This window comes from Pauljensenia sp. 20925_1_34 (genome assembly GCF_041432775.1).
In the GTDB taxonomy this organism is placed as follows: domain Bacteria; phylum Actinomycetota; class Actinomycetes; order Actinomycetales; family Actinomycetaceae; genus Pauljensenia.
Genome location: NZ_JAPWAG010000008.1, coordinates 1 through 57671 on the forward strand (window position 1 = coordinate 1; position 57671 = coordinate 57671).

Here is a 57671-nt window from a genome sequence, read left to right on the forward strand (position 1 = left end):
CAACGATGCGATTTCAATGTTTGAAATACATGTCGGGGAATTACGTGCGACATTTTTGAGGAACCATAACATGAGGCGCCGCAAAGACCCCACGCGGAAGACAGTCCAAGCAGAAGACAACTCAAGCCCAGAAGACCCCCACAACCCCGACAACCGCCACAAGCACGGGGGCGCTGCACCCATTATGTGGCGGTGCACCCGTTACGTGGCGCTGCACCCGAACAGAAGAGGTGCATTGCCTACGGATCGGGTGCAGCACCCCAACAAACAAGAACAAACGCGGAACTGACACGACCCATCCACTCCCTGCCGCACCCCTCCATGCGCAACTGGGCCCTACAGGTGGCAGGACGGGCACGCCGCCCACGCGGCCCACGCCGCCACCTGCACTCCGGCCCACTCCGGGGGATTCCAACACCTCCTATACCCTTACATGCGAAGAGCCGATTAACCCCGCCGGCCGCGCCGCGTCGCAACGGCAGTGAGCCGATCGCCCGTCAGGCGGGCCAGCCTGCGGGGTTCTCGGAAACGAGCGCGCGCACCAGGTTGGGGCCCTCCGCGGTGGCGAGGATGCCGCGATACTGGGGGCGGCACGCGAAGCAGCCGATGGTGCGCTGGAGCTGTGCCGGCGTGAGGCTAAGGCACGTGATGTCGATGAGCGTGGGTGTCGGACTCGCCGTGGTCATGACGTGAGCGATGGTGACGACGTCCCTTTTTACGGTTGGGTATTCGACGGCGGCGATGAAGGGGGCCTGATCCCAGGGGATGCGGATCGGCGTGGGGGAGAGCAGCGGGTGGAACTCCAGGTGGGTGGGGGACAGCGCCACAAGAGGGCCGTCGTGGATCGCGCGTGGCCGGTAGGCGGTGCCGCGGCGCATCGCGACAGCGCCGACAGCTCCAGCAGCGCCCAAGGCCACGCACACGACGTCAAGGGCGGCGGTCAGAGAGGTGCCGGGGGAGGACGCGAGGATCGTGCGTGTGAGCGCAACAGAGATCAAGGAGACGGGGAACAGAGACAACAGCAGGAAGGTCTCCGCGGTGATCATGTAGATGGGGGCTGTCATCGGGGAGACGGTCACGGCTGCGTTGGAGAGGGTCACAGTCGGCCCGCGGCGCTGCCTGCGGGACACTTCCCCGGCGAAGTACACGCGCGTCGCCGCCATGCCAACGAGGAGGTAGACCAGGAGCACGTAGAGGCTCAGGGGGCTGAGCCACAGGAGGAAGACGTTGAGCGCCGCCATGAAAACGTAAAGAAACGCGCTGACGGTCAAGAGAGCCGGAATCGACGACTGCGGAAGAACTTCGTATTTGTTGGTCAGTAGCATCAGCGTCTTCTTTCTGTTGTGATCGGCGGACGTGTCATGGGTGCGCGACGAATACACATCTGCAGTTAGGGCGCTTGCAGGATCGCGCGGGCGAGGGCGACTCCCTCCGGCAGTGCGAGCGTTGCGAGCTTGTCCGGGTTATGTGCGAAGTAGTTGGTCAGGCGTTCCAGCCATGTGAACGGTATTGGCGTTCCCGTCATGTCGAAAACCAGCTTATCCTCGCTTCCGTCAATGGAGACGTACATCAGTGGGGCCTGGCCGAAGGTAGGGGTCATAGGCTCGAAGCCCACGATCGTCGGATGCAGGTCCCACGGAATCTGCGCGGGGGAATCATCGACGAGGGGATGAATCTCGAGATGGTCGGGGGTCAGCCTGATGATCGACCCTCTGTCCTTCATCGAGGGGTGGTACGTGGACGACATGTAGATGTAGTAGAACAGCACCGACACAAGGAGGCCCATGACGACGCTGATGATGGAAGCCAGGATCGAGTGGGACAGCGCCACTTCGATGACGAGCGCGACCGGAGCGCATGAGATTCCGACAGCGCTGGAGATGCGCTGTGCCCGAAGAGCGGTCAGGGAAGGACGCACAGCCAGTCCAACGCCCTCGACGTGCGTGATCCAGCCACTGCCTCGGCGCGCAACCTGCCTGAGCGCGAGCACCGCGGATGCGATGCCGAGGAACAAGCAGTAGACGGAGAAAAAGAGGGCGATGCCCACCGGTATCCGCGCCGTCAGGAAAGGGAAGATGAGGCCGACGATCGAGAAGAAGATGGCGGGGCGTACCCAGTTGTTGGCCTTGGCGTGCGCCTTGTCCGCGTCCCACGTGCTGATGAGCCCGCTGTGTTCCATCATGTCTCCTTCGTCGTTGACATATCAGCATATGTCATGCGGTCAGGTCGCGCTGGCGGTTCCCCGGCCTCGTCGTGGGGATCCATCGAGAGGTCGGGGCCCGCGTCTCAGGCGTCCGGGTCCTGCCCTCGCAGGAGCGCGCGCACCACGTCGACGCCGGTCTCGGTGCCGAGAACGCGCCGCCGCCGGGGGTTGGAGGCGAAATAGTCAATAAGTCGCTCGATCGCGACGTAGGAGAGCCCCGGGTCGCTGAAGCGAAGCCATAGGACGCTATCTTCGCCATCCTTGGTGCAGTGAATGGCGGTCGCTCCCTTGATGGTCTCACCCATGCCAACGATATAGCTCCAGGCGACCGTCTCGATACGAGGGACGAAGTCTTTCTCGGCGATTGCGAAACCATCGGGGACGAGAATAATCATTTGCACATGTGCGCCATGTTCACGCGGAAAGTAAACATCTGGGACTTTCACGAGTAGATAGATGATGAGAAAGCCCGTGCCGAGCGACATGAGGAAGCCATTCTTTGTGCTCGACGAGAATGCGAGAGGAATGAGGGAGATAGCAATGCCGCTCAAGCCCCATGCGATGCCGGCAGCACGACTCCGGGCAAAGGTGGTGTCCCCTGTGATCAGTAGCTCGGTGACCGTGCGTTCCTCCTGGCGCGACGTAATGGCAGCGATCCTCGGCCGGCGGCTGGGTGCGCGCGAGTAGGCAACAGCGGCTGGAATGAAGGCGACGAGGAGAATGCAGACGATAGCGAGCCCGTAACGCAGGCCGAGGGCGGGGAAGTCGAGTGCGATGAGCGCAACGAAGACAAGTGCTGCCGCGACTCCGACGGCATAGAAGCACGCGGGGACGATCCATGCTCGGCGCATGATGGCATCGGCTTGTGCTGGGGTGAGAGGTCGGCGGATGAGGGTTAGGGGGAGCATGGGCTAGCCTGCCGTCAGGATGTCGGCGATGAGCTGCGGGCCCTGCGGTGTTCCGAGCGTTGCTCGATCCTCTGGATGAGCGACAAAGTGGTTCATGAGCCGCGCGAGTTGCCAGTAGCAGATGGACATCCCCCTCATCTCGAAAACGAACGCATCCTCGGAGTCTCGGGTGGATACGTGCATCAACTGGTGTGGCTCATTGGCGGCGACGAAAAGCTCGAAACCCTCAATCTGGGGGTTGCGATCCCAACGGATACGTGTCGGGTTGTCGTGCAGGAGGGGCTGAATCGACAGGTGATCGGGGCCGAGCGTGATCAGTGGCGACCGGTGAATGCGTGAGGGACGATACTCCGTCATCTTGAGCATTGTGTACCCGAGGAATGAATACGAAAAGCCCAGGATCAAGCCGCTCATGGCGTCTGGATGAATGAGGAACAGAAGGAGGGCGATGGGGCCGCAGCTCATCAAGAACACGGAGCTGATCGACGAGACGTAGAAGGGGAAAATAAATGGGTAGAGGGCGATCCCTTCCGGCTCGACGTGCATGAGGACTCCACGGCGCTGTCGAGTGATGTCCGCGAAGCCGAGTGTCAGGAAAACGAGCGCGAGGAGAATCGGAACTGCGACGAAAAAGAACGTGTAGGCGATCGGAAAAACACTGCGGATGCAGAAAAAGAAGACTGCAAAACCAGCGCAAATGGCGGCGGTAACAAAGCAGGTGCGCGCCTGCGACAGCCGCTCGTCCGCATCGGACACGCTACGCAATGAACTGTCCGCCATCGTCTTCTCCTTCGTCGTTGACATCCCAGCATATGACATGCGGTCAGGACGCGCTGGAGCTTCCAGGCCTTGGCCCCCGCGCGGCCCCGCGAGAGGCGGTGACCTAAAACATGGTAGGTTCACCTTGGACGCACACGCGCCTCCGAGCACTCCCCATCGAAGGAGCCCGATCCCATGAGCACAACGCCCACCACCCCACACCGCGTGATTACGCGCCAAGTCGTCGAATGGGCGGCCTGGGACTGGGGCAGCGCCGCCTTCAACGCGGTCGCCACGACCTTCGTGTTCACGACCTACCTGACCACCAACGGCGTCTTCACCGACCATGGGACCGCCTCAAGCTGGCTCAGCATCGGCATGACTATCGCGGGCCTGTTCATCGCGCTCCTCGCACCCATCACGGGTCAGCGCGCCGATCGACGAGGCCGTGGCGGGGTCTGGCTCGGATGGTTCACCGGGGCGGTTGTCCTGTGCATGCTCGCCATGTACTTCGTCCACCCCGAGTCGGTGCTCGGACCCAAGGGTGCCCTCATGCTCGGCATCGCCCTGCTGGGCCTGGGCAACGTGTTCTTCGAGTTCGCCTCCGTGAACTACAACGCGATGCTCAACCACCTGGGCGAGAAGGAGGACCGCGGCAAGATTTCAGGCTTCGGCTGGGCGTCCGGCTACATCGGCGGTATCGTCCTGCTGCTCATCCTCTACGTGGGCCTCATCGGCACCAACCTGCTCGGCGTCCCCACGGACGAGTACCTGCCGATCCGTATCTCCATGGTGATCGCGGCCCTGTGGCTGGGCGGCTTCGCGATCCCCGTCCTGCTCAACCCCCCGCTGCCCGCGAAGGTGTCGACCGGGGATGAGCACGAGTCGATCATTGACTCCTACAAGCTCCTGTGGCGCACGATCGTCACCCTCAAGCGCGAGGCCCCGCACACCCTCTTCTTCCTCATCGCCTCCGCCTTCTTCCGCGACGGCCTGGCGGGCGTGTTCACCTTCGGCGCGGTCCTGGCCAAGACGGCCTTCGGCTTCAGCGCGGGTGACGTCATGATCTTCGCGATCGCCGCGAACATCGTCGCTGGCCTGGCCACCGTCGCCTTCGGCTGGGTGGACGACAAGATCGGCCCGAAGAAAGTCATCATCCTGTCGCTGTCCGCCATGGTCGTCGCCGGCTTTGGCGTCTTCTTCCTCCACGCCCGCGGCCCCATCGTGTTCTGGACCCTGGGCCTGGCCCTGTGCGTCTTCGTGGGCCCCACTCAGTCCGCGTCGCGCTCCTTCCTGTCGCGCATCATCCCCGCCGGGCGCGAGGGCGAGGTCTTCGGCCTCTACGCGACGACCGGCCGCGCCGTATCCTTCATGGCCCCCGCCATGTACGGCCTCTTCCTGTTCATCGGCAAGGCCCTCACGCCCGCCGGCGAGGACTACACCTACTGGGGCATCCTCGGCATCATGCTGATCCTCCTCGTGGGCCTGGGCCTGACCATCCCCGTGAAGGCGGACCGCGCCACCCTCCACCACATGGAGGGCTGAGCGCCCAGGGGCACGAGGCCGCCCAGGCGCGCCCCGGCCTCGTCCCCAAGGGCCCTGCGCCACACACATCGTCCCCGACGCGACCGAGCATGTCTTCGGCCGTCGGGGACGATTCCGTATCCGGGCAGCCTACGGGGAGGCCGGAGTGAAGGCGGTGAGCGTCTCGTTGCCCGACGCGATGAGCAGGTCATCGTAGGCCCACGCGATCGTCGACGCAGCGTTGAGTTTCGACGATACGTACGTCGCCTGCTCCTCCATGCCGAAAAAGAACGAGTCCCCCAGAGCGGAACTGACGCTTCGTACGTACGCCGCCGAGCCGTCGGCGGAGGCGCGCACGACCTGGGGGTCAAAGCCCTGCGGATACAAGGCCTGCGTCGGGAAACTATCCCCCGGATTGATGTCGGTCGTATCGCCGCCGTCGGTGGGGGTGAGTGTCAGGACCAGCGCGGTGCCCGGGGAAGAACCCGGACACTGGACGCTCGCCGTCGTCCACGGCGCGACGCCGCTCGTCAGGAAACCACCCAGCTCCTCCAGGGTGGGGACTCGCCCGTCTGCCGCCGGCACGCGCGTCAACTCAGCCCCGGCCTCGTAGGTCCCAACCACCGCCCCCGCAGCGCTGTACGCCGTGGAGGAGCCCTCGCCCGAGACGAGCACCCCGTCGCTGGCCAGGGTCACCATGGGGGACAGCGCCCCATCCGGCGCGGGAGCCTCCCCGAGCGTCGTGACCTCTCCCGTGCGGGGATGAACGACCTGCGGGGCCTCGTGCGCCACGTCCACCGGGACGACGACGGTGGCCTCGTCGCCGCTGCCGACAACGGCGCTCGCGGGCGTCGTGAGGAGCGAGGGGCTCAGACCCGCGCGGCTTTGGGGCGAGGTCGTGGCGGACCACAGCTGCGTCCACTCGCCCGCGTTGAACTGCCAGCCCGCGCAGGCCTCGACGGTGTCGCAGGTGACCAGGACGTCGTCGACCACCCCCATCGCCAGGGCCGCCCCCCAGGGGGCCGCCGTCAACGTTGAGCTCTCCCTGTCCACGACAAGGCCGCTGAAGAAGATGTGGTCCTGCGTCGAGGCCGAGGCCGGGGCCGCGTAGGGGAGGATCCGGTCCGGCTTGGGGCCGCTCGTGGTCCACAGAATGGTCGGATTGACGCCGGAGATGTCGTAGGCGGACAGGGTCGAGGTCGCCTCATCACCGATGCCGTAGGTGAGCACGTACAGCGTGGATCCCTCGACGAGGAGCTGGGCGGGCACCGCGGACGGCGCGATGTCCAGGGTCCACGCGGTCGCCACCCCCGAATTCCATGTGGGGGACAGGGTGTTCGTGTTGGTCGCCTGTCCGTGATACCCACGCACCTGCGAATCCGCCAACAGCTCAACCCCCGCCGCTCGTATGTCACTGTGCGGCACGGGGTAGGGTGCCGGGCCCAGGTAGAGGCGCGCAATGAGGCCAAGGACGACGCCGAGGACCGTCAGGAGGCCGAACTTGGCCAGGGGGGAAAGGCCCCGTTTGCGCGCCGAGGACGCATCGGAGAAGTCACCCGGAGGGTCGATGAACGTCACGTCAACTCTTTTCTGTCGCAGGGGCCGACTCGGTCACGGGTTCGTCGGTGTGAAGGCCACGATGCCGCTGTTCGTGACGCCGACGACGAGGTCGTCGAACACCCACGTGAGCGCCGTGGCGGAGGTGAGTTCGGCCGATCCGTGCGCGACCTGCCCCGACACGTCGAAAAACAGTTTCGTGTGCGTGCCCTCGTCTTTTTCGGCGTAGAGCACCGAGCCGTCGGAACTGGCGCGCACCTGAGCGGGCCAAAACTGCGGGATGGTGGTGGCCAGATCGTTCTTGTTGGGATCCAGATCGTGAATGGCACTGGCGTCGGTGAGCTCCATTGTCAGCACGAAGCGGGGGTGATTCGCGCTGATGGGAGGGACCCTCACCGTCGCGGTCGACCACGCGGGGACCCCGCCGTCCAGGAAGGCGCCCAGTTCGGACACGGTGGGGACGCGCCCGTCGCGCGTCGGTGTCCTGTGTACCTCCGAGCGCGACTGCGCGCCCACGACAAAGCCCTCGGCGTCGTAGAGCACCGCCGTGTTCCGGTCCGCGACGACGAGGCCGTCGCTGGCGAGTATCAGGTCGCGGGGCCTTGCCGCGGACTGGGCGTGAGGGTCGGCCAGGTTCGTGATCCTCCCGGTGCGCGGGTCGAGGATCTGCGGCGGATGAAGGGACAGGTCGATGGGCAAGACGACGGATGCGTTCTCGCCGGTGCCGATCACGGGCCTCTCGGGGTAGGTGATCTGCTCGTCCGTGGGCTTTTCTGTGGTCTGGGGGCCGGTGGCGGAGCTCCACGTGAGCTCCCACGAGGATGCCTCCAACGTCCAACCGGAGCAGGCCTCGTTACCGTCGCAGACCACGACGGTATCCCCGACGGCCGTCAGAGCGTGCTCGTCCTTCCACGGCACGAGGGACAGCGCGCCCGTCGTCGTATCGACGACCAGTCGGTCGATGATCAGGAGGTGTGCGACGGGAACCACGTGGGACGCAACGAAGGAGGGCGGCGCCGTGCCCGCCGTGCTCCACAACTCGCGGGGCTGGTCTCCAGAGACGTCGTAGGCCACGACGGTGATATCGAGGGAATGATGGTCCTGGGACTGGAAGAGGGCGTACAGGGTGGTGCCCTGCGCGTAGATGAGCGGCTTGGGGCCGATGCCCGTCACCTCGTAGGGGATCCTCCACGCGGTTGTGACGCCGAAGGCCCAGGTGGGGGAAATCGCGCCCGTGGCCTCCCCGTTCCCGGAGTAGCCGACGGCGGGCTGGGGGTCGTAGGATCGCTGCTTGTCCGCGTGGGGCGTGGGAATGCTCCGCTGGAAGCTGACGATGATGACGACGACCGCGACGACGAGCAGGACGAGGGCGCCGGCGAGCAGGGGTGCGCCCGCGCGGCGCAGAGGCCTCGCTGTCGGTGCGCGCTCGGGCGTGCGATCGCTCATGGGACGCTCCTTCGCTGTGGAACGAGGTTATGCCTCTGGCGGCGTGAAGGCGACGATCTGGCCGTTCGAGACGCCGACGAGCAGGTCGTCGAAGGCCCACACGAGGTTCTCCGCGCGATCCAGGTCGTTGGCCACGTAGAGGGTCAGGCCATCCAGATCGACGAAGTAGGAGGCCATCGTGTAGCCCTCATCGAGGCGAACGTAGGCCACCGTGGCACCGGAGTCGACTCGCAAGTCCGATACCTCGACATCGTGCTTGTCGTGGTTGGATCCGAAGTAATCGGGCATATTGACGGAGCGGCTGTTCGCTGACGCGGTGGGGTGCACGTGCAGTATCTTGTCGTCGTGAGCGCGGCCCGCGTAGTAGAGGTCATCGTGCTCGAGATAGACGGAGGCTGTGGTCCACGGCGCTTGGTCGGACGTGTCCCGCAGAAAATCGGTGAGCTCCTCCAGCGTCGGGGTATGACCGTCGTAGGTCGGGCGTGCGCCGTAGCGAATGATCTGCTCGGTCTCCACGAAGCGTCCCGTGGTGTCGTAGACGCTGAAGCTCGTCTCCCTCAACACGACGAGCCCGTCGCTCGCGGGGATGAGCGTCGGGTGCTGTGATGCGTCGTTTGTGGGATCCTTCCCGAGGGTGGTGACCGCTCCCGTGCGAGGGTCCACGATCTGCGGGGCGAAGGCGGCTAGGCGAACGGGCACGATGACGGCGGCCGTCGAACCCTCGCCAATGACGCCGTTCGATGGGCGTGACACCTCCGAGAACAGCACGCCGCTGGCTTGTTGCGGCGAAGTCGCCGCGCTCCAACGCTGCGTCCACGTGCCCGATTCGAGCACCCATCCGGTGCAGGTTGCGACCGTGTCGCAGGTGACCAGGTTTCCGTCAACGACCCCGATGGGCAGGTCGGCTCCCCAGGGCGCCAGGCTCTGGTTACCGTTCGCCTTGTCGACGATGATGCCGCCGATCAGAAGCTGGGTCTCGGTGGTGATGGGGCCGGGCGCCCGAACGGCGCCGGCACTGGGAGAGTGAGGCCCGGTCGTGGTCCATAGAGTGAGCGGCTCGTTCCCGGAGATGTCGTAGGCGGTCACGCTCGTGTCAGCGTCGTCCTGCGTGCCCTCAAGCACGGCGTACAGGGTGGTTCCCTCAGCGATCAGCAGCGGGGCGCGGGAATCGTCGTCCAGCGGGATCGTCCATGCCGTCGCGAGGCCCGACACCCACTGAGGAGACAGCTCGTTCGTGTTGGTCGCCGTCCCGTGGTAGCCGATCGGGGTGGGATCCATTGACGCCTCTGAAGCTGTCGGGGACGGTGTGGGGTCGGGGTAATCGGGGTGGTGTCTGTGGTGTCTCGCCGTCGCTGCGCCGACGAGGATTCCGCTGATGCCACCGACGGCGGCCGAGGCCACCAGAGCGGCGACGATCCCGAGCACCTGGAGGGACTTGCGCGCGCGCCGCGGGCGCGCGGGAGCAGGACCAGCGGGCGAGGGCACGCCCTGCTGAGCACGGCCCCCAGGGTCGGTGCGGGCGTCCTGAGACAGCTGGGGCACCGTGATCTGGGCCGTCGGCTGGGGGACCGATGGCTGGGGAATCTGGCCGCCCGTGCTCTGATGATCGTCGTTGCTCATGCAACGTTTCTATCACACCTGCGCGCCGGGCAGTACCGGTTGCCCGCCACGGCCTCGTCAGGAGGAAGCCGGCACGAAGGCCGTGACTCCCGTCTTGCTGGCGCCGATCAGCATGTCGTCGAAAACCCATGTGCGCGATTCCGCGGCGTCAAGCTCGGCAGAGTTGAAGTTCTTATTCGTCGCCGTGTCGAAGAAGTAGCTGCCCTTCGGCGCGAGGGGGAAGTCGCGAATGAACATGACTGATCCGTCGGCGCTCGCGCGCACGTCGTTGACCAGGAAGAAACAACTGGAGGACACGTACGGACGGATGTTGTCGGGGACCGAGACCGTGCGCGTCGACGCGTCGGAGGTCAGGGTGAGCTCCAGCGTGGCGCAGTCATTGCCCGTCATCTCAACAACGCCCGTCGTCCATGAGGCGGTCTTGTCCTTCGTGAAGAAGTCACTGAGCTGCGACAGCGTCGGAGCTCCTCCATCGCGCGTGGGCTGCGTGACGTACCGGTTTTGGTTGAAGGTCCCCCGAATGCCGCCGACGCTATCGTAGGCATACTTAGTCTTGAGCCATGGAGCTACGATGACTCCGTCGCTTGCCTGGACGAGGTCGTAGGAGATCGTGTCGTCATCTGGATCGCCCAGGTTCGTGAGCTCGCCGGTGCGGACGTTGAGGAGCTGGGGGACCTCGCGGTAGCCGGGGACAATGAGAATCGAGGCCTGCTCGCCGCTGCCGATAAGGGCGCTGTCAGGGGCCGTGTAGTCCATGTGACCCAGGCCGAAGATGCTCTGTTTCACCGTCGCAGCTTTCCACACCTGAGTCCATTCACCGGACTCCTGCGACCAGCCCGTGCAGTAGCCGTAGGTGAGGCAGGTAACCACGATGCCCTCGGAGACGCCCAGGGGGTATGCCTTGCCCCACGGGGCCTGGGTTATCGTTCCCGTCGCCTTATCAATGACGAGGTCGCGGAAAAAGAGCAGATCGTCGTCCCAGACGAACTGAGGAGTGTAGGTTTCGTATGGGTCCACCGACGTCTCAGCGTTCGTGTTCCACAGGAGCCTTGGATCGGTTCCAGACACGTCGTAGGCCATGACCGTCACGCTTTTGCTCCGCGCCGTCGTCGGCCGATCGGAGAAGACAAGGTAGAGAGTCGACCCCTCAGCGTGGACGTGCGGGGCGAAGATAGACATCTCGGGGTCGATGGGGATCGTCCATGCGATCGCGATCCCCGACGCCCACTCGGGCGACAGGGAGTGAGTGTTGAGCGCTGTTCCGCGGTATCCGGGCTCGCGGACCGGCTCTCCCGCCTGCTGCGTGGACGAGCGGAAAAAAGACGTCCCAATTACGATCGCGACGACGCAGACGCAGGCGATCAGGATGAGGCGCAGGCGCTGTTTCGCGGGGGTAACGGATTCGCCGGAATCCTCGTGAGGCTCCGGCGCGGGTTCGTGGGCGAGCGGCTCATGCTTGCCCGTGTGTACGGCCAGGGACGAGGCCGGGGCTTGGATCGCCGGGCCGGGCGCGGTCGGCGAGGCGTCCGTGACCTGCGTGAGCTCGGGCTCGTCGCCGGGCGGGGCGTACGCGAGCAATTCGGCGATGTCCGGCAGGGGATCAACGCCGGGGTGGGGCGCGACGTCCGCCCCCGGGACGCCTGCCTCCGACGCGCCGGTGTCCGCCTGGCCAGCCACGGCCTCGTCGCCGGGCATGGGAGGAGCGAACCTGAGGAACTCCTCGATGTCGGGCAGGGGCGCCAGGTCCGGCAGGGGCGCGAGCTCGGGCAGCGGCGCGAAACCCGTCTGCCCCGCGGTCTCCTCCCCACTCTCGCCCGAGGGGAGGGGGTGCGTCCCGTCGGGCGGGGACCAGCGAAAGTCGTCGTTGCTCATGGGGCGTTTGTACCACACGCGCGTGCCAGCCGGCGCGGATTGGCTGCCACGGCCCCGTACGCGATAACGGGCGGGGTGTCGTTCAGGAAATCACCGATGTCGGGCAGCGGTGCGAGATCGGGCAACGTCGCGAGATCGGGCAGCGGTGCGAGATCGGGCAACGGAGCAAACCCCGGCAGACTCCCGAACTTCCGCAGCGCATCCCCACGGCCACCAAGCCCAGCTCCTCCAACCCGCAATAGGCCGTCATATCCGGGTTATAGGATGCTGCGTGTTGCTGGTGGCGTGACTTTTTGGCTTTCTGGTGAGGGAAAGTCGGTATAGAAGGTGGTGGCATCTGCTCGCGTCTTCGTGTGGGCAGCGTCTGTACATTAACCCCGTGATTCTGCGCGCGGGCCCCGGACTGTGCGCGCGTGGGTCGGTGGGCCCTTTTACTGGTAGTGGTAACCCGTTCCTGCGCAGCTGGGCCCGATAGGTGGCAGTGTGGGCGGCCTGCCTGGGCTACCACCTGTGGGGTTAACCTGCGCATGAAGGGGCCCAGGTATCCACCTGTCCGGCCGATCCTGCCACCCCCGTGGATGATGCCGCCATCCCTGCGTCGATTGCCTCCGTAAATGGCCGCGGTTGAGCTTGTTACCCTCGAATGTGGATAGGAAGCGAGCATGCGGATAGCTTATGAACATGTGGATAGCTTCGTAACCTATCCGCAAGCGCCTAACCTATCCGCGAAGGCTGAACCTATCCGCAAGCGCCTAACCTATCCGCGAGCGGCACGCCCAGTCAGCTGCCGCCACGCATACTCGTTCCTGCGCAGCTGGGCCCGATAGGTGGCAGTGTGGGCGGCCTGCCTGGGCTACCACCTGTGGGGTTAACCTGCGCATGAAGGGGCCCAAGCAGCCACCTGTCCGGCCGATGGTGCCACCCCTGGGGCCAATGAGGCCACCCCTGAACTGAGCACATTCGTCCGCCGCTCCTGGAACTGACCACCGACCCACACGTGATGTCCTATAACACTCATATCCGGAGCGGACAAGGTAGCATGAGACATGTCGGGGCCTCCCAGCGTTTGAAGTGTTGCAACCTCAATCATCGGGCAGGCCCCGACCCCATGCCAACACTACCCCCACACCCCAACATGCGAAGAGCCACATTGGTGGAATAGAGGCGCTTGGCCACGTGGCGGACCGAACCACGGCCCCGTACGACTCGTCCCCGACGCGACCGAGCATGCTCTCGGGCGTCGGGGACGAGTCGTGTAGAGAACCGCTTACACGGTCCGCGGTGTCACGGCGATCACCTCACCGCTACGCGCCCCGACGAGCAAGTCGTCGAAGACCCACACCAGGTTCGTGGCCTCGTCCAGCTCCGGCGACACGTAGGTCAACTCCCGTTCCATGCCGAAGAAGAAGGGACCGGTGGGGGACGACGGCAAGCACTGGACGAACAGCGCCTTACCGTCTGCGCTGGCGCGCATCTGTGTGGCAGGCCAGTTGGCCGGCAGGGCGTGGTTGGAGTATGACTCACCGGGGTTGATCGTGCGGCTGGAGTTCCCGCTGGTCGGGCTCACCGCCAGGAGATAACCGTTGACGTCCTTCGAATGGGGCCGCTCCACGGTGGCCGTCGTCCATGGGGCGCTGCCCTGCGTCATGAAAGAACTGAGTTCTGCCGTGGTCGGGAGAGCGCGGTCTGACGCCGGGAAATGGTCGAGCGTCCACCCGGCCCCGACAGTGCCCACGACCTCGCCCGCGGTGTTGTAGGCAATACTCTCCTTCTCGCCGGCGACCAGGACTCCGTCGCTCGCCAGCGTGACCCGGGAGACTGAAGGGCCTGCCGCGGAGGGGGCCTCCCCGAGCGTCGTGACTGCGCCCGTGGCCGGGTTGATGAGCTGCGGGGCCTGGTGGGCCTCGTCGACCGGGACGACCACGGCAGCGCCCGCGCCGCTGCCGATGACGGCGCTCGCGGGAGCCGTCAGACCCGAGTGGGCCAGGCCCGCGCGGCGCTGGGGCGAGGTCGTCGTGGACCACAGCCTCGTCCACGCGCCCGAGTCGCGGGACCAGCCGGCGCACGAGCTGAAGGTGTCGCAGGTGACGAGGACGCCGCCCGCCACCCCCATCGGCAGGTCGGAACCCCAGGGGGCCTGCGTCTGGGCACCGGTCGAGCGGTCGACAATGATGTCACTGAGCAGAATCTCATCCTGGGTCGAGACGGAGGATGGGAACGCCTCGGTGCGAATTCGGGACGGTTGGGGCCCGGTCGTGGTCCACTGGGCGACCGGCTCGCTGCCCGACACGTCGTAGGCGGACACCGTGGCGACGGCCTGGCTCCCGCTTCCGTAGGTGAGCACGTACAGGGTCGACCCCTCTGCGATCAGCTGCGCGGGCAGGAGAGCATCGCTGGTGGGCAGGGTCCAGGCCGTTGCGACGCCCGAGGCCCACGCGCTGGAGAGCTCGTTCGTGTTGGTGGCGCTCCCCCGGTAGCCGGTCGCATCCGGATTCGTTTCCTGCTCCGAGCCGGTGATGTGCGGAGGTGGGGTCGCCGCTGGGCCGGGCAGCTGGTGGGCGCTCGTGCTCAGCGAGGGCGCGAGGAAAGCCCCGAGGCTCGCGACGAGTGCGACGCCCGTCGTCAGGAAGAGGCGCGTGGGTCGCGTGGGCGTCGTCCTTGCGGAGGCCGCGTACTGGGGGGCGTTGGTGCTCATGGGTGTGTCATTTCTGTCGTTGCTCGGGTGGGCGTTCTTGGGCGGGTGTTCAGGGGTTGGAGCCTCACGAGGCCTTCGGCGTGAACGCCACGACGCCGTCGATCGTCACGCCGATGGCCAGGTCGTCGAAGGCCCACGAGAGGTCCTCGGCGTCGTGGAAGTCCGCCGACCCATGTCCCCGGCCGCTGGCCGTGTCGAAGAAGTAGCGGTTACCCGTGGTATTGGCTTCGACGGACTCGACGTACACGACCGACACGTCGGCGCTGGCGCGGACCTCTGAGGGCCAGAAGGGGCTGGAGTGGTACTGGTCGTTGTTGGCGGGATCAAGATCGAATGCTGGGCTTCCGTCGCTCGGCGTCACCGTGAGGGCGACGGCCCCCGTCTGGGCAGTGACCACGGCATTCGACCACGCGGGCAGGCCTCCGACCAGGAAATCGGTGAGTTCCGATGTGGAGGGCACGCGTCCGTCGCGCGTTGGTCTTCTCAGCGACTTCTCGTAGGAGTGAACTCCCGTGATAAAGCCGTCGGCGTCGTAGGCGACGACAAGGTCGTCGTTGAACGCCACGATCCCATCGCTGGCAATGGCGAAAGACACCACGTTGTTGTCCCTATCCCTGAAGGGGCTCGCAGAGGCGGCGTCCGTGACCTGCCCGGTTCGCGGATCAATCAGCTGCGCCAGGTGCGTCGGCGAGTCCACCCGCAGGACAACCGACTGGTGTTCTCCGGCACCGATCACGGGAGTGTTGGGGTACGTGAGCATGGCCGAGGGGGACAGGCCACCCCGTTGGCGGGCTGTGGTTGTCTCCCACCGGCGCACCCACGAGGAGGACTCCTGCGTCCAGCCCGAGCACGCCTGTTTCTTATCGCAGGCTACGACGATGCCGTCAATGGCCGCGAGCGCCTCCGACCCCTCCCATGGGGCCAGGGACTGGGCGCCCGTCGCCTTGTCGATGACGATGCTGCCGACGATGAACTGATCCCCGTCGGACACGAAGCTGGGTCGCCCAAACGACTCGGGGCGGGGGCCCGTCGTGCGCCACAGCTCGCGTGGCTGCTCGGAGGAGATGTCGAAGGCCGCGGCGGTGACCTGGCGGGCGGTGGGATTGGGGTCTTCGAAGAGGGTGTACAGGGTGGTGCCCTCCACGGTCGTGAGCGCCCGGGGGCCGTACTGTGAGGATGGGAAGGGGATCCTCCACGCCGTCTCGACGCCCGAGGCCCAGGCGGGGGAGATCGATCCCGTGCTCGTCGCCGCTCCCGAGTACCCGACGGTGGGGGTGGGGGTGGGGGTGGAGGTGAGTGAAGGGTGAGGGTCCTGACCCCCCAGGGTCTGCGTGAGCTGACGAATGCCGAAGACTGCGGCCAGAACGACGATGACGCACAGAAGAGCCACGAGGAGGACTGGCTTCCCGCGTCTCCTCGCGTGGGGCCGCGCATTGGCGGGCTGGGGGATTGGGGGCGTCCCGCTCGGCGGCACCCACTGCTCGGCCTGTGGGGGAGTGTTCGTGCCCGGATGATCGTCATTGCTCATGAGTAGTTTCTATCACAGGGTAATGGCGGCGTGGTAACCGGTCCCAACAACAGGAAGACACCGCGACGAACGCCTCGATACTGCTCTCGGTCATTCCGATGCCCATGCCGTCGAAGGCTCACGCGGTTCTCCCCTCGCCCGCCACGGCCTCGTCAGGAGGACGCCGGCACGAAGGCCGTGACTCCCGTCTTGCTGGCGCCGATCAGCATGTCGTCGAAGACCCACATGGTCTGTTTCGGCAGGTTGAGAAGGTTTGATGTGTAGGTGAGCCCGTTGGCGGTATCGATGAAGTACCGGCTCTGGTCCTGGTAGGTGAAGGTATCGGCATAGAGGACCGAACCATCCGCGCTCACGCGAACCTCCTTCGGGCTGAAGAGGCACGTACTGGTCATGTGCTGGCTCAGCACGCCGGGGACCGGAGTCGTGCGCGACGACCCGTCGGAGGTGAGGGTGACCTGGATGGAACAGTCGTCCTTACCCACGAGGCCTACCGTGCCCGTCGCCCAATTCGCAGTCTTCGTCGTCATGAAGGTCTTGATATCCGCAGTGCTCGGGTTGCTACCGTCACGGCTGACTGCGGGTAGACGCAGATATTCATCGGTTGAGAACGTGGATTGGCGGGCCCCCGAGCTGTCGGTGAGGAACCCCTGCTTCTTGCTGACGTCGATGATGACGAAGCCGTCGGTCGCCACCTCGACGTATTGGCCCAAGCCTGACTGGTCGGGGCTGGGCAGGGTCGTTGTCTTTCCGGTATGGATGTTGATGATCTGCGGGGTTTCCTGATAGTTGAAGGGGACCAGGACGGAGGCGAGTTCACCCGTGCCGGAGCGCGTGGTGCCTGCGGGCGCATAGCCCAAACCCTGGTTACTCAACCCGTAGGACGTCTGTGGATTCGTTGTCGTCGTCCACAGATTCGTCCACTCGCCGGAGGTTTGCATCCACCCGCGGCACGAGGATGTCGTCGAACAGGTCACCACGATGCCGTCGGCCTGCGCGAGGGGAAAATCATCGCCCCACGGGGCCTGTGTCTGCTCGCCGGTTGCCTTGTCGATGACTACGTCGTGGAAAAAGAGCTGGGTCTCGCTCGACACGAACGCGGGTGTGTACGTCATGATCGCGGAGTTTTCCGTGGGGCCGACCGTGTCCCACAGGAGGGTGGGTTCCTCCCCGGACAGGTCGTAGGCCTGAGTTCTGACGGCGGAACCGCGCTGGCCCTCGATCGTGTCGTTGCCGGCGATGTAGAGGACCTGACCCTCGGCGAACATCTGCGGTCCGAACTGAGTCATTTCTGGCGGCAGCTCGAGCGTCCACGCGGTGGCCACGCCCGAGGACCACTGCGGCGATATGGAATGCGTGTTCGTGGCGCTCCCGCGGTACCCGGGCGCGCGGGTCGGCAGGTTCGCCGCATGTTCGCGTACCTCGGAGTTCGCCTGTGCGGCGGAACGCGACGAGGTCTGATGGGACGAAGGCGTCGACGACGATCCGCTCTGACTGGGGGCAAAGAGGGAAACCGCGACGTTGAGCGCGAGGATACAGCCGAGCACGATCATGACGACAGACGGCTTCCGCTTCACGGCTGTCTTGTCCACCCACGTCCGCGAGGGCTCGAGGTCTGGGGTGCGCAGCGCAGTCGGCGTCCGGTCGCCTTCGGACGTCCTCCGCGACGAGGCCGTGGCGGCCGCTATGGACGCGACGTCACGCGAGGCAGGTTGTGGCTCCTCCGAGGTGGTCTCGTCTGGCAGCAGTTCGAATGCGTTTACGGAAGTGCTGACCAGCACAGCGGCACCGCGAACGTCCCGCGCCGGGGCTTCCTCGGCCTGGGGCCAGGCGACGCCGCTCTCCATTGGCTCTTTCTCATTGTCAGGCGCTGTCGGATCTTCCGCGAGGGGCTGCGCGATGGCTGGCTGCGGCACGAGCTCGGGCAGGGGTGCGAGGCCCGCGAGCGGGTCCATCTCCTGCGGACCTTCTGGTTGTGCCTGTTCGGTGATCACCTCGTCGGCGGGCGGGGTCAGAGTGAAGAAATCATCGAAATCGGGCAGCGGGGCCAGATCCGGCAGCGGGGCGAGTTCGGGCAGCGGCGCGAAGCCCGGCAGTGTCCCGAACTCCGGCAGCGCGAAGACGCCGCCGCTGTCCGGGGATTCCTCCTCCCGCGAGCGCGCGGAGGGTGCCTGCGTCCCGTCGGTGGAGGTTCCGAGGACATCGTCGTTGCTCATAAAACGTTTCTATCACACCCGCACGCCAAGCAACGTGAGGAGCAACCCGGGCCTTGTTAGGACAAACAATGGACTGATGCAGGCCGAGCGATCGCCGCGGGAGCAACCCGGCCTCGTCAGGAGGACGCCGGCACGAAGGCCGTGACTCCCGTCTTGCTGGCGCCGATCAGCATGTCGTCGTAGACCCAGGTGAGCTGTTCCGAGACGTTGAGCGCCGGAGACGTGTAGGCCTCGCCGTTGACGGTGTCGATGACGTATTTGTTCGTGTCGGCACCGACGAAGGCGTCCATGTACAGAGCCGATCCGTCGGCGCTGATTTTCACCTGCTTCGGGTCGAAGAAGCAGGTGGACGGCAAGCTGGGCGTCAGCGCATCGGGGACGGGGGCCGTACGCGTCGAACCGTCGGCGGTGAAGGTGACCTCGAACATGCACTCATCCTGGTGACTGCCAGTCATGCGCAGGGTAGCTACGGCCCACGGCGCTTTCTGGTGTGTCAGGAACTCTTTGACGTCCGGCGCGCTGCGAGGTGTCTCATCGTGACTGACGATGGGCAGGTTGCGGGCGGTCTTAAACGTGGACTGGAGGGTGCCGTCGCTGTCGAAGAGCATCCCGTAGGATTCGATATTCTCGTAGACGACGTAGCCTTCGGGCGTGACCTCGACGGTTCGGAACTTGCCGTCCCCGTCGGGGTTGCTCAGGGACGCGATTGTCCCCGTGTGGATATTGATGATCTGCGGAATCTGGTCGCTCTTGGGAGGAACCAGGACGGAGGTGTGCTCGCCGCTGCCGGAAATAGCGTTACGTGAGGGCGAGTATCCGAGGTCGAGCTGACGGAACCCCGACGGATTTTGCTGCGTCGTCGTCGTGGTCCACAGGTTCGTCCACTCGCCGCCCTCCTGCGTCCATCCGCTGCACGTCGTTGTTGACGAGCAGGTCACGAGGATGCCGTCGGCCATCACGAGGGGAAACGCTATGCCCCAGGGGGCCTGGGTTTGCTCGCCGGTCTTCTTGTCGATGACGACGTCGTGGAAGAAGAGCTGGTCGTCGCTTGACAAGAAGGTGGGCGTGTAGGTCAAGGCCACGTTGTTTTTCGTGTGCCCGGTTGAGGACCACAGCTGAGTGGGCTGTTCCCCCGATATGTCGTAGGCAGCAATAGTGACGGCGTACCCTGGCTCGCCCTTGATGGTGGCGTTGGATGCAACGTAGAGGGTCGAGCCATCGACGTCAATGTGTGGCCGGAACGTGGACGAGGTGTTCTCAACGGGAATCGTCCACGCGGTCGCGATCCCCGAGGCCCACTCGGGCGACAGTGCGTGCGTGTTCGTCGCGGTCCCACGGTAGCCGGGCGCGCGAGTAGGCAGATTCGGTGCCTGCGCGGGCACCTGCACGGTCGGCGTCTGCGAGGACCGCGCCGAGGAGACCGTAGGCGACGGAGTCGACGAGGTCATCGGTTCGACGCTTTGTTGGCTGCAGAAAGAGAGCACGACGCCGAGCACAACGACGCATCCGAGCGCGATCAGGGGGCGGGGCAGGCGTTTGAGGGCGGAGGCAGCCTCGCCGATGCTCTCCTCGGGCTTGAGGCGGAAGGGAGTGCGGCCGCTCGACGATCGGCCGCTCACGTGTCCCGCCATCGACGAGGCCGTGGCCGCGACCGCGGAGACGGTATCCATCTGGGTGGTGGCCGCCGAGGCCGAGGGAGCCGCGTCCGGCAGGTGAGCGGAGGTGGGCGTCGGAGCGGTATCTGAGAGAGGCCTGGACTCTGGCGCAACGGGTTGAGTGTCGTCGACGGTGGACGAGGTGGGAGTGTCTGCGAGTAGCTGGGCGATGTCAGGTAGCGGCGAGATCCCGGGCAGGGGAGAGGCGCCCGGGAACAGGTCGTCATCCCGAGATCCCGCGGTATCCGCCTGCCCGGCCCGGGCCTCGTCCCCGGGCATCGACGCGGGGGAGGAGAGGACGTCGCCGATATCGGGCAGCGGGGCCAGATCCGGCAGCGGGGCGAGTTCGGGCAGCGGCGCGAAGCCCGGTAGTGTCCCGAACTCCGGCAGCGCGAAGACGCCGCCGCTGTCCGGGGATTCCTCCTCCCGCGAGCGCGCGGAGGGTCCCTGCGTCCCGTCGGTGGGGGTTCCGAGGACATCGTCGTTGCTCATGAGACGTTTCTATCACACCCGTGTGGAACGCGGGCGTGGGTTCTCCGCTTTCGTCAGCCGAGGCCTCGCCCCCTGTGAGCAGTGCGCTCTCAGGAGGAGGCAGGCACGAACGCTCGAATTCCGCCGTCGGTCTGGCCGATCAGCATGTCGTCGAAGACCCAGGTGAGGTGTGTGGCCTCATTGAGTTCATTCGACGTGAAGGACAGTCCCTTGGCGGTGTCGATGAAATATTTGCTCGTGTCCTGGAAGTTGAAGGTGTCGATGTAGAGAGCCGATCCGTCGACGCTGACACGCGCGTCGGCCGGGTCGAAGTAGCAGCCCGGCTGCATATCCGGGCGTGCCGCTGAGGGGATGGAGATCGTGTGTGTGGCGCTGTCGGCGGTCAGCTTGTATTCGATGGCGCATTGGTCCGTGCCTGTCAGCGCAATCGTGCCCGCCGCCCACGGTGCCTTCGTGCTTGTCATGAAGGTGTGGATGTCCGACGTCGTTGGCTGCCTCCCGTCGTGGCTGACTGTCGGCAGGTGCGGCTCTGCTGTGAACGTGGACTGGAGGGTCCCGTTGGGTTCGAAGAGTAAGCCGACCTGTTCGCTGCGCTCGTAGACGAGGAAGCCGTCGGTGGCCACCTCGACCTTCCGATAGTCGGCATTCCCGTTGGGATTGTTCAGGGTCGTTACCTCGCCGGTATGGACGTTGAGGATCTGCGGGAGTTCGTTGATGGCGGTGGGGACCAGGACGGCGGCCTGTGCGCCGCTCCCGGCGAGCGCAGTGCCCGCAGGTGCGTAGCCCAGATCATGGTTATGCAACCCGAATCCCGACTGTATCGCCGTGGTCGTCGTCCACAGGTTTGTCCACTCGCTGCCCTCGCGCGTCCATCCGGCGCATGATGTTGTGGCCGAGCACGTCACCACGATGTCGTCGGTCACCGCGAGAGGATAGTCCCTCTTCCAGGGAGCCTGGGTTTGCGCGCCCGTGGCCTTGTCGATGACGACGTCGTGGAAAAAGACCTGGTCGTCATCCGAGAGGAACGCGGGCGTGTGGGAGGACATAATCGCCGAGTTCTCCGTCGGACCCGTCGATGTCCACAGGAGAGTGGGTTCGTTACCCGACAGGTCATAGGCTGACACCGTGACGGCCGATTCCTTTCGGTCCTCCGTCAGATCGTCGGCGGCGAGGTAGAGGACCGACCCGTCGACGTATATCTGCGGTGGTGTCCCCGCCGGCCCGTTCGTGGTAGGGATCGTCCACGCAGTGGCGACGCCCGAGGCCCACTCGGGCGACAGGGAATGCGTGTTCGTCGCGGCCCCACGGTATCCGGGCACGTGGAGGACCTGCTGTTTCGTGTCGAGGTCCGGTGGAGGGAGCGTGGGATGCTTGTGATTGCTGCCGCCCGCGAGAACCGAGGAAATAATGCCGCTGAGTACAACGATGGCACCGGAGATCGCCAGACCGATGGGGATGGCGGAACTCGTGGTCCCCTGCTTGCCCCAGGACAGTCGACCCGCAGGGTGAGCGACGCGTTCGTTCGGTTCTTGGGCAGGACTGGTTCGCGACGAGGCCGGGGCTGCGTGAGTGGGTGCGGCGTCGGCCTGGGAGGGGGCGACGGTGAACGTCGGAGCTGTGTTCTGCGTCGGTGTGGTCGAGACCGCGGGCAGCGATGGGACCGCGGGCGTCGACGGACTCGTGGGCAGCGATGGGATGTCGCCTGCGGGCGCGGCGCTTGGGAGCGCGTCATCGTCGCGCGAACTGACGGTGTCCGCCTGCGCGGCCACGGCCTCGTCGAATCCTGCGAGTGGGTCGGCCTTCAAGAATTCGTCAAGGTCGGGCAGCGGTGCCAAGTCCGGCAGGGAATCGAACTCGGGCAGGACGAAGGCGTCGGCCCCGCTCGGGGACTCCTCGCCGCGTGCGCGCGGCGAACGCGGCTGCGCATTGCCGGGAGGCGTCACGCGAGAATCATCGTTACTCATGGGACGTTTGTATCATGCGAGGAGCGTCGGTGTGCCTGTCCCGCGTCGGGCCGGCGTGGGGATCCGCGTCTAGTTGGATGCGGGGGCGACCCGGACCATGAGGACGCTCGCCAGCGCGGCCACGCCCTCGCCTCGGCCCGTGAAACCCAGACGATCCGAGGTCGTCGCCGACACCGTCACCGTGCCGCCGGCGATCTCGCTCATGACGGCACCGGCCTCGGGCAGGCGTGCGGCCATGCGCGGGCGGTTGCCCACGACCTGCACGGTCGCGTTGCCGAGCACCCAGCCGGCCTCGGTCGCCATGCGGCGTACCTCCTGGAGCATCGCGCGGCCCGACGCGCCCGCCCACTCCGGGCGATCCACGCCAAACACCGTGCCGAGCTCGCCCAGGCCCGTGGCCAGCAGCATCGCGTCGCACAACGCGTGCGCGGCGACGTCCGCGTCCGAATGACCCTCAAGCGCGCGCTCGCCCGGCCACTCCAAGCACGCGAGCATGAGGGTGCGCTGCGAATCGGGGGCTGCGAAGGCGTGTACGTCGACCGCTTGGCCGACGCGGAAAGGCAGATCAGTCATGCCACCAGGGTAGTCTCACGACGAGGCCGGTGTGAAGGCCGTGATGCCATCATCGCTGATCGTGATGAGCAGGTCGTCGAACGCCCACACGGTTTTCGTCGAGCGCGTCAGGCCTGAGAAAGTGTGCGTCTTATTGGCATTCATGTCGATCATGTACGCGGTGGATGTGCTCCATGTCGCGACCCAGATGAACGCAGCAGACCCGTCGGTGCTGGCGCGAAGCTCGCGCGGCTCAAAGGAGCAGGTCTTTGAGGTGTAGGAATAGTAGGTGGTCAGCCCCTTCACGCCCGTCGCCGAACGAGGGGGGAAATCCCCGGTGGGGGTCAGCCTGACAACAGAGCAATCCTCCTTCTCGATCGTCACCCTGCCCGTCGTCCAGGGGGCTGACACCTCCGTGAAGAAACCTCTCAACTCCGCCACCGTGGGCGCGCGACCGTCCAACGTCGGCTGCGTGTTGTGCCTCACCGGGTCGAAGGTATCAACGAGCCTTCCCGAGACGTCGTAGACCTCCATCTCGCCCCGATCCCGCTCCACGATGACCCCGTCAGAGGCGTCGTAGAGCTTCACAACCCGCGAGCCTGACCCCAGGCGACCGTCGGCGCCCAGGGTGGCGACCACGCCCGTGTGGACGTTCACCAGCTGAGGGTTCTTGTCGTAATAGACGGGAATGATCACCGAGGTCTCCTCGCCACTTCCGACGGTCTGCGAACGAGTATCCGACCGCGTGTCACTCGACCAGGACTGCTTCGTCGTGATGCTCTGCCACTGGCGCGTCCACGAACCGGACTGGTTCGTCCATCCGGAACACGTCTCAAGACCCGAGCACGTCACCAAGATCTCGTCGACGAAAGCAGCCGGGATGTCCTCGTCCCACGGTGCCTCCTGCTGCCTGCCCGTCTCCTTGGACACCGCGACGTTTTCAACGACCACCCAAGCACCCGCAGAGATCATCCGAGGCCCTCCAGACCTGCTGCGCACCTCAATGTCCTGACCATCCGATACCCATTTCTGCACAGGCTGGACGGAAGCAATGTCGTAGGCGCTCAGCCTCAGGACCCTTTCCTGCGTCCTGGTAGCCACGTACAGGGTCGTGCCCTCGACGAGGACAGACTGCTCCTCGGTGCTCGCTTTGTCCGGCGCGGAGGGGAGTACCCGCGCCGTGTTGATCCCCGATGCCCATGCGGAGGACAGCGTCTCCGTGTTGGTCGCCGTGCCCCTATAACCCTGGGGACGAGACGTCGCCAGCGACGACGAACCAGCCGACGTTCGCAGGGCGATCGCCCCGAAGAGAGCGGCGATGAAAACAACCACGGCAAGAGTCCCCCACCCCTTGGATGCCGTCGTGAACGAGAGCGCTCTCCTCACACTCGACCCGGCGCGCGTAGCGCCCGCGCGAAAGGCCCGACGCCTCGACGAATCGACACTCTCGTCAGGCAGCGTCGCCGTGATTGCTGTCGTGTATGAATCCTCGATCACATCGGGGTTGACCGATGTGTCAGCGTTTCGGGGCGGCGTGTTTGACGGACGTGTCGCCTGAGATGGCGACGGCCTTCCTGACTTCTCGCCCTCAATCGGCGGTGCCCAACGATCCTTGTCAATACTCACCCGTTGTTTCTATCACACGCGCTTTGTCCTCGCCCTGTGCGCATAACGCGCCCAGGCCTCGTGGAAACGTGACGAAATACGACCTATCTGGCTTCACAGGCCGTCTCTCCGATAGGATCTGCCCGTGCGTTATATTTCGACTCGACGTGGCCCCGATGCGCCCACCCGCTCCTTCAGCGACATCCTGCTGGAGGGCCTGGCGCCCGACGGCGGCCTCTACCTGCCCGAGGAATACCCGACTCTGTCGCCCGCCGACCTGGACGAGCTGCGTATCGTCCTGCGCGAGGAAGGCTACGCGGCCATGGCCGCCGGCATCCTCTCGCTGTTCGTCGACGACATCAGCGCCGACGACCTGTGCGCGATCACGGCCCGGGCATACTCCACCCCCTCCTTCTCCGACCCGCAGATCGTGCCCGTTGACGCCCTCGAAGGTACCGACCTGCACATCGCCCACCTCTCGAACGGCCCCACCGCCGCGTTCAAAGACATGGCGATGCAGCTCCTCGGTGAACTCTTCGAATACGAGCTGACCCGCCGCGGCGACTGGCTGACCATCGTGGGCGCCACTTCCGGCGACACCGGCTCCTCCGCCGAATACGCGCTGCGCGGCCGCCCCGGACTTTCCGTCGTTATGCTCACCCCCGCCGGACGCATGACCGCCTTCCAGCGCGCCCAGATGTTCTCCCTTCTGGACGAGAACATCGTCAACGTCGCTGTCGATGGCGTCTTCGACGACTGCCAGGACCTCGTCAAGGCCATCAACATGGACGCCGACTTCAAGGCCACCTGGCACGTCGGCGCCGTCAACTCCATCAACTGGGCGCGCCTGCTCGCCCAAGTCTGCTACTACGTGGCCACCTGGCTGCGCGTCACCGAGGAGGGGGCCGACGCCTCGTCCACGGTCAGCGTCGTCGTGCCGTCGGGCAACTTCGGCAACGTGTGCGCCGCCCACATCGCCCGCCAGATGGGCGTGCCGCTGGGCACCCTCGTCGTCGCCACGAACGAGAACGATGTCCTCGACGAGTTCTTCCGCACCGGCGTCTACCGCCCCCGCTCTTCCGCGGACACGCTGGCGACCTCCAGCCCGTCCATGGACATCTCCAAGGCCTCGAACTTCGAGCGCTTCATCTTCGACCTGCTGGGCCGCGACGGCGAGGCCACCCGCGAGCTCTTCGAGACCGCGCTGGCCCGCGACGGCTACTTCGACCTGTCCGGCACGCCCGAGTTCGCGGCCCTGCGCGACACCTACGGCTTCACCTCCGGCACCTCCACGCACGCCGACCGCCTCGCCGAGATCGCGCGCACGGAGAAGGAAAGCGGCTACCTCCTCGACCCGCACACGGCCGACGGCGTGCACGTCGCCCGCGCCCTGCGCGCCGACATCGAGGGGCCGCTCGTCGTTATGGAGACCGCCCTGCCCGTCAAGTTCGCCGACACGATCCTCGAGGCCACCGGGCACCTGCCGCCCGTCCCCGCGCGCTTCGAAGGCATCGAAGGACGCGAAGAGCGCGTCACGGCGCTGGCCAACTCCGCCGAGGACCTCAAGGCCCTCATCCGCGAGCGCGTGCGCCCCGGCGCCTGAGCTCGCTTCCGCTCACTCGTCACGAGGCCTGGGCCCCACCTGCGAACCCGCGCGGTTTTCGGGGAGGGGACCCAGGCCTCGTTACATGTTCCCGGGCAGTGCCCGCGTCCCTCCCCGCCTCGCCCCGCCAGGTAGGATTGATGCCATGCTTCACCTGTACGACTCCAAGAGCGCCCGCGTCCAGCCCCTCAACCCGGTCACCCCCGGGAAGGTCGGCATCTACCTGTGTGGCGCCACCGTGCAGGGATCCCCGCACGTCGGCCACCTGCGAGCCGCCGTGTCCTTCGACACCCTGATCCGTTGGCTGCGCCGCAGCGGGTACGAGGTCACCTACGTCCGCAACGTCACCGACATCGACGACAAGATCCTGACCAAGTCGGCCGAGGCCGGCTGGGAGTGGTGGGCCTGGGCGTACCGCTTCGAGCGCGAGTTCACGCAGGCGTACGAGACTCTCGGCGTCGAGGCCCCGACCTACGAGCCGCGCGCCACCGGCCACATCCCCGAGCAGCTCGACCTCGTCCAGCGCCTCATCGACGCGGGACATGCCTATTCGGATGGGCGCGGCAACGTCTACTTCGACGTCCACTCCCAGGCCGACTACGGCTCGCTCACCCGCCAGCGCCTGGCCGACATGCGCACCACCGAGGACGACGCTCAAATCGACGAGGCCGTCGAGGCCGGCAAGCGCGACCCCCGCGACTTCGCCCTGTGGAAGGCCAGTAAACCGTCTGAGCCGGCCACGGCCTCGTGGGACAGCCCCTGGGGACGCGGCCGACCCGGCTGGCACCTTGAGTGTTCCGCCATGTCGCGGCGCTACCTCGGCGACGAATTCGACATCCACGGCGGCGGCATCGACCTGCGTTTCCCGCACCACGAGAACGAGCAGGCCCAATCCCACGGCGCCGGCTGGGAGTTCGCGCGCCTGTGGGTCCACAACGCGTGGGTGACCACCAAGGGCGAGAAGATGTCCAAGTCCCTGGGCAACGTCCTGTCCATCGGCGCGCTCACCGAGGAGTACCCGGCCGTCGCCGTGCGCTGGGCACTGTCGACCGTCCACCATCGCTCCGCCATCGAATGGGGCGCCGAGACACTGCCCGCCGCGCACGCCGCCTGGGAGAAGTTCTCCACCTTCGTGGCCCGCGCGATCGAAGCCGCCGGGGAGGCTCCGGTCTCCGAGATCGCCCTGAGCCCCGCCGACCTGCCCGAGGCCTTCGTCGCCGCCATGGACGACGACCTCAACGTCGCCGGCGCGCTCGCCGTCCTGCACGAGCACCTCAAGGCCGGAAATGCGGCTCTTGCTGCGGGGGATGTTTCCGGTGTCTACCGCGAGCAGGTCCTGGTCCGTTCCATGTTGGACGTGCTGGGCCTCGATCCCGCGTCCGAGCAGTGGCGCGGACAGGCCGGCATTGGCGCGGGTGCTTCTGGCGCGGCTGCCGCCGAGCATTCGGCGCTCGACGCGCTGGTTCGATCCGTGCTGTCCGAGCGGGCCGCTGCCCGCGCCGCCAAGGACTGGGCGCGTGCCGACGAGCTGCGCGAGCGCCTGGCCGCCGCCGGCGTCACCGTCGCGGACGGCCGCGACGGCGCCACCTGGAGCGTCGGCTGAGCTGCGGCTGAGCTGCGGCTGAGGGCCGGGCTGCTTCGCGTTGCTCGTTGCCTCGACAGATCTCCGGCCGCCGCGTGGCCTGCCCGCCCGCTCGCCGTCCGCGCCGCGAGCTTCGCTCGGCGCGTCGGCTCGAAGCCCGGCCAGGCCCCGCAGGCCCCGCGGCGGCCTCCAATCGGTCGGGCTCGTTGTTTGTGCGTTGCCCGGCCAGGCCCCGCCACCGCCCACGGGCACCGCAGCCTGGCCCGCGTCTCGCAGATTCCGCGTTTGTTCTTGTGATTGGGGGCGCTGCACCCGATCCGTAGGCATTACACCCCTTCTGATCGGGTGCAGTGCCTCGTAACGGGTGTAGCGCCTCGTAACGGGTGCAGTGCCTCGTAACGGGTGTAGCGCCTCGTATGGGGTGCACTGCCTCGTATGGGGTGCACTGCCTCGTAAGGGGTGTGGCGCCTCGTAAGGGGTGTGGCGCCTCGTAACGGGTGTGGTGCCTCGTAATGGGTGTAGCGCCTCGTAAGGGGTGCAGTGCCCCGTAACGGGTGCAGTGCCCGCCATGCTGGTGTGTTGCCGCACGCTGCTCGTTGACGTAGTGGCGTGCGGTGTTGTGGTGCCGCTCAGTCGCCTCGCTGGAGTGGTTCCCCAGAAATGTCGCACGTAATTCCCCTGCGTGTATTTCAAGATTTGAAATCGGATCGTTGAAATTCTGCGGTTTTCTCGATACCTATGAAAAGTGAGGGTACCCAAATTACGTGCGACTTTTGGGGTGGGCAGGGTTTTGTCTGGCCGTTACTCTGGAGTCAGGGCGAAGCCTTCCCGCAGAAGAAACGCGAGGTGGGGAGGTAGTAAGGCGAAAGGCTGGATGATCGGAATGGAGTACGTGGCTCTGCTGCGCGGCGTCAACGTCGGCGGTAAGAACAAGGTCGTCATGAGTGAGCTGCGCGAGCAGGTCGCCGACGTGGGCTACGCGAACGTGCGTACCTACATCAACAGTGGCAACCTCCTCTTCGAGGCCGATGCCCCGCGTGCGGTGGTGTCGTGCCGCTCAGTCGCCTCGCTGGAGTGGTTCCCCAGAAATGTCGCACGTAATTCCCCTGCGTGTATTTCAAGGTTTGAAATCAGATCGTTGAAATTCTGCGGTTTTCTCGATACCTATGAAAAGTGAGGGTACCCAAATTACGTGCGACTTTTGGAGTGGGCATGCCACTATTTGTGAGCACTCCGAAGGTAGTATCGATGATGTGAGAAATTATCTGTAGGTGGGGCCGTCATAGGGACTCTAGAGGTCTGCCGTTGTTGCTGCTGACTGGAGCCGGTGAAGGGATGTATACCTGTGTTGGCGAACAAAGCCACTCCCTCTGCCCGACTCCTTGTGGGGAATTTCGTGTGGAAGAACGATGTGCCCATCCTTCTGCTGTGGATTCTGTTCATCCCGATACGAAGTTAGGAGGACCACCTTCTTCTGTCGGCTGCCTTTGAAGTGAGGGCCGACTATGCGCTCACCTTCTTCACTCAAGGTCCACTTGATAAGGTCCGCTATTTTCTTATCATCTTGAGAAGTTGATGCTTCTAGCTCACTTGCGTGCTCTAGCGTCCAGGTGACTGAATCTGCTATTAGTGTTATGCGAGGAACTTGGCGTTGGATACATCGTGACGCGTAAAACGCGAGGTGCCTAATCTCCTCCCTGAAGTATTTGCCGGCGGGGCAGATGTAGGCAGACTTCCTCTTGTAGGTCTCCCAGTTGCCCCGGCTGTTTGGGACGACTATGGTCTCCTGCTTTGTAATCGGTCGTCCACGCCATTGTGAATCCCAAGTTTCTTGGTAATTCTCTGTTATCCATGCACTAAATTGCGGCGAGATGAGCTTGGTAAGTTCGTTTACGCGTGACATGAGCATCGGGAGATCGTAGTCTTGGGCGTAATCGTGGTGCGCAATTCTATTGCGGAATTGTCGCACGTCATTCACAAGTGATCGAATACGTTTAGCGCTCGGTGGTCTACCTGTGCTTGGGTCTGTAAAAGCTCGGTGCAGAGCTCTTCTCCACAAGTCTTCATAGTTGACTCCTAGGATTCGAACCCAGAATCCAAACGTAAGGTTTGCGATAATCTGATCACGTGATTCCGTTTTCTTCTCCCGCACCATGATCTCGCGTGCTGAAGAAATCGCGTCCTGTTCCTTATGTTTCAGTTGGCATGATTTCTGTAAAAACCAAGGGATGCCTCGCATAGCTTCGTCAAAATACTCTTTGAGTTGTTCGTCAAGCGCATTTCTCAGGAGAATTTCTGTCTGAGACAGCATGGGTAGGCAGGCGGCCGCCATACGCGTGTTCCAGGCGTAGAGATCGAGAGCGAGTGAGAGGTCTCCTTCGCAGGTATGGAGATATGGTCGGAGACGGGGCTCGGTAATGAACGCGAGGAGGCCTTCGTTAGCCTCGTCGCTACGCTTGCTATCGCTCATCGTCATAGTCTACCATTGCCAGTGGATGCCCCGGGGTGGCCTCTGCTTGATGCATGCTCCCGGGGCTGCGTCGTATCCGCTCGCGTCTTACAGCCAGGCATTCTCGTTCCGCAGTTTTCGATGGGCGGCCTGGAGCGTCCGACGGCGAAGTGTCACCACAGATGGGGAGGATCAGCGTGGAGTACGTGGCTCTGCTGCGCGGCATCAACGTCGGCGGTAAGAACAAGGTCGTCATGAGCGAGCTGCGCGAGCAGGTCGCCGACGTGGGCTACGCGAACGTGCGTACCTACATCAACAGTGGCAACCTCCTCTTCGAGGCCGATGCCCCGCGTGAGGATGTTGCCCAGAGAGTCGAGAACCTCCTGGCATGCCGCTACGACTTCCCGATCCGACTGGCCCTCCTAACGGCGCAGGACTACCTTGCCCAGCTCGATGAGCTGCCCGACTGGTGGCACGGCGATGTGGCACGCCGCGACGCCCTGTTCTACACGCGTGGACTGGACCGCGACCACGTGCGCCAGCGCATCGAGGCAATGGAGCTGGGTGACGAAGCCGTCCACTTCGGCGAGCACGCCGTATTTTGGGCCAAATTTGACGAAAAACAATTCCTCAAGACCGCCTACCACAAGCGCCTCCTGCGCGAGGACTTCTACCGCGAGGTGACGATCCGCAGTGGCGCGACGGTCGAAAGAATCGCGGCGATGCTCGCGCGGGGGTGAGGTGTGGCCCGCGGTGGTCGGCGTTATGTGTGAGGGCACAGAAAGCGTTGGCAAAGGTGGCGCGAGTGTGGGTGGCCCAGTGTGCGTGAGGCTGCAGCGACTGTAGGCGAGGGGCGTGAGCGTGGGCGGCTCGGGGCTACTGTCGTCAGGCTGAGATAGATCTGGCCCGGTGTTGTCGTGCTGCCAGCCGCCTTAAAGGCATGGTTTCCCAGAAATGTCGCACGTAATTCCCCTTCGCGTATTTCAAGGTTTGAAATGGGATCGTTGAAATTCTGCGGTTTTGTCGATACCTAAGAAAAGTGAGGGTACCCAAATTACGTGCGACTTTTGGGGGAGAGCGGGGGGAGAGAAGAGAGAGGGGGAGAGAGGGGGAAGGGGCGACGAGGAGGACCCGGGGTACCTGTCTGATCGTGATTTTGGCCCCCGCGTGTGCCCCTGCGGCCCCGATGCAGCCCAAAACCCGTACGCTTGTGTCAGTTAACGAGAAAACGAGGAGACACCATGGCCTCACACAGCGGGCGCCCCGGCGCCATCCGTAAGAAGGGCACCAAGAAGGGCGCGCAGGTCGGCACCGGCGGCCACTCGCGCCGACGCCTCGAAGGCAAGGGCCCGACCCCCAAGGCCGAGGACCGCACCTACCACCCCGCCCACAAGCGCAAGGTCAAGCGCGAGGCCCGTGAGGCCCAGGAGGCGGCAATCGCGCGCGCCCGCGCCAAGTCCTCAATCCGCGTCAAGCCCGGCCACGAGCTGATCGCCGGCCGCAACCCGGTCGCCGAGGCCGCCCGCGCCTCGGTCCCGATTGAGCGCGTCTTCATCCTCGACAACGTCAAGGACGACCGCGTGGAGGAGGTCGTGCGCCTCGCCAGCGCCATGGGCGCCCCCGTGTACGAGGTCACCCGCCGTGACCTGGATGTCGCGACCGACGGCGCCGTCCACCAGGGCGTCGCCATCGAGGTGCGCGGCTACGAGTACGCCGACGCCTCGGACCTGATCGCGGGCTCCCTCCAGCAGCTGGGCCACCCGCTCCTCGTCGCCCTCGACCAGGTGACGGACCCCCATAACCTGGGCGCGGTCCTGCGTAGTGCGGGCGCGTTTGGCGCGGATGGCGTCATCATCCCCGAGCGTCGCAGCGCGGGCGTCAACACCACCGCGTGGAAGGTGTCGGCCGGCGCTGCCGCCCGCGTGCCCGTGGCCCGCGCGACGAACCTCGTGCGCGCCCTCGAAGAGGCCAAGGCGGCCGGCTACTTCGTGGTCGGCCTGGACGGCGGCGGCGACGCGCCCCTGCGCGGCCTGTCGCTGGCGGACGGCCCCCTCGTCGTCGTGACCGGCGCCGAAGGCGCGGGCCTGTCCCGCCTCGTGCGCGAGACCTGCGACCAGATCGTGTCGATCCCGATCGCCTCGACCGTCGAGTCCCTCAACGCGGCCGTCGCCACGGGCATCGCCCTGTACGAGGTGGCCTCCCTGCGCTCGCAGGGCTGAGTCTTCCGAACTGTCTGTCGTCTCGCCGTGGGCGCGCATCAGCGCCCGCGGCGAGACTGTTAAGAGACGTGAGCAGGGCGCGCGAGCCGGACTATCGGCCCGCAGCCAGCTAGCGACCTCGGCGTGCCCTCTTCGCGGCTCTACGCATCTCCATGAGAGTCAGCAGTGCAAGGGGAACGTTGGGCGGCATATCGCGGATTCGGAGGCGTTCGGGGGCGGCTATCATGAGCCCCTCGTCCCTGAAGGACTGCTCGATCCTCTCCAGCATCGAGGCGATGCAGTCCTCCGCGAACATGGTCTCGCCGGTGGACGTGTAGTCGAAGTGGCACCACAGCTCGCTCATCGGCCGCATCCCGCCCGGGATCGGTCGGGCGATGACTTCGATGCGCGTCTTCTCGAGGAAGGCACGCTTGACGCGGTCAGGGACCGCCCGCGGGAACAGATCGGCGACGATGCCTGTCGTGGTGGCTGAGGCGATCGCATCGACGAGAAAAGCCTTCCCGGTGTTCCCGGTAGCCAGCTCGGTGCCCACCCACCCGCGCAGCGCGAATTGCTCGCGCATACCGGGCGTCTCGGCGCGGATACCGTCCTTGTGCAGCTGGGCGACGCAGCGCGCCACGGCCTCGTCGGGGGAGACCGCCAGGCGAAAGACCCTGAACGGGTGCGTCGTGAGCGAGAGGCTGCGGCCGACGCGGGAAAACAAGGGGGTCATGGGTGTCCTTATCGTCGGAAGCGGAAGGCGCTGGTTCCGGTCGCCTTGCGTGCGTCCCGGTGCATCGTCGCGATGCCCGCGTCGGAGAGGGGAGAGTCGCCGGGAAGTTCCCTTTTCTTGACGAGGCGTGGGGGACCCAGGAGGATGCCCTGTCCGGCGAGCGTCTGCTCGAGCTGGGCGAAAACCCGGTCGAGGGGATCTTTGGTCAGGCGCGGGCCGCGAATCGTGTCATCCCACGGGAAACACCACAGCTCGGACCGCGGGAGGCCTCCAGGCACTGGCCTGGCTGCGACGATGAGGCGCGTCATATCGATGTTCCCGTGCCTCCTGTTCGCGACCAGGGACAGGGCGAGACCCGCCAGCGCGAGGCCGGGGAACGATGCGCCGAGATCACCCCAATCCGCGTCGGGGCCAGTCCCGCGGCGACGCCCCACCGTGATCTCCGTGCCCGTCCAGCCGCGCATCGCGAACTGGTCGAGCATCCCGGGCGTCTCCGAGCGGATGCCGACGCGGTTCCAGAAATCAATGCAGCGCGCGAAAGCCTCGCGCGGCGGGCACGACACGTCGAACACCGTCATCGGGCGGAAAGCAAACAGGGCACTCATCAATCTCCCAGAAAGAGGCGTCGCGGAGGAATCAGGCCGCCCAAGCGCGCGTCCAGCAGCGAGCGCGAACCCGGCCACGGCCTCGTCCCTCCATCGGGTGGTGGCATCAGGCTAGCAGTGCGAGTGCCCGGGCCACAGCTCGAGCCGCTAGGATAAGCGCCCATGAGCATCCTCGGAACCGTCATCGTCGGCATCGTCATCCTCCTGGGAGTCATCGGTGCCGTCGTGCAAGTCTGGCCCTCCGCGCCCCTCGTCGGCGGCGCGATCCTCGTGTGGGCGTGGATGACCGGCACGACCAGCGCGTGGATCATCTTCGCGGTCGCGGCCCTCGTCCTCATCCTGGGGACCGTCCTCAAATACGTCATCCCCGCGCGCGGCATGAACAAGGCCGGAATCCCCCAATCCACGCTCGTGTGGGGAGCCGCCGGCGGCGTCGTCGGATGGTTCATCGGTCTGCCCCTCGGCCTCGTCCTCGGCATGGTCGCCGCCATCTTCATCGTCGAATACCTGCGCAGCAAGGACACCGCCACCGCCTGGGCCTCCACACTCCAGGCCCTCAAGGCCTTCGGCTGGACCATCGCCATCGAACTGATCGCCGCCCTGACCAGCGCAACCGCGTGGGGCATCGGCGTCGCCCTGGCCGCCACCGGAAACTAGACGGACCCCGCGCGAGGGCGCCCAGGCCTCGTCAATGTCCGCTAATATAGGTCCGTTGCGCACCCCCGCGCGACGGACCCAAACTTTACGGAGATACTCATGCCCGCCGTCATCGTGCTCGGCGCCCAGTGGGGCGACGAAGGCAAAGGCAAGGCCACCGACCAGCTCGGCCAGCACACCGACCTCGTCGTCAAGTTCAACGGAGGCAACAACGCCGGCCACACCGTCGTCATCGACGGCGAAAAGTACGCGCTGCACCTCCTGCCCGCCGGAATCCTCTCCGAAGGCGTCACCCCCATCATCGGCAACGGCGTCGTTGTCGACCTGGACGTGCTCTTCGAAGAGCTTGAGGACATCACGTCGCGCGGCGTGGACTGCTCGCGCCTGCTCATCTCCTCCAACGCGCACATCATCCCGCCCTACAACCGCCTCATGGACCAGGCGAACGAGCGTGCTCGCGGCAACAACCTGATCGGCACGACCGGGCGCGGCATCGGCCCCACCTACGCCGACAAGATGAACCGCATCGGCCTGCGCATCCAGGACCTCTTCCACCCCGAGGAGCTGCGCGCCAAGGTCGAGGCCGCCCTGGCCCCGAAGAACACCATTTTCGAGGCCGTGGACCTTCAGGTGCTCGACCCCGCCGAGGTGTCCGACCACCTTCTATCCTTCGCTGATCGCATCAAGCCGATGCTGTGCGACGTGTCCCTCGTTGTCAACGATGCGCTGGACCGCGGCGACACCGTGCTCTTCGAGGGTGGCCAGGCCACGATGCTCGACATCGACCACGGCACCTACCCCTTCGTCACCTCCTCCAACCCCACCGCGGGCGGCGCGCTCACCGGCTCCGGTGTGGGCCCGACCCGTATCGACCGCGTCGTCGGCGTCGCCAAGGCGTACACGACCCGCGTCGGCGAGGGCCCGTTCCCCACGGAGCTGGACGACGAGGTCGGCGAGGCCCTGCGCACCAAGGGCGGCGAATTCGGCGTGACCACCGGTCGCCCGCGCCGCACCGGCTGGTTCGACGCCGTCATCATGCGATACGCGACGCGCATCAACGGCCTGACCGACATCTGCCTGACGAAGCTCGACGTGCTCTCCGGCTACGTCACGATCCCCGTGTGCGTGGCCTACGAGGTCGACGGAGTACGCACCGAGGAAATGCCCCTCGACCAGGCCGGCTTCGAGGCCGCCGTGCCCGTGTACGAGGAGCTGCCCGGCTGGAGCGAGGACATCTCGCAGTGCCGTTCCTTCGAGGAGCTGCCCCAGGCCGCCCAGGACTACATCACGCGCCTGGAAGAGCTGTCGCGCTGCCGCATCCAGTCCATCGGCGTGGGCCCGGGCCGCGAGGCGACCATCGTGCGCTACCCGCTCATGTGACGGTTGCCTGAAGCGTTCGGGGGCCGGTGCTGGCAGCGCCGGCCCCCGTTTTGTGCGCGGGAGGGGCGGGTGTGTTGCTGGGGGCGTTCCAGGTATGGGGGTGTCAGTGGCTGAGGGGTGGTGCCGTCGGGTACGCGGGCGGCGCCGGGCAGCGTCTTGGGCCGACGATCGCACACAGGAATTCGACCCACGCGCCTGACGAATCAAAAGTCGCACGTAATTTGGGTACCCTCACTTTTCTTAGGTATCGAGAAAATGTTGCAATTCCAACGATGTGATTTCAATGTTTGAAATACACGCGAGGGAATTACGTGCGACATTTCTGAGGAACTACAGCGTAAGGAACTACAGCGTAAGGAACCACAGCGTAAGGCGCCACAAAGGCATCTCAAAGGCACCACAGCGTAAGGCACCACAACGTAAGGCACCACACAGGGCCCCAAGCAGAAGACAACTCAAGCCCACAAGACGCCCAGGCCACCTCGCGCGGAATCACGCCACGACGACACGACAGGAAACAGCCTCAACGATCCCAAACCCGGGATGGGCCGACGTACGCAGTTCCAGGCCCTCGCATCGGCGCGCAGATACGACAAAGCACGCCGAACCGAATGCGCCTGTCGGCGCGAAGGCCGCTCGTAGCGGCAGAGTTTGGAGCCCGGGGCATACCGGTCCGGCGTGCCCCACAACTCTACGGCCACCCGCCCCACGGCCGCACTCCGGGGCGGCGTGGATCAACCCACACAGGGCATGTGCCACAGCGCAACCCGCAACAACGAGGCCCGAACCACCTCTCGTGGCCACGGGAACCGCAGCGCTGATCGGGGCGCCACGTTCCGACGAGACGAGAGCACCTGTCTCGTGACAATCCCAGCCCTGCGCCTCGGAAAGTTGCCCGCGCGGGCGGCCACGGCCTCGTCGAGGACTGACATGTGGGACCATGGAAGCGTGATGACTTCTCCACAACCGCCCACGCGCTCCCGAACCGCCACTAACCGCGGAGTGCGCCGCGAGACCTTGGCCTCCAAGCGAGTGCCCGCCGGCGTCGGCACATTCACCGTCATCGCGCTGGCGGCGCTGACGATCACGGCGTGGTGGCTGCCCGCCTCGCGCTGGACGGTCGGACCGGTCGTCGCGGCCGCGTCCTTCCTGCTGGCGCTCGGCTGGCCGACTTTGGCGCGCCTGCACATGCCGTGGCTCGCACAGGCGGTCCTGGCGCTCGGCGGGGCGCTGACCCCCGTGGGCGTCGCCTACTGGAAGAACCTTGACATCGCGATCCCCCTGACCGGCATCACGCTGGTCTTGCTGGTCGCCGCGACCATCCTCGACGCGCCTGCGCCGCGCGACCACTCGGTGGGCCACACGACCGAACACTGGGGGTCGACCTCGCTGACTGCCGCGCTCGCCTCCTCGGTGACCGCCCTCCTCATCGTCACGTCCGGCTCGATGTGGGTGTCCCTGACAGTCCACACGCGTTGGTCGGTCGTCGTGCCCATGGCCGCCCTGGTCGCCATCGTCGCCGCCGCGTCGGCGCGCAGCGGGCGCAGCGCCACCGCGGGCGTCGTCTTCTCCGTCATTTTCGGCCTGTTCGCGGGCCTCATCGCGTCGTCGATCGCCTGGCTGCTCGGTCACACGTCGGATCTGCTGCCCGTCGTCTTTCCCTCCATCGCCAAGCCTTTCGGCGACTTCGCCGCCTTCCTGACCCTGGGCGGCGTGACCGGCTTCGGAGTGGGCTTCGCCGTGTCCGTCGTGGACGCGCTGCTCGGCGAGCGCGCCTCCTCCGCCCAGCTCGCCTCCGTCCTGGGCCGCGGCGCCGCCAAATTCCTGGTCGCCGCCCTCCCCGTCTACGCCATGACGCGCATCGGCGGCATCTGAGGGCCGCTCTCGTCCTCCATCGACGAGGCCATGGCCGCTTCACCGTCCCCGTTTCCCCAGGTGGGAGGCGGGCTGGGGAGCCGGTGAGCGGGCCGTGCCTGAGAGTGCGGCGGCCCCGGAAGGCGGCCCCGGAATGCAGTTTGGCCGTGGGGGCCGCGAGCGAGCTCGGACCTGCAAGGCGGCGTCGGCTGGGGTGGGGGAGCGCTAGGTGCGGCGGGCCCCGGAAGGCGGCCCCGGCCTCGTGCCAGGCCGTGCACCGAGACTCCGCCAGGCCCCGGAAGGCGGCGTCGGCCTCGTGCCAGGCCGTGCCCCGAGACTCCGCTGTGCCCCGGAAGGCGGCCCCGGCCTCGTGCGTGTTCGCTCCTGGCCGCACCTGCCGCGCGGTGCGCGCCCACCCCACGCGTTAGGCTGGAGCCATGATGGAGATACCTGCTGACCTGCCCGCACTTGTCGCTCCCGTCGCGTGGATGCTCGGAACCTGGGAGGGCTGGGGCATGTACGCCGCCCCCGCCGCCCCCGGCCAGGAAGAATCCGCCGAGGATTCCCCCGTCATCGAGGAGATCCGCGGCGACGTCGTCGGCGAGCAGATGCGCCTGGTGACCCGCGTGTACGCGGGCGTCGCCTCCGCGCCGATTGACCCCACGTGGGACGCCGCGCAGGGCCTAGCCGCAATCAAGAAGGGCGACCTGATCAGCGAGGAGACCGTGTACGTCTCCGTCGCCCCCTCCGACGCGCCGCTGCCCCCGCCCGGCCAGTACAACTCCCGCGAGTTCACGGCGACCTCCGCCTCCACCGAGGGCCACAGCGCCGTGTGGGACGGCGTGAGTGTCGGCCCGCGCGTGCAGATGGTCTCCGATGCGATCGCGCTCGGCGTGGGCGCCACCCGCGTGACGCACCTGGGCCGCATGTTCGGCCTGGTCGCGGGCGAGCTCATGTGGACGCAGGAGCGCACGCTCGATGGCGAGGCCGAAGCCGACGTCGAGATCTCCGGCCGCCTGCACCGCACCGCGCAGGCCTCCACCGAGTCCGGCGAGGTCATCGACGGCATCGACGACTCGCAGGGCGGTTTCCTTGTCTGAGTCCGCGCCCGATTCCGAGTTCGTCGACGAGGCCGTGGCCTCCTTCGGCGCGACCCCGCACTTCGGGGACCCGTCGGGGGAGCAGTGGGCCCTCGAGGGCGGTCGCGCGCTGGTGCGCCGCCCGGACCTGGCGGTCATCGCTGTGTTGGGGGCCGATCGACTGACGTGGCTGACGTCGCTGGCCTCCCAGATCGTCACCGGCCTCGTGCCCGGCATGAGCCGCGAGCTGCTGATCCTCTCGCCCGAAGGCCGCGTCGAGCACTGGGCCGGCGCGAGCGACGACGGGGAGGCGCTGCACCTGATCGTGGAGCGCTCGGACCTGTCGGGGTTCGTGGCGTTCCTGGACTCGATGCGTTTCGCGCTGCGCGTCTCTGTTGCCGAGCGCGACGTCGCCGTCTTCTCCTCCGTGCGCGCGGGCGCGAATACGCCCGAGGCCGTGGCCGCCCTGCCCGGACACCTGTGGACCTGGGAGGACCCGTGGCCCGGCGTTGTCGACGGCGGGGCCGCCTACTTCCAGGGCGAGCGCCACCCCGGCGCCCGCACCCCGATGATGTTTCACGCTGTTTCACGGCAGGCTGCGGACGAGTTCGAGGCCGCGTGGCTTGCCGGCGGAGCTGCTTCCGGCGCCGCCGAGGCACACGCAGCGCCCTCTTCTGCGCCCTCCGGCGCGCGCTCCTCGACGCCGTCCCCGGCAGGCGGCAAGCGTCGCCGCGCCGGATACCTCGCGTGGGAGGCCATGCGTATCGCCGCGTGGAAGCCGCGCCTGGGCCGCGAGACGGACGCGCGAGCGATCCCGCCCGAGGTGGACTGGCTGCGCAGCGCCGTCCACACGTCGAAGGGCTGCTACCGCGGTCAGGAAACCATCGCCCGCGTCATCAACCTGGGGCGCCCCCCGCGCCGCCTGACCTACCTACAGCTGGACGGCTCGCGCGGCGACCTGCCCGCTCCCGGCACGCCCATCACCGTGGGCGGGCGTCAGGTCGGCGTCATCACCTCCTCGGCGCGCCACGCGGACGAGGGGCCGATCGCCCTCGCGCTCATCGCCCGCGCCGTGCCCGTGAGCACCGTCTTCGACATCGACGGCGTCGCCGCCGCCCAGGAGGAGATCGTGCCCGTTCACGGCAAGTCCTCCGTGTCCCCGCAGACCCGCCCGGGCGCCGACCTCTCCCGCGAGGCCGGCCAGCGCGGCGGCTCCACTGGCTTTGGCGGCCTCGGCTCGGCGCTAGGGTCCCGCTGATGCGCGCCGTTATTCAGCGCGCCACCTCCGGCGAAGTCCGCGTCGAGGGCCGCGTCGTCGGCCGCCTCGTCTTCGATCCTGTCGACGAGGCCAGGGCTGGCTGTGCGGGGCCTGCCTCGTCGGGCGGCGTCGTGACCACTCCCGGTGGGCAGAACCCAGCCACTCCGTCGGGGGAGGGGATGTGCGAGGCGCGCCAAGGCCTCGTCGTCCTCCTGGGTGTTCAGCGCGGCGACGGACCGGCCCAGGTGGCGACCGTCGCGCGCAAGGTTGCGGAGCTGCGCATCCTCGACGAGGAACGATCCGCGCTCGACGTGGGCGCGCCGGTCCTCGTGATTTCGCAGTTCACGCTGTACGGGGACACGCGCAAGGGGCGGCGGCCGTCATGGGCGCATGCCGCTCCCGGTGAGGAGGCCGAGCCCCTCGTCGAGGCCGTCGTGGCCGACCTGCGTTCGCGCGGCCTGCACGTGGAGACCGGCCAATTCGGCGCGATGATGGAGGTTTCGCTGGTCAACGACGGGCCGTTCACGGTCCTCGTCGAGGCATAGTTCCCCCACAACGTCGCACGTAATTTCCCTGTCAACCTTTCAGGTTTTGAAATACAGTCGTTGCAATTCCAACGTTTGTGGCGCCAGTCGAAAACTGACCAAGGGAAATTACGTGCGACTTTTGGGTGAGGCTCCCAGAGGCGCCAGCCGATAGTTCGCGCCCCGCCTCGTCCCTGTGTCTCGCGTGCTGGTGAGCTGCCCTCTGTTGCGTGTGGCAACGGGTGTGGTTTCTCAAAAATCTCGCACGTAATTTCCATGTCAACCTTTTAAGTTTTGAAATATGGTCGTTGCAATTGCAACGTTTGTGGCGCCAGTCGAAAACTGACCAAGGGAAATTACGTGCGACTTTTGGGTGAAGCTCCCAGAGAGGCCAGCCGATAGTTCGCGCCCCGGCCTCGTCCCGGTGCCTCGCGTGCTGGTGAGCTGCCCTCTGTTGCGTGTGGCAACGGGTGTGGTTTCCCAAAAATCTCGCACGTAATTTCCATGTCAACCTTTCAAGTTTTGAAATACGGTCGTTGCAATTGCAACGTTTGTGAGGCTAATCGAAAACTGACCAAGGGAAATTACGTGCGACTTTTGGGTGAAGCTCCCAGAGGTACCTGTCGATAGTTCGCGCCTCGGCCTCGTCCCGGCGCCTCGCGTGCTGGTGAAATGGCCACTGTTGCGTGTGGCAACGGGTGTGGTTTCCCAAAAATCTCGCACGTAATTTCCCTGTCAACCTTTCAGGTTTTGAAATGCGGTCGTTGCAATTGCAACGTTTATGGGCTGTCTCGAAAAGTGACCGAGGGAAATTACGTGCGACTTTTGGGTGAAGCGCCCAGAGATGCCGGCCGATAGTTCGTGCCCCGGCCTCGGCCCTGCGCCGAGGGCGAAAGTGCGCGCGCGGGTCCGCGTCGACCCGTAGGCTGTAATCAGTCAACTGGGACGGGTGTACGCCGAGCTCGGCGGGGCAGCTGCCCCTGAAACAAGGAGAGACATGTTCGAACGCTTTACCGACCGTGCGCGTCGTGTCGTCGTGCTCGCGCAGGACGAGGCCCGCGGTCTTAAGCACAACTACATCGGCACGGAGCACCTGCTGCTCGGCCTGATCTCTGAGGGTGAGGGCGTGGCCGCGAAGGCTCTGGAGACGATGGGTATCAAGGGCGAGGCCGTGCGCGCCTCGGTCATTGAGATCATCGGCGAGGGCGAAAAGCCGGTTGAGGGCCACATTCCTTTCACGCCGCGTGCCAAGCGCGTCTTCGAGCTGAGCCTGCGCGAGGCCCTGCAGCTCGGCCACAACTACATCGGCACCGAGCACCTGCTGCTTGGCCTCCTTAAGGAGGGCGAGGGCGTGGCTGCCCAGGTGCTCACGAAGCAGGGCGCGGACCTGGCGCAGGTGCGTCAGACCGTCATCCAGATGCTCAGCGGCTACCAGCGTGGCGACGACGAGGGCCGCGAGTCGGTGGGCGCGGGCGTGGGTGGCTCGGGCGGTCCCGAGCGATCCAACTCTGCCATCCTCGAGCAGTTCGGCCGCAACCTGACCCAGGCCGCGCGCGAGAACAAGCTGGACCCCGTCATCGGCCGCCGCGTCGAGATGGAGCGCGTCATGCAGGTCCTCTCGCGCCGCACGAAGAACAACCCGGTCCTGATCGGTGAGCCCGGCGTCGGTAAGACCGCGGTCGTGGAGGGCCTTGCCCAGGCGATCGTGCACGGCGACGTGCCGGAGACCATCAAGGACAAGCAGATCTACAGCCTCGACATGGGCTCGCTGGTCGCTGGCTCGCGCTACCGCGGCGACTTCGAGGAGCGCCTGAAGAAGGTCCTCAAGGAGATCCGTACGCGCGGCGACATCATCCTGTTCATCGACGAGATCCACACCCTCGTGGGTGCGGGCGCCGCCGAGGGCTCGATCGACGCCGCCCAGATGCTCAAGCCGATGCTGGCGCGCGGCGAGCTCCAGACGATCGGCGCCACCACGAACGACGAGTACCGCAAGTACATCGAGAAGGACGCGGCCCTCGAGCGCCGCTTCCAGCCGGTGAAGGTCGAGGAGCCCAGCGTCGATGAGACGGTGGAGATCCTCAAGGGCCTGCGCGACCGCTATGAGGCGCACCACCGCGTCATCATCACGGACGACGCGATCAAGTCGGCCGCCGAGCTGGCCGACCGCTACATCTCGGATCGTTTCCTCCCCGACAAGGCGATCGACCTGGTCGACGAGGCCGGGGCGCGCCTGCGCATCCGCCGCATGACTGCGCCGCCGGAGCTGCGCGAGCTGGATGAGAAGATCGCCGAGGTGCGCCGCAACAAGGAGGCGGCCATCGACGATCAGGACTTCGAGAAGGCCGCGTCGCTGCGCGACGAGGAGTCGAAGCTGGCTGAGCAGCGCAAGGCGAAGGAAGAGGCCTGGAAGGGCGGCGAGTCCGACGAGATCGCCGAGGTTGGGGATCAGGAGATCGCCGAGGTCCTGGCCATGTCCACGGGCATCCCGGTCGTGCGCCTGACCCAGACTGAGACGGCGAAGCTGCTCAAGATGGAAGACGAGCTGCACAAGCGTGTCATCGGCCAGGACGAGGCCGTGAAGGCTCTCGCCCAGTCGATCCGTCGTACGCGCTCGGGTCTGAAGGATCCGAACCGTCCCGGTGGCTCGTTCATCTTCGCCGGCCCGACCGGCGTGGGTAAGACCGAGCTGGCCAAGGCCCTCGCCGAGTTCCTGTTCGGCGACGAGGACGCCCTCATCCAGCTGGATATGTCCGAGTTCTCGGAGAAGCACACGGCCTCGCGCCTCTTCGGTGCTCCTCCTGGCTACGTCGGCTACGACGAGGGCGGCCAGCTCACGGAGAAGGTCCGTCGCAAGCCGTTCTCGGTCGTCCTCTTCGACGAGGTCGAGAAGGCTCACCCGGATATCTTCAACTCGCTGCTCCAGATCCTGGAAGAGGGTCGCCTGACGGACTCGCAGGGTCGCAAGGTGGACTTCAAGAACACCGTCATTATCATGACGACGAACCTGGGTACTCGCGACATCAACAAGGGTGTCCTCACGGGCTTCCAGACCGCGGACAACGCGACGCACGACTATGGTCGTATGAAGTCGAAGGTTGCGGAGGAGCTCAAGCAGCACTTCCGCCCGGAGTTCCTCAACCGTGTCGACGACACGATCGTGTTCCCGCCGCTGACCAAGCCTGAGATTGCGCGCATCGTCGACCTGATGATTGCGAAGCTGGCTAAGCGTATGGAGGCGCAGGATATGCGCCTGCAGCTGACGGACGCGGCCCGCGAGCTGCTCGCGGACGTGGGCTTCGATCCGGTTCTGGGTGCGCGCCCGCTGCGTCGCGCGATCCAGCGTGAGATCGAGGATGCGCTGTCCGAACGGATCCTTTTCGGAGAACTGCAACCCGGTCAGGTTGTCACCGTTGGCGTCGCTGGAGAGGGTAAGGAACGCACGTTCACCTTCAATGGAGAGTGATTTACTCGCCAATTGTCGAGGGATGACAAACCCTCAGCTGTGAGAGAGCGGCCCGTCGCACAACGACGGGCCGCTCTCTAGTTGTCAAGTAACGCTCACTCTGATAGATTTTCATTAACTATGGGCGCCTTGCGAAGTCGTGTCACACTATTTGCGAGGCATTGTCGATTGATCGAGAGAGGGTCTATGAACACTCGTGCGCGCCGAAAGCTGACCAGCGCGAGACGACGCCTACCGGCGCTCGTCCTCGTGCTTGTCGTCGTTGCGCTCTGTGTCGCGGGTGTCATCTATAAGGGTGCCGAAGTCACGCAAGTGAACGTCAACGATGGCGGAATTTGGGTGACAAATAAGTCCAAACAGCTCGTTGGGCACCTGGACTACGAGGCGCGCATCCTTGACGGCGCGCTGCGCACCGAGGCTACCAACTTCGACGTCGGGCAGGCCGCCGAAACCGTCACTGTGTCCGATCTAACCTCGCTTACTGTTGCCCCGGTCAATGTTACTCAGGTCGCTCTGGGATCCCCCACGGCGCTGCCCAGTGGCTCGGTTGCGATGCAGGGCGGAGACGTCCTCGGTGTCCTGAATGCGGCGGATGGCACACTGTGGACCACCTCCGCGCTTAGCCCGAGCCCGACGAACCTATCTGACAATGCCGCCGTGGCCTCGAACATGGGCGCGAGCGCGTTTGTCACCGGTATGGACGGGACGGTCTACGCACTGTCCGGATCCGGTTCCCTAACGACTGTTAAGCGACAGGGTGCCGTCGATCAAGCGAAGACCTCACGGATCGACGGCATCCCCGAGGGTGCCCAGCTGTCCTTGACGGTTGTCGGCGACCAGGTCGTCGCCCTCGACTCCTCCTCCAACACCCTCTTCCTGCCCGGCGGCAGGACGCTCAACCTCAGCGCCGCAGGCGTGGAGGAGGGCGGCGTCCTCCAGCAGGCCGGTCCCAAGGCCGATTCCGTGCTCCTGGCCACGGCCTCGTCCCTCGTGAAGGTTCCCCTGAAGGGCTCCGCCCCCGCGATCACCCCCGCGGCCGAGGGCGCCCCCAGCGGCACGCCCGCCCAGCCCGTTCGTCACGAGGGCTGCTCCTACGGCGCGTGGATGGGCTCGGGCGCGTACGTGCGCTCGTGCGACGACCCCGCCAACAACAAGCAGATGGTCGTTGACACGCTGACGAGCGCCCGCGAGGTCGTCTTCCGCACGAACCGCAAGGCCATCGTCCTCAACGACGTCGCCCAGGGCAGCGTGTGGCTGCCCGACGCGAACATGGTCCTCATGGACAACTGGGAAGAGGTCGAGAACCAGCTCGAGCAGTCCGAGGATCAGAAGGACAACCCCGAGCTCACCAACGAAATCGCCGACCCCGAGCAGCGCGAGGAGAACACGCCGCCCGAGGCCGTGGATGACGAATTCGGTATCCGCCCGGGACGCTCGACGATCCTGCCCGTCCTGGACAACGACTCCGACATTGACGGCGACGTGCTGACGGCGAAGCCGACGACCCAGCCCGGGTGGGGGGCCGTGTCCGTCGCGCGTTCGGGCCGCGCCCTACAGATTTCGGATGTGAGCGCGGATCAAACGGGTTCGACGTCCTTCTCCTACGATGCCTCGGACGGGAGTGCGACCGCCTCCGCCCGGGTGCAGGTGACGATCCATCCCTACGGGCAGAACGAGGCCCCCGTGCAGCTGCGCGCGTCCTCGGTCAAGATCGGCGCCGGCGCGCAGATTCAGTACCAGGCGCTGTCCGACTGGCGCGACCCCGACGGTGACCCGATCTACTTGAAGAACGCGGAGGCCCCCGAGGGCCTGAGCGTGTCCTTCATGGAGGATGGTTCGCTGACGATTAACGAGGAGGGCGGCGCGGCCGGCCCGAAGACCGTCGTTCTGACCGTCGCTGACGATCAGGGTGGCGAGACGCGCGGCGAGCTCATCGTCAACGTCCAGGAGGCGGGCAACCTGCCGCCCACGGCGAACGGCGACCTGTTCCAGGCTCACCCGGGCCAAAACGTCACGCTTGACCCGCTCAAGAACGACACGGACCCCAACGGCGACCCGCTGACGCTGGCCGCGGTGTCCGGCGCGCCCTCGGGCGCCTCGATCACGCCGGATCTGGAGCGCGGGACCATCGATTTCATGGCCTCGTCGCCGGGTTCGTACTCCTTTGCCTACACGGTGTCCGATGGCACCGCGACGACGCTGGGCATCGTGCGCGTCGAGGTCATCGAGCCGAACGCCGCGCCTCCCGTCGCCGAGAACGACACGGCCGTCCTGCCGCAGGGAGGGTCCGTGCTGGTCGCGCCGCTGACCAACGACTTCGACCCGATGGGTGGCGTCCTGGCGATCACGTCGATTGACTCGACGGCTGTCCCCGGCCTCGAGGTTGCGCTTATCGACCGCCACCTCCTGCGCGTGACCGCGCCCTCCGGCCTGGACAAGACCGTCTCCTTCAGCTACACGATCTCCAACGGTCAGGGCAGCGCGAGCGCCGAGGTGACCGTTATTCCCGGCGCCTCGGATCGCACCGACCTGCCGCCGATCCTCAAGCCGGACCGCGCGAAGGTCCGCGTGGGCGACGTGGGCACGGTCTCCGTCCTGGCGAACGACCGTTCCCCGGCTGGCCTGAACCTTCAGGTGGAGTCGACCCTCGAATACGACCGAACCAACGCGCTGGGCACGCCTTTCGTGACGGGTAACCAGGTCCGTCTCGAGGCCGGAAACACTCCCGGAATGATGGAGGTCACCTACTCGGTCATCGATTCGGCCGGCAACCGGGCCTCGAGCACGGTCACCTTCGAGATCCTGGCCGCCTCGGACTCCAACCAGGCGCCGCGCCCGCGCGACATCACCGCCTGGGCCACGGCCGGCCAGAGCGTGCGCATCCCCGTCCCGCTCGACGGCATCGACCCGGACGGCGATTCGGTGGTCCTGCGCAGCCTCGAAACCTCGCCGCAGAAGGGCAGCGCGACCGCGCATGCCACGTGGATCGAGTACACGCCTAACGCTGCGGCGTCCGGGACCGATACCTTCACCTACACGGTCGAGGACCGCCAGGGTGCCCGTGCCTCGGGCCACATCCGAGTGGCCGTGACCCCGGCTCCTTCGCTCAACCAGAATCCGGTGGCCGTGCCCGACACGGTCCTGACGCGCCCCGACCGCATGGTGACCGTCAACGTCCTGTCGAATGACCTTGACCCGGACGGTGATCCGCTGACCCTTGAGAAGGACAGCCTGGAGACGGCCACGCCCGCGCTGGATCCCCAGGTGCGTTCGGGCACGACCGTCCAGGTGCACACGCCCGCGCAGGCCGGTACCTACCTCGTGTCCTACACGGTGAGCGACGGGCGCGGCGGGGTCGCGCGCGGCACCCTGACGGTCTACGTCCAGGATGACGCGCCCCTCAAGGCCCCCATCGCCCGCGATGATTTCGTGGGCTACGACGAGCTGCCCTCCGACGGTTCCGCCGTGGTCGTCAACGTCTTGGATAACGACGAGGACCCCGACGGCAGCGTCGACGAGCTGACCGTCAGCACCTCCGATGCTGGCGTGACCGTCAGCGGTTCCACCCTGCTCATCCCCGTCAGCGACGCGACGCGCCTGGTCGTCTACACGATCAAGGATCGCGACGACCTGACGAACTCGGCTGTCGTGCGCGTGCCCGGTCGTGATTCGACCGCGCCCTTCCTGAGCTCGGCGAACCTGCCGATCGAGATGGACGCGGGTACCTCGCGCACGATCAACCTGTCGGATTACGTCATCACGCGCGCCGGGCGCACCCCGCGCCTCGTGGAGGGCTCGACCCCGGTTGGTCAGGATGGCCTCGACTCGGTCGTCGCCGACTCCGACACGCAGCTGACCCTGACCGCGAACGCCGCGTTCGGCGGAAACTCCGCGTTCCTCATCCAGGTCGCGGACGGCGATTCGTCCGACTCGGGCGCCCTGTCCGCCTCCCTGTCGCTGCCCGTGCGCATCAAGCCCACGGTGAACCAGCCGCCGACCTTCACCCCGACGCCCATCCGCGTCGAGGCCGGGGCCGAGGCCGTGGTGCAGAACCTTGCGCTCGCCGTGCGCGATCCCGAGGGCGTGGACACCTCCACCTTCACCTACTCGATGGACTCCGCGCCGAGCGGTATCTCGGCGTCCCTGTCCGGCGCATCGCTGTCGGTGTCGGCCGCCGAGGGCACCGCGCAGGGCCCGGCCGGTTCAATCGCCGTGAGCGTCACCGACGAGGAGGGCAACACCGTCAGCGCGCAGATTCCCGTCGAGGTCGTCGCGTCGGTCAAGCCTCTCATCCAGGTTCCCGCCTACACGCTCAACGGCAAGGTGGGCGACACGGTGAGCATCGACGTGGCCTCCGCTGCGACCAACCCCTTCCCGGAGGCGCCGCTCGCCCTTGAGGGCGCGACCCTGTCGTCGGGAGAGGCGACCGTCACCTCGGCGGGCACGACCGTGTCCATCACGCCCACCGCGACCGGGACGATCACGGTCGGCTTCAAGGTCAACGACAAGATGGCTGATCCCTCGCGCGCCGTCCAGAGCACGATCACGGTCACGGTCACGGATAAGCCGGCCGTTCCGACGGGCGTGGGGGCCGAGGCCGTGGGCCTGACGGGCGCTCGCGTGACCTTCAACCCTCCCGCATCCAACGGCGAGCGCATCACCGAATACCGCGTCTACGACCAGAATGGACGCCTGGTCGCCACGTGTGCGAACACCGTGTGCGGGGTGACCGGCCTGACCACCGGCGAGTCGTACTCCTTCACGGTCAGCGCGGTCAACGCCGAGGGCGAATCTGGGAAGTCGGCGGCCTCCAACACCATCTCGCTGTCCGGCAAGCCCGGCGCGCCCAGCGGCGTCAACGCCAAGCCCGGAGACGGAAAGATCGCGGTATCGTGGACCGCAGCTGCGAGCAACGGTTCCCCCATCACCAGCTACAGGGTGGTCGGCTCGGTCGCCGGTGGTAGCGCGGTCACGTGTACCACCGGAGGAGCCACCGCGTGCACGCTCGACGGTTTGACGAATGGCAAGACGTACACGATCACGGTCACGGCTGTGAACGCCAGGGGTGAGTCGGATCCCTCGACCCCCGTGTCGGCAACCCCGAGGGCCACGGGCCCCGATCAGCCGGTTATCACGAGCGGCAACACCATCCAGCAGCGCGACGGCAACGGTGCGCTCCTGACGATCACCTGGTCCCTGGGTAGCTCCGGCAGCGCCGGATGGGGTGAGACAACCGTGTCGGTCAATGACACGACGAAGAAGGTTCCGGGGGGCCAGACCAGCACCCAGATGGTGGTTCCCTACGGCATGGCGCTCACCGCCTACGTGACCGTCAGCAACACGAATGGCGACACGGCGACCTCTCCTGGCTACGTCATCCCGGCGTCCAAGGGGGAAGTACCGACCCCGGATGCGCCCGGCCTGCACACCCCATCGGACAACTCCGCGGGTAATATCACCGTGTCAAACGCTCGCTTGAAGGAAGGAAACGGCTACAAGGCCGCCGACCTGGAGCTCTTCTATGCGGATAGCGCCGCTGGATGTACAGCCCCCGGGAATCCCGTGAGGTTCAATAACGGAGACCGCGCCGACTTCAACATCGGCCCGCTTACCCCGGGTGCCACGGTGACCTTCTACTTCTGCCAGCGCGGCAAGAAGGGCGTCGATTCGTACGCGTGGAGTGGCACTGTGCCGGTGACGGGTGTCGTCGGCAACGGCCAGCGCGACGGTGGCGGCGGCAACCAGCCGGAGCCTCCGCAGCCGGATCCGGGCAATGACACGATCCCGAACTTCGAGGTTGTTGCCGATCCGCACATCAACAGTGCGACCATCTCGTGGACCCCTCCTGCAGGCGTTTCCCTCAAGCAGACCACCATCTGGATCGAGGGCCTGGAGGATTCGACGAGGCAGCGCTTCACGGGCCCGATGACGCAGGTCACCATGTCCCCCCTGAAGCCCGTGCACGAGTACACGGTTGTCGTGGATATGGAAAATACCGCCGGCGCGCACCGGACCGTCAAAAGAACGTTCACGACAGGCGAGTCGGTGGAGAATATCAATCCTGTCTTCACTGGGAAGACCACGTGCCCGAACGGGCAGGAGTGTGGCTCGATGACGCTGACGGCCACGCGCGCCGCGCAGTTCCAACCGGGTAAGACACTCGTCTGCACGGTGTCGACCGGACGACCTGCCCAGGACACGGAGTTCCGCTTCTCGCAGGGCACGCCGAGTATACCGGGTATCCTGACGGAGGCGATTACCGCCCGAGAGCTTAATGCGCGGCAGGTCGTGAAGAGCTGCCACGGCGAATAAAAGACAAGACTTTCATCCACTAAGAGCAACGAGAGAGACGTAGGAACACTCATGACCCTTTCCATCGAAGACGCAACCAGGTTTGCCCAGGTCTTCAAGGGCCTCGTCGACGGCGTGTCCGTGGCGGTGCTCGACAAGCGCCAGGCGGTGCGCCTGGCCCTGACCACGATGTTCGCCGGCGGCCACCTCCTGCTCGAGGACGCCCCCGGCACGGGTAAGACCGCCCTGGCGCGCGCGATCAGCGCGACCATTGACGGCACGCACTCGCGTATCCAGTTCACCCCGGACCTGCTGCCTTCGGATATCACGGGCGTCAACATGTTCAACCAGAAGACGGGCGAGTGGGTCTTCCACGCCGGCCCGGTCTTCGCGGAGATCGTCCTGGCCGACGAAATCAACCGTGCGTCGCCCAAGACGCAGTCCGCCCTCCTGGAGGTCATGGAAGAGGCCCAGGTGACGGTCGACGGCGTGCGCCGCCCGGCGCCCCAGCCCTTCATGGTGATCGCGACCCAGAACCCCGTCGAGCAGGCGGGCACCTACCCGCTGCCTGAAGCTCAGCTGGACCGCTTCCTCATGAAGACCTCGATCGGTTACCCCTCGCGCGCCGCCATGATCGACGTGCTGGACGGCTCGGCCGCGCCCGACCGCTCCAAGAACCTGCGTCCCCTCGTGTCCGGCCAGGACATCGTCGCCTGGTCGGCCCTGGCCTCGGCGAACCACACGGACCGCGCGGTCCTGGACTACGTGGCCGCGCTGGCCGAGGCCACCCGCGACGACGAGTCCTCGCTGCTGGGCGTGTCCACCCGTGGCGCCATCGGCATGGTGCGCTGCGCCCGCGTGTGGGCGGCCGCGCAGGGCCGTAACTTCGTCCTGCCCGACGACATCAAGGCCCTGGCGGTGCCCGTGTGGGCACACCGCGTGATCGTCGACCCCGATGCTGCGTTCTCCGGCGCGACCGCCGAGGGCGTCATTCAGCGTGCCCTGACGTCGGTGCCCGCCCCGGCGGTGGGCGCGTAACGCGCCGACCGGACGACGTGATGGAAGGGAAGCGTTCACAGGCAACAACGTTGGTCTCGCCGCGCAAGGCGCAGGCCTCCCGGCCGCACCCACTGAAGTCTTTTGTTGGACTGGTCACGCCCACGGGGTGGGCGCTGATCCTCCTCATCACGGTGTCCCTGATCGTGGCGGCCACCATGGGGTGGGTCGAGGCCTTGGCGTGCGCGCTCGCCGGCTCCGTCGCCCTGGTGCTGGCCGCCACGCGTGTCGCCTGGAAGTCCCCGCACGTCGTCTCGATCCGCGTGCCCAACGAGCGCATCGTCGCAGGCCAGACGGCAGTCGGCGAGATCTCGGTGCGTAACGAGCGCGCCCGCTCCGTGCGTGCGGGCATCATCGAGCTGCCGATCGGCACGGGCACGGGCGAGTTCGTCGTGCCCCCGCTGGGCGCCCACGAGAAGTGGGAGGAAATGTTCCTCATCTCCTCGCGTCACCGTGGCCTCATCAGCATCGGCCCAGCGCGCGCCGTGCGCTCCGATGCCCTGGGCCTTTTGCGCCGCGTGCGCGCCTGGGACGAGCCCGTCATCCTGCACGTCCACCCTCGCACCGTGCGCGTCCCCTTCGACGCGACCGGCTTCCAGCTGGATGTCGAGGGCGTCTCCACCGGCAAGCTGTCCAGCTCGGACGTGTCCTTCCACGCGCTGCGCGACTACGAGCCAGGCGACGACCGCCGCACCGTTCACTGGCAGTCCACCGCCCGCCTCGGCAAGCTCATCGTGCGCCAGTACGAGGAGACCCACCGGTCCCACCACGTCATCGTCCTGGACACCTCCCGCGACGCCTGGGATCACGACTCCTTTGAGACCGCCGTGTCGGTTGCGGGCTCGCTCGGCCTGGCGAACCTGCGCGAGTCGCGCCCGGTGTCCGTGACGACGACCGAGTCGTGGCTGCCCTCCTCGGTCGCCATGCGTCTGCTGGATTCCCTCTCCGAGGTCTCCTTCTCGTCCTTCGGCGACCTGGCCCTTCGCGTGCGCGAGGCCGTGGCTCAGCGCCCCGGCGTCTCTGCCCTGACGCTGATCGTCGGTCCGCAGACGAGCGACGCGGACGCCGCCCACCTGGCTCGCCTGGCGCCCATCGACGTGCCCGTGTCCATCATCCGTATCGGCGCGGACAATGTGCGCGCCCGCCGAGACCTCGGCCGAGGAGTCCTCCTCGACTGTGCAACCCTGGATGACCTGCCGCGCATTATCGTCGCCGGGGGTCTGGCATGAGCAGCAATACGAACACCAAGCCCCGCGCTCAGCGCATCGACTCTCAGGACGAGGCCACCTCCGGCCCGCCCGTCAAGACTGACCGCCACTCGGTGCAGGAGCCCACGCAGCCGGGCACGCAGAGGGACCCCGGGCCGCGAGCTGACACGTACACGCCCAGGCTCAAGACGACGCGCAACCGCCTGCTGACGATCACGCAGCGCTTCGCGTCCTTCCGCACGCGCATGCCGATGTGGTCGCTGGCGGTCCTCGCGGTCCTCTTCGTCGGACCGGTCGCCGCCTTTGAGCCCGTCTTCGGCGGGGGAGTGGGCGCCATCGCCGCCGGCGCTGGCGTCGCGTGCGGCCTCGCGATCGCTTTCGCGTCGACCAAGTGGCGCTGGGACGCGATCACGACGGCCCTGGCCGTCCTGGCCGCATACTTCCTGCTGGGCAGCGCCGCCGCCCTGCGCTCCGAAGCCCTCTTTGGCGTTCTGCCCACCGGCAAGACCCTCCAGGTCATGGTCCTGGGCTCCTTCCGTGCGTGGAAGGACCTGCTGACGCTGACCGCGCCCGTGTCCGCATACTCGGGCCCGGCCCTCGTGCCGTGGATGTGCGGCCTCCTGTTCGCGTCGGCGGCCGGATTGATCACGGCCCGCGCCGGTCGCGCCCTCCTGGGCTCCGTTCCGGTCATCGTGATGGGCGCGATCGCCCTGTTCTTTGGCCTGTCCGGCCAGCCGCTGCCCGTGTGGTCGATCCTGATCTGGTGGGGCGTTCTGGCTGCCTGGTGGGCCGTGGCCGCCCAGTATCAGCGCATCACGCTGGGTCAGGACGTGCTCGTGGGCCGTTCCGGGACGCGCGGCACCGAGAACACACTCGGGCGCAGCTCCCGCTCCACCGTCTACGTGGGCACGCGCGTCGTCGGCGCTCTCCTCATGCTCGCGATCTCCGTGGGCATCGCCCTGCCCGCCGCCTCCTTCCTGGGTCGCTCGAGCACGCGCGTCGTCGGCCGCGACCTGGTCGAGCCGCCCCTGGACATTCAGGCCTACCCCTCGCCCATGGCCTCGTTCCGCCACTACACGACGGACCTGAAGGACGAGACGCTCATCACCGTCTCCGACCTGCCCGAGGGCCAGCGCGTGCGCATCGCCGCGATGGACGTCTACGACGGCACAACCTTCGGCATGTCCGATACCCGAGGCGACGGCCACTCCGGCTACATCCCCGTCGAGACGACCATCCCCGGCCGCGCGGTCGGCGACGCGGTTGCGACCGTGTCGACGACCGGCATGTCCGGCCCGTGGGTGCCCGTCCTGGGAACCCCCTCGCAGCTCACCTTCAGCGGCGCGAACGCGGGCGCGCAGAAGGACGGCCTTTTCGTCGACACATGGGCCAACGCCGCGCTGACGACAGGGCCCACCGCGACGATGTCCTACGACGTGCGGACCACGTTCGCGCCCGCCGTGCGCGACGAGGACCTGTCCGCGCTGGCCGTCATGCCCAACACGTCGAAGGACACGCACGTGCCCGACGGCGTCGTCACCATGGCCTCGGACCTGACGCAGAACGCCTCGACCTCCCTGGGCGCGGCCCGCGCGATCGAGCACCACCTGTCGACCCACGGCTACTACCTCAACGAGAACACGCAGTTCTCGCGTCCCGGCGTGCGCGCCGACCGACTCGAGCGCATGCTCTCCGGCGACGAGAATCTGATCGGCGACGACCAGCAATACACGGCCCTCATGGCGCTGATGCTCCACCAGCTGGGCATTAACGCGCGCGTCGTCATGGGCGCGTACCCCGAGGGTGGCTCCCAGGGGGGCGCCGCCTCCCTGCGTGGCTCCGACATCCGCGCGTGGGTCGAGGTCGAGTTCGAGGGCGGCGTGTGGGCCGTTTTCGATCCCACGCCCCCGCGCGACCACACGCCCCAGACGCAGGTCCCCGAGCCTCGCAGCGTGCCGCGCCCGCAGGTCCTCCAGCCGCCGGAGCCCCCGGAAGCTCCGGCCGAGCTGCCGCCGACGACACGGGACCAGAACGCCGACCCCGTCAAGCCGCCCACCGACGGCTTCCCCTGGGGTGTCGTCGCAGGCGTCGCGGGCGGGTTGCTGCTGTTGCTCGTGCCCCCGCTGGCGATCCTGGCCTACAAGGCCGCGCGCCGGCGCCACCGCCGCCGCTCCGCCGCCGCCAACGCGCTGATCGGCTCGTGGGATGAGGTCGTGGACCTGGCCGCCGACTCCGGCCTGTCCATCGAGGTTGGACGCACGCGCCAGGAGACCGCCTGGTCGCTGGCCTCGCAGTGGAACCTCGGCGAACACCCGGGCGACCCCTTCACCCTGGTGACGGGCGAAGTGCGCCACGGCGACGACGGGTCGATCGACTCGGTTGAGTTCGACGAGGCCTCGGCCACCAAGGGCCGTTACGTGATCGATGGGTGGAGCCGTTTCGGAGACGACGTGCCGACCCCGGTCGTCATCGCCCGCTACGCGGACGTCGCGGATTTCGCCTATCACGGTGCCTCGCGCGACCGTGCCCGCGACGCGTGGATGCAGGTGAACGACCTGCGCTCCCAGGTGGGCAAGAACGCCGGTTTCTTCCCGCGTATTCGCCACGCGTTGTCCCTGCGCTCGCTGCGTATGCGCCGTAAACTGCGTCTGAGCGCAGCGGTTGCGCGCACGATGCAGGAGGGCGGCGAGAAGTGAGTCCAGCGGTCGCGGGCATGCGTGGCCCCCAGATCCCAGGTTTCCGATGGGTGCGCCCTCTGGGGCAGGGCGGTTTCGCCGACGTATTCCTGTACCGACAGGAGCTGCCCAGCCGTGACGTGGCGATCAAGGTCGTGCGCGCGCAGGGCGACGAGCGTGGCACCCTCGAGCTGCACCGCGAGGCCGACGCGATGACGCTGCTGGCCGGGCACCCCTCGGTCGTCGAGCTGCACGGCGTGGGCACCACCGCGGATGGGCGCGCCTACCTGGTCATGGAGTACTGTCCGGTCGCGGATCTGCTCACGCAGGTGCGCGCCCGGCCGATGTCCCTGGAGACGGCCCTGGAGACGATGATCAAGGTCTGCGGCGTCGTGGAAATGTTCCACCGCCAGGGCTACGTGCATCGCGACATCAAGCCGTCGAACATCATGCTGGACGCCTACGGCAAGCCTGTTCTCGCAGACTTTGGCGTGGCCTCGAGGATAGGCAAGTTGGAGGTTGGCGCCTTCGACGGTTTCTCGGTGCTGTGGGCGCCCCCGGAGCAGCAGGACGTCAATTCCCCTGCGGCACCGACGCAGGACGTGTGGGCGTTGGCCTCGACGATGTGGACGTTTATTACGGGCCGCAGCCCCTTCGAGGACCCGATTGGTGACAACTCGGCGGCGTCGATCGCCAACCGTGTCCAGCGTGGGCGCATGCGCGGCCTGGGGCGCGCGGATGCCCCGCCGGAGCTGGAGCGCGTGCTGCGCGCGGCGATGGCGATTAACCCGGATGAGCGCACCCCCACGGCTATGGCGTTTGGCCAGGGCCTCCAGCGCGTCCAGAAGGAGCTGGGCTACGCGCGCACCGAGATGGAGATCAAGGAGAAGCGCTCCAAGAGCACCGCCGCTCCCTCCGGCGACCAGAAGACGCGCCTGCGTGGCGCCCCCGTCATCGACCCGGATAAGACGCGCGTGCGCTCGTCGTTCTACTCCTTCGAGGGTGGGGCGGGCTCGGGTGGCGTCGAGGCCGTGGCTGATTCCTGGAAGATCGATCGTTCCGCCCAGGCGGCCGAGGCCTCGGCTGGGCGCGTGGTCGACGATCCGTCCGCCTCCAAGCGGGGCATGAGCCCCGTGGCCGCTGTGGGGTTGGCGCTGCTGGCTGCGGTGATTGCCGCCGGCCTGGTGGTGGGCATCTTGCGCGGCGAGGGCACCTTCACGCGCATCACCCCCGAGTCCGAGTCGACGACGGCGTCGGCGGGCGCGGGTGACCCATTGGGATCGGCGCCGCCGGAAGTGACGCAGCTGACGGGCGTGTATGCGGGCGGAACTGTGACGTGGACGTGGACGCTGCCCGATGGCCTAGCCAAGGCAGATGTGACCTACTCCTATGAAGCGACGAATCCGTCGGACACGACGCGCGGCAGCGTCGAGGAGGCGACGGTGAGTGTGGATGCGGTCGCCGGCGAAAACTGTATGGAAATCTCTACGGTCTCACGTTCGTCCGGGCGCATGTCTGATCCCATGCGGGCGTGCGTGACCGTTCCCTGACCAACCGGATGGATCTTTCCGGCGCGTAGCACGTCACGCTTTCAGCCTATGCTTATGCGGTAGGCTGGTCGAAAACCTGTATCTCCAAGGTGTTAGTTGTCGGGAAAGTGGTGAGCGTCGTGGCGAAAAGTGACCGCATGATGCACCTGTTGCGTCGGGCGACGCGTCGCTTCCCTGCCATCACCGTTGTGCTCCTGACGGCCATCCTTGTTCTTGTCGCCTTCCTGCATCGGGGCATCGAGGTCACCGAACTCGACGTGGACGACGGCGGCATCTGGGTCGCGAAGGGCGCGGACCTGTCGCTGGGCCACCTCAACTACGACGCGCTGACCTTCGACGGATTCGTGTCGACCCCCAGCGCCCAGGTCGCCCTCGGGCAGGACGGGCGCACCGTGACAATCGGCGACGAGACAACCCATTCCGTGGCCTCCGTCGATGTCGCCGCCATGAAGCTGGGCGGAGCTAGCACCGTTCCAGAGGGCTCGCGCGTCGTTCAGGGCGCCTCGACGATCGCAGTCCTGGACTCACTGGCCGGCTACCTGTGGGTGGGAGAGGCCAATCGTCCCGACGCCATCAAGTACGAGGACACCTCGGCCATCGCCGACGGCCTAGCCGACGGCATCGTGACCGTCTCAACCGGCGGCACTGTCTTCGCCTACGCGCCGCAGTACGCCACGCTCACCACGGTCACCCGTGCGGGCTCGACGTGGTCCACCACCAAGGCGACCCTCAGCGGCATGTCGGTGGGCGACGACCTGTCTATCACCGCCGTGGGTGATAAACCCGTCATCTACGACGCGACGACCAACACGCTCGTCCTGCCGGGCGGGCGCACCCGCGCCCTCGACGCCGACGGTGTTGCACCCGGCGCGGTCCTCCAGATGCCCGGGCCGGCCTCGTCCTCCGTGCT

Annotated in this window: 36 protein-coding genes and 1 pseudogene (1 of these 37 running past the window's edge); 19 read left to right on the top strand and 18 right to left on the bottom strand. The window is 66.5% G+C overall.

Translation table 11 applies throughout. The features are described 5' to 3' along the window. Positions 1–497: 497 nt before the first annotated feature. The 4 genes from O3669_RS04665 to O3669_RS04680 all read right to left on the bottom strand — a co-directional run bounded on the left by O3669_RS04665 (position 498) and on the right by O3669_RS04680 (position 3915). A complete protein-coding gene (locus tag O3669_RS04665) occupies positions 498–1241 on the bottom strand; it encodes a hypothetical protein (RefSeq protein ID WP_295920218.1) in 744 nt (247 codons plus the stop codon). Between the two features lie 149 nt (positions 1242–1390). Continuing rightward, positions 1391–2182 (bottom strand): hypothetical protein, encoded by a 792-nt coding sequence (locus O3669_RS04670; protein WP_295920219.1) that lies wholly within the window; start codon positions 2180–2182, stop codon positions 1391–1393. Between the two features lie 104 nt (positions 2183–2286). Then, positions 2287–3054, bottom strand: a complete 768-nt coding sequence (locus tag O3669_RS04675; protein ID WP_295920220.1) for a hypothetical protein — start codon at positions 3052–3054, stop codon at positions 2287–2289. Between the two features lie 60 nt (positions 3055–3114). Then, complete coding sequence (locus tag O3669_RS04680; protein WP_295920222.1) at positions 3115–3915, bottom strand: hypothetical protein; 801 nt, start codon at positions 3913–3915, stop codon at positions 3115–3117. 150 nt (positions 3916–4065) lie between these two features. On the opposite strand from O3669_RS04680, the gene O3669_RS04685 reads away from it, so the two are divergent. Further along, entirely contained in the window at positions 4066–5415 is a 1350-nt protein-coding gene (locus O3669_RS04685) for an MFS transporter (RefSeq protein ID WP_371523843.1), read from the top strand. A gap of 129 nt (positions 5416–5544) precedes the next feature. On the opposite strand, the gene O3669_RS04690 is transcribed toward O3669_RS04685, so the two are convergent. The 11 genes from O3669_RS04690 to O3669_RS04740 all read right to left on the bottom strand — a co-directional run bounded on the left by O3669_RS04690 (position 5545) and on the right by O3669_RS04740 (position 24320). Further along, the gene (locus O3669_RS04690; RefSeq protein WP_371523844.1) at positions 5545–6972 is read right to left on the bottom strand and encodes a hypothetical protein; all 1428 of its coding nucleotides are present in this window, start codon (positions 6970–6972) and stop codon (positions 5545–5547) included. A gap of 33 nt (positions 6973–7005) precedes the next feature. Continuing rightward, a complete protein-coding gene (locus tag O3669_RS04695; RefSeq protein ID WP_371523845.1) occupies positions 7006–8397 on the bottom strand; it encodes a hypothetical protein in 1392 nt (463 codons plus the stop codon). Between the two features lie 27 nt (positions 8398–8424). Then, positions 8425–10017, bottom strand: a complete 1593-nt coding sequence (locus tag O3669_RS04700; RefSeq protein WP_371523846.1) for a hypothetical protein — start codon at positions 10015–10017, stop codon at positions 8425–8427. Between the two features lie 57 nt (positions 10018–10074). Beyond that, positions 10075–11889: a hypothetical protein gene (locus tag O3669_RS04705; RefSeq protein ID WP_295920230.1), complete on the bottom strand. Its 1815-nt coding sequence runs from the start codon at positions 11887–11889 to the stop codon at positions 10075–10077. A gap of 1267 nt (positions 11890–13156) precedes the next feature. After that, on the bottom strand, positions 13157–14584 hold the full coding sequence (locus O3669_RS04710; RefSeq protein WP_371523847.1) for a hypothetical protein: 1428 nt from the start codon (positions 14582–14584) through the stop codon (positions 13157–13159). Positions 14585–14648: 64 nt separating this feature from the next. After that, positions 14649–16112, bottom strand: a complete 1464-nt coding sequence (locus O3669_RS04715; protein ID WP_371523848.1) for a hypothetical protein — start codon at positions 16110–16112, stop codon at positions 14649–14651. A 152-nt stretch (positions 16113–16264) separates the two neighbouring features. Continuing rightward, on the bottom strand, positions 16265–18325 hold the full coding sequence (locus O3669_RS04720) for a hypothetical protein (RefSeq protein ID WP_371523849.1): 2061 nt from the start codon (positions 18323–18325) through the stop codon (positions 16265–16267). Between the two features lie 116 nt (positions 18326–18441). Continuing rightward, entirely contained in the window at positions 18442–20472 is a 2031-nt protein-coding gene (locus O3669_RS04725; RefSeq protein WP_371523850.1) for a hypothetical protein, read from the bottom strand. An 89-nt stretch (positions 20473–20561) separates the two neighbouring features. Next, complete coding sequence (locus O3669_RS04730) at positions 20562–22436, bottom strand: hypothetical protein (protein ID WP_371523851.1); 1875 nt, start codon at positions 22434–22436, stop codon at positions 20562–20564. Between the two features lie 69 nt (positions 22437–22505). Further along, positions 22506–23009 carry a 2-C-methyl-D-erythritol 2,4-cyclodiphosphate synthase gene (gene ispF, locus O3669_RS04735; RefSeq protein ID WP_295920208.1) on the bottom strand — a complete coding sequence of 168 codons (504 nt, stop codon included), beginning with the start codon at positions 23007–23009 and terminating at the stop codon, positions 22506–22508. 15 nt (positions 23010–23024) lie between these two features. After that, positions 23025–24320 (bottom strand): hypothetical protein, encoded by a 1296-nt coding sequence (locus O3669_RS04740; RefSeq protein WP_371523852.1) that lies wholly within the window; start codon positions 24318–24320, stop codon positions 23025–23027. A 418-nt stretch (positions 24321–24738) separates the two neighbouring features. Between O3669_RS04740 and thrC the strand changes: the two genes are divergently transcribed. The 3 genes and pseudogenes from thrC to O3669_RS04755 all read left to right on the top strand — a co-directional run. Beyond that, positions 24739–26196, top strand: a complete 1458-nt coding sequence (gene thrC, locus O3669_RS04745; RefSeq protein ID WP_371523853.1) for a threonine synthase — start codon at positions 24739–24741, stop codon at positions 26194–26196. Positions 26197–26341: 145 nt separating this feature from the next. After that, positions 26342–27799 (top strand): cysteine--tRNA ligase, encoded by a 1458-nt coding sequence (cysS, locus tag O3669_RS04750; RefSeq protein ID WP_371523854.1) that lies wholly within the window; start codon positions 26342–26344, stop codon positions 27797–27799. An 862-nt stretch (positions 27800–28661) separates the two neighbouring features. Beyond that, a pseudogene (locus O3669_RS04755) lies at positions 28662–28814 on the top strand (DUF1697 domain-containing protein); the annotation flags it as partial. Positions 28815–29069: 255 nt separating this feature from the next. On the opposite strand, the gene O3669_RS04760 reads toward O3669_RS04755, so the two are convergent. Continuing rightward, positions 29070–30248 (bottom strand): hypothetical protein, encoded by a 1179-nt coding sequence (locus O3669_RS04760; RefSeq protein WP_371523855.1) that lies wholly within the window; start codon positions 30246–30248, stop codon positions 29070–29072. A 176-nt stretch (positions 30249–30424) separates the two neighbouring features. Here O3669_RS04760 and O3669_RS04765 point away from each other — a divergent pair, with 176 nt between their 5' ends. After that, a complete protein-coding gene (locus O3669_RS04765) occupies positions 30425–30967 on the top strand; it encodes a DUF1697 domain-containing protein (RefSeq protein WP_371523856.1) in 543 nt (180 codons plus the stop codon). Between the two features lie 501 nt (positions 30968–31468). Further along, the gene (rlmB, locus tag O3669_RS04770) at positions 31469–32446 is read left to right on the top strand and encodes a 23S rRNA (guanosine(2251)-2'-O)-methyltransferase RlmB (RefSeq protein WP_371523857.1); all 978 of its coding nucleotides are present in this window, start codon (positions 31469–31471) and stop codon (positions 32444–32446) included. Between the two features lie 109 nt (positions 32447–32555). Here the strand turns inward: rlmB and O3669_RS04775 are convergent, their stop codons facing one another. Together O3669_RS04775 and O3669_RS04780 are read right to left on the bottom strand one after the other, a co-directional pair. Continuing rightward, complete coding sequence (locus tag O3669_RS04775; RefSeq protein WP_314975834.1) at positions 32556–33158, bottom strand: hypothetical protein; 603 nt, start codon at positions 33156–33158, stop codon at positions 32556–32558. Positions 33159–33166: 8 nt separating this feature from the next. After that, complete coding sequence (locus tag O3669_RS04780; RefSeq protein ID WP_295921760.1) at positions 33167–33763, bottom strand: hypothetical protein; 597 nt, start codon at positions 33761–33763, stop codon at positions 33167–33169. 162 nt (positions 33764–33925) lie between these two features. Between O3669_RS04780 and O3669_RS04785 the strand changes: the two genes are divergently transcribed. From O3669_RS04785 to O3669_RS04845, 13 genes are all read left to right on the top strand, one after another. Continuing rightward, on the top strand, positions 33926–34420 hold the full coding sequence (locus O3669_RS04785; RefSeq protein WP_314768905.1) for a DUF456 domain-containing protein: 495 nt from the start codon (positions 33926–33928) through the stop codon (positions 34418–34420). A gap of 99 nt (positions 34421–34519) precedes the next feature. Further along, positions 34520–35800, top strand: coding sequence for an adenylosuccinate synthase (locus O3669_RS04790; RefSeq protein ID WP_371523858.1), 1281 nt, complete (start codon positions 34520–34522; stop codon positions 35798–35800). Between the two features lie 951 nt (positions 35801–36751). Continuing rightward, positions 36752–37675 carry a hypothetical protein gene (locus tag O3669_RS04795; RefSeq protein WP_371523859.1) on the top strand — a complete coding sequence of 308 codons (924 nt, stop codon included), beginning with the start codon at positions 36752–36754 and terminating at the stop codon, positions 37673–37675. 416 nt (positions 37676–38091) lie between these two features. Beyond that, entirely contained in the window at positions 38092–38754 is a 663-nt protein-coding gene (locus O3669_RS04800; RefSeq protein ID WP_371523860.1) for a heme-binding beta-barrel domain-containing protein, read from the top strand. Beyond that, a complete protein-coding gene (locus tag O3669_RS04805; RefSeq protein WP_371523861.1) occupies positions 38747–39991 on the top strand; it encodes a folate-binding protein YgfZ in 1245 nt (414 codons plus the stop codon). The genes O3669_RS04800 and O3669_RS04805 overlap by 8 nt, the downstream gene beginning before the upstream one ends. Beyond that, positions 39991–40536 carry a D-aminoacyl-tRNA deacylase gene (dtd, locus tag O3669_RS04810; protein WP_371523863.1) on the top strand — a complete coding sequence of 182 codons (546 nt, stop codon included), beginning with the start codon at positions 39991–39993 and terminating at the stop codon, positions 40534–40536. The genes O3669_RS04805 and dtd overlap by 1 nt, the downstream gene beginning before the upstream one ends. A 976-nt stretch (positions 40537–41512) precedes the next feature. After that, the gene (locus tag O3669_RS04815; RefSeq protein WP_371523864.1) at positions 41513–43981 is read left to right on the top strand and encodes an ATP-dependent Clp protease ATP-binding subunit; all 2469 of its coding nucleotides are present in this window, start codon (positions 41513–41515) and stop codon (positions 43979–43981) included. A 186-nt stretch (positions 43982–44167) separates the two neighbouring features. Continuing rightward, positions 44168–50293, top strand: a complete 6126-nt coding sequence (locus O3669_RS04820) for an Ig-like domain-containing protein (protein ID WP_371523865.1) — start codon at positions 44168–44170, stop codon at positions 50291–50293. A gap of 51 nt (positions 50294–50344) precedes the next feature. After that, entirely contained in the window at positions 50345–51310 is a 966-nt protein-coding gene (locus O3669_RS04825) for a MoxR family ATPase (protein ID WP_295917716.1), read from the top strand. Positions 51311–51330: 20 nt separating this feature from the next. Beyond that, positions 51331–52557, top strand: a complete 1227-nt coding sequence (locus tag O3669_RS04830; protein ID WP_295917719.1) for a DUF58 domain-containing protein — start codon at positions 51331–51333, stop codon at positions 52555–52557. Beyond that, positions 52554–55232, top strand: coding sequence for a transglutaminase domain-containing protein (locus O3669_RS04835; RefSeq protein ID WP_371523866.1), 2679 nt, complete (start codon positions 52554–52556; stop codon positions 55230–55232). The genes O3669_RS04830 and O3669_RS04835 overlap by 4 nt, the downstream gene beginning before the upstream one ends. Positions 55233–55249: 17 nt before the next feature. Then, positions 55250–56761: a serine/threonine-protein kinase gene (locus O3669_RS04840; protein ID WP_295966246.1), complete on the top strand. Its 1512-nt coding sequence runs from the start codon at positions 55250–55252 to the stop codon at positions 56759–56761. Positions 56762–56898: 137 nt separating this feature from the next. Next, positions 56899–57671, top strand: the beginning of a protein-coding gene (locus O3669_RS04845) for an Ig-like domain-containing protein (RefSeq protein ID WP_371523867.1). Its footprint extends 5263 nt past the window's final position; 773 of the gene's 6036 nt are visible here — the first part of the coding sequence; the start codon lies at positions 56899–56901; its stop codon lies off the right edge, out of view.

Excerpts from the sequence above, each read along its gene's own strand:
- O3669_RS04665 (WP_295920218.1), bottom strand. The coding sequence starts at position 1,241 with ATGGCGGCGCTCAACGTCTTCCTCCTGTGGCTCAGCCCCCTGAGCCTC.
- O3669_RS04670 (WP_295920219.1), bottom strand. The coding sequence starts at position 2,182 with ATGATGGAACACAGCGGGCTCATCAGCACGTGGGACGCGGACAAGGCG.
- O3669_RS04675 (WP_295920220.1), bottom strand. The coding sequence starts at position 3,054 with ATGCGCCGAGCATGGATCGTCCCCGCGTGCTTCTATGCCGTCGGAGTC.
- O3669_RS04680 (WP_295920222.1), bottom strand. The coding sequence starts at position 3,915 with ATGTCAACGACGAAGGAGAAGACGATGGCGGACAGTTCATTGCGTAGC.
- O3669_RS04685 (WP_371523843.1), top strand. The coding sequence starts at position 4,066 with ATGAGCACAACGCCCACCACCCCACACCGCGTGATTACGCGCCAAGTC.
- O3669_RS04695 (WP_371523845.1), bottom strand. The coding sequence starts at position 8,397 with ATGAGCGATCGCACGCCCGAGCGCGCACCGACAGCGAGGCCTCTGCGC.
- O3669_RS04700 (WP_371523846.1), bottom strand. The coding sequence starts at position 10,017 with ATGAGCAACGACGATCATCAGAGCACGGGCGGCCAGATTCCCCAGCCA.
- O3669_RS04705 (WP_295920230.1), bottom strand. The coding sequence starts at position 11,889 with ATGAGCAACGACGACTTTCGCTGGTCCCCGCCCGACGGGACGCACCCC.
- O3669_RS04710 (WP_371523847.1), bottom strand. The coding sequence starts at position 14,584 with ATGAGCACCAACGCCCCCCAGTACGCGGCCTCCGCAAGGACGACGCCC.
- O3669_RS04715 (WP_371523848.1), bottom strand. The coding sequence starts at position 16,112 with ATGAGCAATGACGATCATCCGGGCACGAACACTCCCCCACAGGCCGAG.
- O3669_RS04720 (WP_371523849.1), bottom strand. The coding sequence starts at position 18,325 with ATGAGCAACGACGATGTCCTCGGAACCTCCACCGACGGGACGCAGGCA.
- O3669_RS04725 (WP_371523850.1), bottom strand. The coding sequence starts at position 20,472 with ATGAGCAACGACGATGTCCTCGGAACCCCCACCGACGGGACGCAGGGA.
- O3669_RS04730 (WP_371523851.1), bottom strand. The coding sequence starts at position 22,436 with ATGAGTAACGATGATTCTCGCGTGACGCCTCCCGGCAATGCGCAGCCG.
- ispF (WP_295920208.1), bottom strand. The coding sequence starts at position 23,009 with ATGACTGATCTGCCTTTCCGCGTCGGCCAAGCGGTCGACGTACACGCC.
- cysS (WP_371523854.1), top strand. The coding sequence starts at position 26,342 with ATGCTTCACCTGTACGACTCCAAGAGCGCCCGCGTCCAGCCCCTCAAC.
- O3669_RS04760 (WP_371523855.1), bottom strand. The coding sequence starts at position 30,248 with ATGAGCGATAGCAAGCGTAGCGACGAGGCTAACGAAGGCCTCCTCGCG.
- rlmB (WP_371523857.1), top strand. The coding sequence starts at position 31,469 with ATGGCCTCACACAGCGGGCGCCCCGGCGCCATCCGTAAGAAGGGCACC.
- O3669_RS04775 (WP_314975834.1), bottom strand. The coding sequence starts at position 33,158 with ATGACCCCCTTGTTTTCCCGCGTCGGCCGCAGCCTCTCGCTCACGACG.
- O3669_RS04780 (WP_295921760.1), bottom strand. The coding sequence starts at position 33,763 with ATGAGTGCCCTGTTTGCTTTCCGCCCGATGACGGTGTTCGACGTGTCG.
- O3669_RS04785 (WP_314768905.1), top strand. The coding sequence starts at position 33,926 with ATGAGCATCCTCGGAACCGTCATCGTCGGCATCGTCATCCTCCTGGGA.
- O3669_RS04790 (WP_371523858.1), top strand. The coding sequence starts at position 34,520 with ATGCCCGCCGTCATCGTGCTCGGCGCCCAGTGGGGCGACGAAGGCAAA.
- O3669_RS04795 (WP_371523859.1), top strand. The coding sequence starts at position 36,752 with ATGACTTCTCCACAACCGCCCACGCGCTCCCGAACCGCCACTAACCGC.
- O3669_RS04800 (WP_371523860.1), top strand. The coding sequence starts at position 38,092 with ATGATGGAGATACCTGCTGACCTGCCCGCACTTGTCGCTCCCGTCGCG.
- dtd (WP_371523863.1), top strand. The coding sequence starts at position 39,991 with ATGCGCGCCGTTATTCAGCGCGCCACCTCCGGCGAAGTCCGCGTCGAG.
- O3669_RS04815 (WP_371523864.1), top strand. The coding sequence starts at position 41,513 with ATGTTCGAACGCTTTACCGACCGTGCGCGTCGTGTCGTCGTGCTCGCG.
- O3669_RS04820 (WP_371523865.1), top strand. The coding sequence starts at position 44,168 with ATGAACACTCGTGCGCGCCGAAAGCTGACCAGCGCGAGACGACGCCTA.
- O3669_RS04825 (WP_295917716.1), top strand. The coding sequence starts at position 50,345 with ATGACCCTTTCCATCGAAGACGCAACCAGGTTTGCCCAGGTCTTCAAG.
- O3669_RS04830 (WP_295917719.1), top strand. The coding sequence starts at position 51,331 with ATGGAAGGGAAGCGTTCACAGGCAACAACGTTGGTCTCGCCGCGCAAG.
- O3669_RS04835 (WP_371523866.1), top strand. The coding sequence starts at position 52,554 with ATGAGCAGCAATACGAACACCAAGCCCCGCGCTCAGCGCATCGACTCT.
- O3669_RS04840 (WP_295966246.1), top strand. The coding sequence starts at position 55,250 with ATGCGTGGCCCCCAGATCCCAGGTTTCCGATGGGTGCGCCCTCTGGGG.